General features: G+C 35.9%; 54 protein-coding genes (1 of these 54 running past the window's edge). 33 read left to right on the forward strand and 21 right to left on the reverse strand.

The window, feature by feature from the left end; all coding sequences use genetic code 11:
- The 3 genes from menD to ccsA all read right to left on the reverse strand — a co-directional run.
- Positions 1-1,312: the 5' portion of a 2-succinyl-5-enolpyruvyl-6-hydroxy-3-cyclohexene-1-carboxylic-acid synthase gene (gene menD / locus EPI11_RS09140; RefSeq protein WP_128389661.1), read on the reverse strand. 347 nt of this gene lie to the left of the window's left edge; 1,312 of the gene's 1,659 nt are visible here — the first part of the coding sequence; the start codon lies at positions 1,310-1,312; the stop codon falls past the left edge of the window.
- Positions 1,313-1,381: 69 nt separating this feature from the next.
- Positions 1,382-1,969 carry a glutathione peroxidase gene (locus EPI11_RS09145; protein WP_128389662.1) on the reverse strand — a complete coding sequence of 196 codons (588 nt, stop codon included), beginning with the start codon at positions 1,967-1,969 and terminating at the stop codon, positions 1,382-1,384.
- Between the two features lie 31 nt (positions 1,970-2,000).
- Positions 2,001-5,156, reverse strand: coding sequence for a cytochrome c biogenesis protein (gene ccsA, locus EPI11_RS09150; RefSeq protein ID WP_128389663.1), 3,156 nt, complete (start codon positions 5,154-5,156; stop codon positions 2,001-2,003).
- A gap of 338 nt (positions 5,157-5,494) precedes the next feature.
- Here ccsA and EPI11_RS09155 point away from each other — a divergent pair, with 338 nt between their 5' ends.
- From EPI11_RS09155 to EPI11_RS09190, 8 genes are all read left to right on the forward strand, one after another.
- The gene (locus tag EPI11_RS09155) at positions 5,495-7,414 is read left to right on the forward strand and encodes a M1 family metallopeptidase (RefSeq protein ID WP_128389664.1); all 1,920 of its coding nucleotides are present in this window, start codon (positions 5,495-5,497) and stop codon (positions 7,412-7,414) included.
- A 306-nt stretch (positions 7,415-7,720) separates the two neighbouring features.
- The gene (locus EPI11_RS09160; protein ID WP_128389665.1) at positions 7,721-8,476 is read left to right on the forward strand and encodes a Rossmann-like and DUF2520 domain-containing protein; all 756 of its coding nucleotides are present in this window, start codon (positions 7,721-7,723) and stop codon (positions 8,474-8,476) included.
- Entirely contained in the window at positions 8,469-8,996 is a 528-nt protein-coding gene (locus tag EPI11_RS09165; protein WP_128389666.1) for a KdsC family phosphatase, read from the forward strand. The genes EPI11_RS09160 and EPI11_RS09165 overlap by 8 nt, the downstream gene beginning before the upstream one ends.
- A 57-nt stretch (positions 8,997-9,053) precedes the next feature.
- On the forward strand, positions 9,054-9,947 hold the full coding sequence (locus tag EPI11_RS09170; protein ID WP_128389667.1) for a UbiA prenyltransferase family protein: 894 nt from the start codon (positions 9,054-9,056) through the stop codon (positions 9,945-9,947).
- Positions 9,940-10,533 carry a Maf-like protein gene (locus EPI11_RS09175; RefSeq protein WP_128389668.1) on the forward strand — a complete coding sequence of 198 codons (594 nt, stop codon included), beginning with the start codon at positions 9,940-9,942 and terminating at the stop codon, positions 10,531-10,533. Before EPI11_RS09170 ends, EPI11_RS09175 begins: the two co-directional genes overlap by 8 nt.
- Before the next feature lie 6 nt (positions 10,534-10,539).
- Positions 10,540-11,061, forward strand: coding sequence for a mechanosensitive ion channel domain-containing protein (locus tag EPI11_RS09180; protein WP_128389669.1), 522 nt, complete (start codon positions 10,540-10,542; stop codon positions 11,059-11,061).
- Between the two features lie 25 nt (positions 11,062-11,086).
- Positions 11,087-13,573 carry a PIG-L family deacetylase gene (locus EPI11_RS09185; protein WP_128389670.1) on the forward strand — a complete coding sequence of 829 codons (2,487 nt, stop codon included), beginning with the start codon at positions 11,087-11,089 and terminating at the stop codon, positions 13,571-13,573.
- A gap of 228 nt (positions 13,574-13,801) precedes the next feature.
- Complete coding sequence (locus tag EPI11_RS09190) at positions 13,802-15,502, forward strand: sodium:solute symporter (RefSeq protein ID WP_128389671.1); 1,701 nt, start codon at positions 13,802-13,804, stop codon at positions 15,500-15,502.
- Positions 15,503-15,573: 71 nt separating this feature from the next.
- On the opposite strand, the gene EPI11_RS09195 is transcribed toward EPI11_RS09190, so the two are convergent.
- A complete protein-coding gene (locus EPI11_RS09195) occupies positions 15,574-16,431 on the reverse strand; it encodes a DUF2911 domain-containing protein (RefSeq protein WP_128389672.1) in 858 nt (285 codons plus the stop codon).
- Positions 16,432-16,581: 150 nt separating this feature from the next.
- Here EPI11_RS09195 and EPI11_RS09200 point away from each other — a divergent pair, with 150 nt between their 5' ends.
- The 3 genes from EPI11_RS09200 to EPI11_RS09210 all read left to right on the forward strand — a co-directional run bounded on the left by EPI11_RS09200 (position 16,582) and on the right by EPI11_RS09210 (position 20,129).
- Positions 16,582-17,043 (forward strand): SRPBCC family protein, encoded by a 462-nt coding sequence (locus tag EPI11_RS09200; RefSeq protein ID WP_394343636.1) that lies wholly within the window; start codon positions 16,582-16,584, stop codon positions 17,041-17,043.
- A gap of 9 nt (positions 17,044-17,052) precedes the next feature.
- The gene (locus EPI11_RS09205; protein WP_128389673.1) at positions 17,053-18,336 is read left to right on the forward strand and encodes a cryptochrome/photolyase family protein; all 1,284 of its coding nucleotides are present in this window, start codon (positions 17,053-17,055) and stop codon (positions 18,334-18,336) included.
- A gap of 95 nt (positions 18,337-18,431) precedes the next feature.
- Positions 18,432-20,129, forward strand: a complete 1,698-nt coding sequence (locus EPI11_RS09210) for a carbamoyltransferase family protein (RefSeq protein ID WP_128389674.1) — start codon at positions 18,432-18,434, stop codon at positions 20,127-20,129.
- Between the two features lie 6 nt (positions 20,130-20,135).
- Here the strand turns inward: EPI11_RS09210 and EPI11_RS09215 are convergent, their stop codons facing one another.
- The 4 genes from EPI11_RS09215 to EPI11_RS09230 all read right to left on the reverse strand — a co-directional run bounded on the left by EPI11_RS09215 (position 20,136) and on the right by EPI11_RS09230 (position 22,786).
- Positions 20,136-20,852 (reverse strand): aspartyl/asparaginyl beta-hydroxylase domain-containing protein, encoded by a 717-nt coding sequence (locus tag EPI11_RS09215; protein WP_241657601.1) that lies wholly within the window; start codon positions 20,850-20,852, stop codon positions 20,136-20,138.
- Entirely contained in the window at positions 20,837-21,343 is a 507-nt protein-coding gene (locus EPI11_RS09220; protein WP_128389675.1) for a hypothetical protein, read from the reverse strand. Before EPI11_RS09220 ends, EPI11_RS09215 begins: the two co-directional genes overlap by 16 nt.
- A 55-nt stretch (positions 21,344-21,398) precedes the next feature.
- Entirely contained in the window at positions 21,399-22,055 is a 657-nt protein-coding gene (locus EPI11_RS09225) for an HAD family hydrolase (RefSeq protein WP_128389676.1), read from the reverse strand.
- Between the two features lie 74 nt (positions 22,056-22,129).
- Complete coding sequence (locus EPI11_RS09230; RefSeq protein ID WP_128389677.1) at positions 22,130-22,786, reverse strand: HAD family hydrolase; 657 nt, start codon at positions 22,784-22,786, stop codon at positions 22,130-22,132.
- Positions 22,787-23,165: 379 nt separating this feature from the next.
- Here EPI11_RS09230 and EPI11_RS09235 point away from each other — a divergent pair, with 379 nt between their 5' ends.
- From EPI11_RS09235 to EPI11_RS09245, 3 genes are read left to right on the forward strand one after another with little or no spacing between them, the layout of a single operon-like run.
- Positions 23,166-23,708 (forward strand): RNA polymerase sigma factor, encoded by a 543-nt coding sequence (locus tag EPI11_RS09235; protein WP_128389678.1) that lies wholly within the window; start codon positions 23,166-23,168, stop codon positions 23,706-23,708.
- A gap of 30 nt (positions 23,709-23,738) precedes the next feature.
- On the forward strand, positions 23,739-24,149 hold the full coding sequence (locus EPI11_RS09240; RefSeq protein ID WP_128389679.1) for a hypothetical protein: 411 nt from the start codon (positions 23,739-23,741) through the stop codon (positions 24,147-24,149).
- Between the two features lie 4 nt (positions 24,150-24,153).
- Positions 24,154-24,597, forward strand: a complete 444-nt coding sequence (locus EPI11_RS09245) for a sensor of ECF-type sigma factor (RefSeq protein ID WP_164879139.1) — start codon at positions 24,154-24,156, stop codon at positions 24,595-24,597.
- Between the two features lie 209 nt (positions 24,598-24,806).
- On the opposite strand, the gene EPI11_RS09250 is transcribed toward EPI11_RS09245, so the two are convergent.
- Both EPI11_RS09250 and EPI11_RS09255 read right to left on the reverse strand, forming a co-directional pair.
- On the reverse strand, positions 24,807-25,865 hold the full coding sequence (locus EPI11_RS09250; protein WP_128389681.1) for a WD40/YVTN/BNR-like repeat-containing protein: 1,059 nt from the start codon (positions 25,863-25,865) through the stop codon (positions 24,807-24,809).
- Positions 25,866-26,106: 241 nt separating this feature from the next.
- On the reverse strand, positions 26,107-26,466 hold the full coding sequence (locus EPI11_RS09255; protein WP_128389682.1) for a DUF983 domain-containing protein: 360 nt from the start codon (positions 26,464-26,466) through the stop codon (positions 26,107-26,109).
- A gap of 95 nt (positions 26,467-26,561) precedes the next feature.
- Here EPI11_RS09255 and EPI11_RS09260 point away from each other — a divergent pair, with 95 nt between their 5' ends.
- The 8 genes from EPI11_RS09260 to EPI11_RS09295 all read left to right on the forward strand — a co-directional run bounded on the left by EPI11_RS09260 (position 26,562) and on the right by EPI11_RS09295 (position 33,951).
- Positions 26,562-27,449, forward strand: coding sequence for a helix-turn-helix transcriptional regulator (locus tag EPI11_RS09260; RefSeq protein ID WP_128389683.1), 888 nt, complete (start codon positions 26,562-26,564; stop codon positions 27,447-27,449).
- Positions 27,450-27,503: 54 nt separating this feature from the next.
- Positions 27,504-28,718: an RsmB/NOP family class I SAM-dependent RNA methyltransferase gene (locus EPI11_RS09265; protein ID WP_128389829.1), complete on the forward strand. Its 1,215-nt coding sequence runs from the start codon at positions 27,504-27,506 to the stop codon at positions 28,716-28,718.
- A gap of 108 nt (positions 28,719-28,826) precedes the next feature.
- Positions 28,827-29,495, forward strand: coding sequence for a hypothetical protein (locus EPI11_RS09270; RefSeq protein WP_128389684.1), 669 nt, complete (start codon positions 28,827-28,829; stop codon positions 29,493-29,495).
- 52 nt (positions 29,496-29,547) lie between these two features.
- Entirely contained in the window at positions 29,548-30,132 is a 585-nt protein-coding gene (locus EPI11_RS09275) for a Crp/Fnr family transcriptional regulator (RefSeq protein ID WP_128389685.1), read from the forward strand.
- Positions 30,133-30,205: 73 nt separating this feature from the next.
- Positions 30,206-30,673 carry an acyl-CoA thioesterase gene (locus EPI11_RS09280; RefSeq protein ID WP_128389686.1) on the forward strand — a complete coding sequence of 156 codons (468 nt, stop codon included), beginning with the start codon at positions 30,206-30,208 and terminating at the stop codon, positions 30,671-30,673.
- Positions 30,674-30,749: 76 nt separating this feature from the next.
- Entirely contained in the window at positions 30,750-31,523 is a 774-nt protein-coding gene (locus tag EPI11_RS09285; RefSeq protein ID WP_206619105.1) for a helix-turn-helix domain-containing protein, read from the forward strand.
- A 70-nt stretch (positions 31,524-31,593) separates the two neighbouring features.
- Entirely contained in the window at positions 31,594-32,355 is a 762-nt protein-coding gene (locus tag EPI11_RS09290) for an antibiotic biosynthesis monooxygenase (RefSeq protein WP_164879140.1), read from the forward strand.
- A 171-nt stretch (positions 32,356-32,526) separates the two neighbouring features.
- A complete protein-coding gene (locus EPI11_RS09295) occupies positions 32,527-33,951 on the forward strand; it encodes an L-serine ammonia-lyase (protein ID WP_128389688.1) in 1,425 nt (474 codons plus the stop codon).
- A gap of 74 nt (positions 33,952-34,025) precedes the next feature.
- Here the strand turns inward: EPI11_RS09295 and EPI11_RS09300 are convergent, their stop codons facing one another.
- Positions 34,026-34,454: a nuclear transport factor 2 family protein gene (locus EPI11_RS09300; protein ID WP_128389689.1), complete on the reverse strand. Its 429-nt coding sequence runs from the start codon at positions 34,452-34,454 to the stop codon at positions 34,026-34,028.
- 130 nt (positions 34,455-34,584) lie between these two features.
- Between EPI11_RS09300 and panB the strand changes: the two genes are divergently transcribed.
- The 4 genes from panB (at position 34,585) to ypfJ (ending at position 38,767) form a co-directional block, all read left to right on the forward strand.
- On the forward strand, positions 34,585-35,403 hold the full coding sequence (gene panB, locus EPI11_RS09305) for a 3-methyl-2-oxobutanoate hydroxymethyltransferase (protein WP_128389690.1): 819 nt from the start codon (positions 34,585-34,587) through the stop codon (positions 35,401-35,403).
- A 103-nt stretch (positions 35,404-35,506) separates the two neighbouring features.
- Complete coding sequence (locus EPI11_RS09310; RefSeq protein ID WP_128389691.1) at positions 35,507-36,196, forward strand: RluA family pseudouridine synthase; 690 nt, start codon at positions 35,507-35,509, stop codon at positions 36,194-36,196.
- A gap of 195 nt (positions 36,197-36,391) precedes the next feature.
- Complete coding sequence (locus EPI11_RS09315; RefSeq protein ID WP_128389692.1) at positions 36,392-37,768, forward strand: DUF5723 family protein; 1,377 nt, start codon at positions 36,392-36,394, stop codon at positions 37,766-37,768.
- 132 nt (positions 37,769-37,900) lie between these two features.
- Positions 37,901-38,767: a KPN_02809 family neutral zinc metallopeptidase gene (gene ypfJ / locus EPI11_RS09320; RefSeq protein WP_128389693.1), complete on the forward strand. Its 867-nt coding sequence runs from the start codon at positions 37,901-37,903 to the stop codon at positions 38,765-38,767.
- Here ypfJ and EPI11_RS09325 read toward each other — a convergent pair whose 3' ends face one another.
- The 4 genes from EPI11_RS09325 to EPI11_RS09340 all read right to left on the reverse strand — a co-directional run bounded on the left by EPI11_RS09325 (position 38,768) and on the right by EPI11_RS09340 (position 41,657).
- Positions 38,768-38,995 carry a hypothetical protein gene (locus EPI11_RS09325; RefSeq protein WP_128389694.1) on the reverse strand — a complete coding sequence of 76 codons (228 nt, stop codon included), beginning with the start codon at positions 38,993-38,995 and terminating at the stop codon, positions 38,768-38,770. It abuts the gene before it with no gap.
- 18 nt (positions 38,996-39,013) lie between these two features.
- Positions 39,014-40,549: a YifB family Mg chelatase-like AAA ATPase gene (locus EPI11_RS09330; RefSeq protein WP_128389695.1), complete on the reverse strand. Its 1,536-nt coding sequence runs from the start codon at positions 40,547-40,549 to the stop codon at positions 39,014-39,016.
- Between the two features lie 78 nt (positions 40,550-40,627).
- The gene (locus tag EPI11_RS09335) at positions 40,628-41,149 is read right to left on the reverse strand and encodes a hypothetical protein (RefSeq protein WP_128389696.1); all 522 of its coding nucleotides are present in this window, start codon (positions 41,147-41,149) and stop codon (positions 40,628-40,630) included.
- A 148-nt stretch (positions 41,150-41,297) separates the two neighbouring features.
- On the reverse strand, positions 41,298-41,657 hold the full coding sequence (locus EPI11_RS09340) for a cation transporter (RefSeq protein ID WP_128389697.1): 360 nt from the start codon (positions 41,655-41,657) through the stop codon (positions 41,298-41,300).
- Between the two features lie 148 nt (positions 41,658-41,805).
- On the opposite strand from EPI11_RS09340, the gene EPI11_RS09345 reads away from it, so the two are divergent.
- Together EPI11_RS09345 and EPI11_RS09350 are read left to right on the forward strand one after the other, a co-directional pair.
- Entirely contained in the window at positions 41,806-42,183 is a 378-nt protein-coding gene (locus EPI11_RS09345) for a PH domain-containing protein (protein WP_128389698.1), read from the forward strand.
- Positions 42,184-42,259: 76 nt separating this feature from the next.
- On the forward strand, positions 42,260-43,615 hold the full coding sequence (locus EPI11_RS09350) for an FAD-dependent oxidoreductase (protein ID WP_128389699.1): 1,356 nt from the start codon (positions 42,260-42,262) through the stop codon (positions 43,613-43,615).
- A gap of 34 nt (positions 43,616-43,649) precedes the next feature.
- On the opposite strand, the gene EPI11_RS09355 is transcribed toward EPI11_RS09350, so the two are convergent.
- From EPI11_RS09355 to EPI11_RS09380, 6 genes are all read right to left on the reverse strand, one after another.
- Positions 43,650-45,635, reverse strand: coding sequence for a protein-disulfide reductase DsbD family protein (locus EPI11_RS09355; RefSeq protein WP_128389700.1), 1,986 nt, complete (start codon positions 45,633-45,635; stop codon positions 43,650-43,652).
- Positions 45,636-45,637: 2 nt separating this feature from the next.
- Positions 45,638-46,948: a tRNA lysidine(34) synthetase TilS gene (tilS, locus tag EPI11_RS09360; protein WP_128389701.1), complete on the reverse strand. Its 1,311-nt coding sequence runs from the start codon at positions 46,946-46,948 to the stop codon at positions 45,638-45,640.
- A 32-nt stretch (positions 46,949-46,980) separates the two neighbouring features.
- Entirely contained in the window at positions 46,981-48,279 is a 1,299-nt protein-coding gene (locus tag EPI11_RS09365; RefSeq protein ID WP_128389702.1) for an anthranilate synthase component I family protein, read from the reverse strand.
- A gap of 117 nt (positions 48,280-48,396) precedes the next feature.
- Positions 48,397-49,803, reverse strand: coding sequence for a dihydrolipoyl dehydrogenase (gene lpdA, locus EPI11_RS09370; RefSeq protein ID WP_128389703.1), 1,407 nt, complete (start codon positions 49,801-49,803; stop codon positions 48,397-48,399).
- A 144-nt stretch (positions 49,804-49,947) separates the two neighbouring features.
- On the reverse strand, positions 49,948-51,300 hold the full coding sequence (gene nhaA / locus EPI11_RS09375; protein ID WP_128389704.1) for a Na+/H+ antiporter NhaA: 1,353 nt from the start codon (positions 51,298-51,300) through the stop codon (positions 49,948-49,950).
- Positions 51,301-51,369: 69 nt separating this feature from the next.
- On the reverse strand, positions 51,370-51,822 hold the full coding sequence (locus EPI11_RS09380) for an Lrp/AsnC family transcriptional regulator (protein WP_128389705.1): 453 nt from the start codon (positions 51,820-51,822) through the stop codon (positions 51,370-51,372).
- A 167-nt stretch (positions 51,823-51,989) separates the two neighbouring features.
- Here EPI11_RS09380 and EPI11_RS09385 point away from each other — a divergent pair, with 167 nt between their 5' ends.
- From EPI11_RS09385 to EPI11_RS09405, 5 genes are all read left to right on the forward strand, one after another.
- Positions 51,990-53,198 carry an aminotransferase class I/II-fold pyridoxal phosphate-dependent enzyme gene (locus EPI11_RS09385; protein WP_128389706.1) on the forward strand — a complete coding sequence of 403 codons (1,209 nt, stop codon included), beginning with the start codon at positions 51,990-51,992 and terminating at the stop codon, positions 53,196-53,198.
- A 146-nt stretch (positions 53,199-53,344) separates the two neighbouring features.
- Complete coding sequence (locus EPI11_RS09390) at positions 53,345-55,522, forward strand: S9 family peptidase (RefSeq protein WP_128389707.1); 2,178 nt, start codon at positions 53,345-53,347, stop codon at positions 55,520-55,522.
- A 244-nt stretch (positions 55,523-55,766) separates the two neighbouring features.
- The gene (locus EPI11_RS09395; RefSeq protein WP_128389708.1) at positions 55,767-56,603 is read left to right on the forward strand and encodes an alpha/beta fold hydrolase; all 837 of its coding nucleotides are present in this window, start codon (positions 55,767-55,769) and stop codon (positions 56,601-56,603) included.
- 1 nt (position 56,604) lies between these two features.
- Positions 56,605-57,090: an RNA polymerase sigma factor gene (locus EPI11_RS09400; protein WP_128389709.1), complete on the forward strand. Its 486-nt coding sequence runs from the start codon at positions 56,605-56,607 to the stop codon at positions 57,088-57,090.
- Positions 57,087-57,668: a hypothetical protein gene (locus EPI11_RS09405; protein ID WP_128389710.1), complete on the forward strand. Its 582-nt coding sequence runs from the start codon at positions 57,087-57,089 to the stop codon at positions 57,666-57,668. Before EPI11_RS09400 ends, EPI11_RS09405 begins: the two co-directional genes overlap by 4 nt.
- The last annotated feature ends 3 nt before the right edge of the window (positions 57,669-57,671 follow it).

Raw genomic sequence — 57,671 nt, forward strand, 5'->3', positions numbered from 1 at the left:
CTCCTGTTATTAATACCATTTCTTTCCGGCTTGCCAGTGCTGCACCAATAGCTGTAGATGTTGAGCCATCTATACCGCTTGTTCCTCTATTGCAAAAAACTTCTACAGTAGGTTTAATTGCAAACAGCTGGGCATAACGAATAGCCGAACTGTTGCTTATCTGTAATTGGGAATTATCCAGTAATGCCGGCAGTATGTGTTCGAATGCTTTAAAATCAGAGAAAGGAATGGATGCCAGATATTGATCGTGCTTTATCTGCCTGAATGCTTTTAATTCCTGTGCCTGTTTGTTGTAATTACTTTCTACGGGTTGAGTTTTTGGTAAAAAGTCATTAAGGAATTTGTTAGGGCCTGTTTCAAAATGTTTGGTAAGATGTCCAAAAGTGTCATAAGCTCTTAACGGATCGATATGCCAATGTTCGGCAGGGCTGTACTTTCTAAGGAAAGCCTTAATACGCTTAGAAACAACCATTCCGCCAAATGTAAGCAGTATTTCAGGTCGGTATGCCTCGAAATCATCATTAGTGAATGGAGTAATTATGGTGTCTATACTATTTAAAAAACGATCATGATGCAGGTTGGAAGTTGTTTCGGTCATAACGATAACCGAAGGATCATTTGCCAATTGCTCTATAATAGCTGCATCAATGGTATTAGGATTGTTTACCCCTACTAATACCAGTTTCTTTTTAGCTACATTCCATTTGTTTATATATGGAGTAAGATCTTCCGGAACATGGATATCTTCTATCACAGTTTTAAATACCGGAGCAAGAATTGAAAGTTGTGTTACTGTTTCATATAATGGCTCTTCAAAAGGTGCATTAATATGTACAGGTCCTTTTAGTAATACAGCTGTATTTATAGCTTCATTGATAAGGTCATCATTTTCCTGTGATACATCTTCAAGAAGATTAGCATTAAACAAGATATGATTTGCATATACATTTTCCTGACGAATGGTTTGCCCATCACCAATATCGATCTTATCATGCGGCCTGTCTGCAGAAATTACGATCAAAGGAATCTGACTGTAAAATGCCTCTGCAACAGCAGGATAATAATTTAATAACGCCGAACCCGAAGTACAAACAACTGCCACAGGCTGCTGTAATTGTTGTGCCATACCTGTTGCAAAGAAAGCAGCACAACGCTCATCGGCAATGCTGTAACAGGTAAAGTTTGGGTTATTGGCAAAGCCAATTGTTAGAGGTGCATTGCGTGACCCCGGCGATATTACAATATTAGTAACTCCTTTAGCCAAACATATCTCTAAGATACTTTGGGCCAAAGGTATTTTGGGATAAATCATTCTAGGGAGTTTAATAATTTTCAGTTCAGTATTTATAATATAAACACTGAACTGAAAATGAGGAATAAATTAGGCTTTAACCCAGTTTACAATTTCTGGATCTGTAGGCAGTGTTTTTGGACCAACAACTTTTTCCAATTGACCATCTTTATTGATAAGGTATTTCTGGAAATTCCACTCTACCTCACTATCCTGTAAGCCATTATTTGCCTTACGGGTAAGGAACTGGTATATTGGTGCCATATCATCTCCCTTAACAGATATTTTATCCATCATGGGAAATGTAACTCCATAGTTTTGCTCGCAAAATTCTGCAATTTCTTTATTAGTACCCGGTTCCTGAGATGCAAAGTTATTTGCAGGGAAACCTACAATTACTAAGCCTTTGTCTTTATACTCTTTATATAAAGCTTCAAGATCTTTGTATTGAGGTGTTAATCCGCATTTAGAAGCGGTATTAACTATAATTACTTTTTTACCTTTTAGGGAAGCAAAATCGAATTCTTCGCCATAAAGGTCTTTTACTTTAAACTGATATAAGCTTGTTGCTGGCATAGATGCTGTTTTTTCGGCTTCTGCCGGTTGTTTTGACTGTGGCTTGTTCTGGCAGCTGAATAACATTGTTAGTGCGCAGGCAAGCAGTATTGCGTTTTTCATAGGATGTTCTTTACTATAAAATTACGAAAAATTATTTCTTAAAATATTTTCTATACTGGATATTAGACAAAACACCCAATGCGATAACAATTAGAGCCATCCATAAGAAATACATTGGAGTTCTTACTTCACCACTAGCATACGAGTGTAAACCTGTAAGGTAGAAGTTAACACCAAAATAGGTCATAAGAATTGCAGCAAATGCGATTACACTAAAGAAGTTGTATATCCATAAACCTCTTAGGGCAGGTACAAAACGCATATGTATAACAAAGGCATAAACCATAATACTTACTAATGCCCATGTTTCTTTAGGATCCCATCCCCAGTAACGACCCCAGCTCTCATTGGCCCATTGACCCCCAAGGAAGTTACCAATGGTAAGCATTACAAGTCCTACGGTAAGTGCCAGTTCATTTATGTATGTAAGTTCTTTAATATTAAGTTCCATTTTCAATTTATTCTTGCTGTTGGTAAACAACATAAGGATCATGGTCACCATACCTAATACCATTGCTAGCGTAAACGGACCGTAGCTGCCTACAATTACTGCTACGTGTATCATCAACCAGTATGAATCTAACACAGGAACAAGGTTTCCTATTTCAGGATCTGTCCAGTTCCAATGCGCCACCATCAATACCATTGAAGCTACAAAGGCTGTAGACGCAACTGTAAGTTCTGATTTGCGACCAAAGGCAAGACCAAAGAACATAGTAGCCCATGCAACATAAATAACCGATTCGTAAGCGTTACTCCATGGTGCGTGTCCTGAAATGTACCAACGCGCTATAAGACCAAGCGTATGCATTGCAAATAAAATTCCAATAATAACATGGAAAGCTTTTACCGTGATTCTGATACCTTTTCTTGAATTGAATATTTTAACAATAGTAAACAGGAACATAAGTACTCCTGCATACATATACCAGGAGAATAGTTTTTTGAAGATATCATATTCGTTGTATAAAATCTCTGCTTCTATTTTGTCTTTGTGCGGCATTATAGCAGCACCATATTTTTCCTGATATTTTGTAAGTCCTTCAAGCAGGCTGTCAGCCAGTTTGTAGTCTCCCGTTTCTATTCCTTTCCCTAAAGCCTGAATATAAAATGGCAATACATTTTTAACTTTTTCAAGTTCTGCATTTTTAACCTCATTTATTTCCAGATAAGACACCCATTTGTTATTAGGGTCATTAGGTACCGGATATACTTTTAATATCTGTCCTGTTAGTGCCGAATATAAAAGGTTAACTTTCTTATCAATATCAATATAGTCTTTTTGAAACTGAGTAGCTTCTTTTTCACGGTATGCCTTTTCAAGTATACGAGTAAGTTTGTAATTACCCTGTGCATCAAAGAAATCAGATAGTGCTGCAAATTTTGCACTTTTGTCAAGACCTGCAACAATTCTTAAACTGTCATTACCTCTTTTAAGATGAATAATAGGTACACCATACCATAGCTGATCCATCATTGTCATAGACAGGAATACCTGATCAGCATCAAGTCCTTTATAGGTATCACTTTTACTTACCTTACGTAGCAATTCTGACGAAAATGTATTGGCAGGTTTCATCCTTCCGCCAGCATCCTGAATGATAAGACGTCCAAATCTATCTGCCTGTTCTTTACTAACCTTAAATTTCATGATAAGCGAATCCATTTGCTTTTCAGTAGGTTTTTCATGCATATGAGATTGTGCAAAACCACCAATAGTGAAGAACAATAAGAATATGGTAATTAATTTTGCTTTCTTTTCTCTTACTTTATCAAGCTTACGTTTTAGATCACCAAAACGTGTATTTTTATCAAACAATATTGCAAGCAGGCCAATATACAGGAAGAAATAACCAATATACGTTATCCATGTACCCCAGAAATCATGGTTTACAGATAATGCAGTTCCTTTTTCATCGGCGTCAAAAGATGCCTGGAAAAAACGGTAGCCTCTATAATCAAGTACGTTGTTCATGTATATTCTGGTGTCAAATGTGTTATTTCTTTCTTTGTCGATTACTGTAGCCTGACTTTCGAATGAAGCATAACTTGATTCGGTACCCGGATGTTTTCGAGCAATAAAGTCATTTACTTTTATAGAGAACGGTAAAGTGTAGGTTCTACTGCCGTAGATAAGGGTGTACTCAAGCTTACCCATTTTAAAAGAATGCGGCACTCCTATTTTAGCTTTTCCTCCTAAAAGGGTTACGTCTTTTTCTTCTCCTTCAGATTTTACAGTAACCGTTAAAGCTGCATCTTCTTTAGTTTTAAAGTCATTGTTAGATACATAATCGATCCTTCCTTTAATAGCGGCATCAGGGAATACAAAACGTGAATCGGCTACATTATAAAGTGAACGGAACATTAATGGCTGCTCGGTATTTTTTGCAACACTACCTTTCATCTGGTCAGCCATTCTCATAAAGTCACCCTCAAATGGTGTTTTTATAGTGTAAACACCGTCTTTAAGATTAATGTTAATAGCGCCATCTGTAGGTTTATTGAAAGCGTAAAGGATATTGTGGATACTCTGAACTTCTCCCTCTTTAAGGAAATGTTCGTGTCTTGTGCCTTCGCCAGACTCTACCAATTTAAGGTAATAGATTCCTTTAGGATCTTCTACAATGGTTTCTTTAGCTCCTATTTTAAAATCTTTGTATTTGATTTCGAATGGAATACCGCTAAATTCTTCAGACATTGTAAAGTTATTACTCCCTAAAAATGATAATGCAGACGGTAGCTTTGCAGCAGAGAACATTAAGTGTTCTTCGAAAGTTCTTCTTCGCATTTCTCCTTCGTGCTCACCGTCAACAAAAACGGTAAGATATGTTTTATCGGAATGGAAAGTATTTTCGGTAGCCCCTTCCCGGATTGGCATCATGCCCTCGAAGCTGATGTAACGGGTAACAAAAGCACCGGCAATAATTAGTATAAATGAAAGGTGTAATAGTAGTGTAGCCCACTTTTCTTTTTTGTGAAGTTGGTAACGTTTGATGTTTCCGAAGAAATTTACAACAAATAACAACATAATAGCCTCAAACCATTTAGCATTGTAAATGTACAGGCGTGCGGTTTCTGTATTATAAGCATCTTCTATAAATGTGCCGACACCTAATGCAATGGCAAAAACAATAAAAAGTGTAGCCATTAAACGCGTGGAAGAAAAGAACGATATAATTTTATCCATGAGTACGGAAAGTTTTTTATAAATTGTTGCAAAAGTACTCAAAACTTCATTTTTAAAGGCTATTTAATTCTTAAAAATTATCAGGAAACAATAATAGTTGCACACTATTGTTTTAATAAATATTTATATTTGTTTTTGGTAAGATGTATAATGAATAACTCCAAAGCTTTACGGTCTGGTTTGCTCACTCGTGTCCTTTGTGTTTTATGATTTTACAGCATCTATCCTTAGCAACTATCGTATTATATTATATTCTTGTCTTTTATAGGTTTTAAAAGCTTATAATTGCCCTGAAAAGCTAACAAACAGAAACAATATTAAATTAACCAATTAAATTAATGAGAATAACTAAATTTTTGCTTCTCTTCTGTCTTACAGGATTCACTGCTTTTGCACAGGAAGCGATCCAAAACAATCAGTCTAAGTTTGACGATATTATGTATCGAAGAGGTAACGTGTATCGTTCAGCATCGGGTGTTCCCGGGCCACAGTACTGGCAAAACAGGGCAGATTATGCTATCGAAACCGAACTGGATGACAAAAACAACATTCTTAAGGGTAAGATGACAATGACCTATTACAATAATAGTCCGGAAGCATTAGAATATATCTGGATGTATATAGAGCAGAACCGTTTTACAGAAGATTCCAGGGGAACACTTACTACACCATTAGATGGCAATCGCTATAGCGGAGATACTGATGGTGGATGTAAAATAACAGGACTTAACACAAACGGAAAAAACAATAGTAGATACCTGATCAATGATACCCGTATGCAGGTGTTTTTTGATAAGCCTATTGCTGCAAAAGGAGGAAAAGCAACGGTTTCTTTGAATTTTGAATTCAAAATTCCGGAAGAAGGTATGGATCGAATGGGACAGTTAAAAACTAAAGAAGGAATCATTTATTCTATCGCACAGTGGTATCCTCGTGTAGCAGTTTTTGATGACGTAATTGGTTGGAATACTGACCCTTACCTTGGTGCAGGTGAATTTTATGTTGAATATGGAGACTTTGATTATAAAGTAACGGTTCCTTACGATTACATCGTAGTAGGATCTGGTGAGTTAGTAAACTCAAAAGAGGTTTTATCTAAAGAACTTCTTAAACGCTGGGATGCAGCTTTAAAAAGCGATACTACTACCTATCTTATTGCTCCTAATGAAGTAGGAAATACAAATTTAACCAGGCCTTCTCAAAGCGGTAAAACAACTTGGCATTTTAAAATGAAAAACAGCCGTGATGTCGCATTTGCAACATCTAAAGGTTTTATATGGGATGCTGCCGGGATCAATCTTTCTAGCGGTAAAAAAGCAATGGCACAATCGGTTTATACTAAAGAAAGCGATGGTAAAAAAGCATGGAGCCGTTCTACAGAGTATGTTAAAGCTTCGATAGAGCATTATTCAGAAAAATGGTTCGAATACCCTTATCCAAATGCTGTAAACGTGGCATCTAATGTAGGTGGTATGGAGTATCCTGGGTTATCTTTCTGTCAGGCTTCAAGTGCCGGCGAAGAATTATGGGGTGTTACAGATCACGAATTTGGTCACAACTGGTTCCCTATGATCGTTGGTTCGAATGAACGCCGCTATGCATGGATGGATGAAGGTTTTAATACTTTCATCAATCATTATAGTACAGTTGCTTTTAATAAGGGCGAATACCCATCGACTGCGGCAAAAGGACGCGCAATGATATTTTGGTACAGGTCAAAACAGAGGGAAAGTATCAATACCTATCCCGATATTGCAAGAAGTAATAACCTGGCTTTCACAGCTTATTATAAGCCTGCAACCGGACTGATTTTACTTCGTGAATACATTCTTGGTCCTGAGCGTTTTGACTATGCTTTCAAATCGTATATCAAAAACTGGGCTTACAAACACCCACAGCCATCAGACTTTTTCAATGCTATGGATAATGGTGCAGGAGAAAATCTGAACTGGTTCTGGAGAGGATGGTTTGTAAATAATGGCAATATCGATCTTGGTATTAAAGAGGTATCTCAAAAATCAGATCATGCTATTATTACCTTTGTAAATAAAGGAGATGTACCTATGCCAATAGTATTTAAAGTTACTTTTGAAGGCGGTACTAGCGAAATCAAAACCCTTCCGGTAGAAGTTTGGCAGCGTCAGAATGAATGGGATTATCTTGTGAAATCACCTAAAAAAATAACTTCTGTTGATATCGATCCGGGACGATTCCTGCCGGATGTAGATCTTAATAATAATTCATGGATTAAAGAGTAATTTTTAATCTTGTGTAGTTCCAAAAAAGACGTTTCTTAGTTTAAGAAACGTCTTTTTTATGTTTCACTTTTTGTATATTTTCAATGTGAAGTATTAGTTTTTTGCTCATAGCTGTAAATCAGTGTTTTGTTTAGGTATTTTACGTTGTCATTCCACTTTTAGTACAATTTGGTGTGGAACGTGTGGAGAATTGAAATTTTCATTATAATTTATTGAATTTCATCTGATGAATTCAATATGTCATTTTAACTATGGCTGTGAAATTTTACACTTTAAACCTTAATCTTTTTTGCTAATTTAGCGACCATGTTAAAAGTAGTAATCATAGGTTCAGGAAATGTAGCGCAGCACCTTATCAAGGCCTTTCGGAATTCGCAGAAAGTAGAACTTGTTCAGGCGTATGCCCGGCATGCCGAAAATCTTCTGCATTTACTCGATGCAGATAAAATTACCAGCTCTTTTGACGCTATTACAGAGGCTGATGTTTACATCATCTCGGTAAGCGATGATGCTATTTCCGGTGTGTCTTCACAACTGCCTTTTAAGGATCGGCTTGTAGTGCATACTTCGGGCAGTGTGGCTTTAGACCAACTGAATATTAAGAATCGCAGAGGTGTTTTCTATCCGTTGCAAACGTTCTCTAAAAGTAAGGAAGTCAATTTTACAAAAATTCCGTTTTGCTTGGAGAGTGAAAAGGAAAGCGACTATAAAGTACTAGAGGAGCTTGCATTGGCCATATCTCCCCTTCTCTATGCTATAGATTCTATACAAAGACAGTCGCTTCATGTGGCTGCAGTATTTGTAAATAACTTTACCAATCATCTTTATGCAGTTGGCAGTGAGATCTGTACTGAAAATAACATTTCGTTCGACATTCTTAAACCCCTGATTCAGGAAACTGCAGCTAAAATAGAGCAGCTTTCACCACTTGACGCGCAAACAGGTCCTGCGAAACGCAACGACCGAAAAACAATACAAAAACACCTTGATTTTCTTAAGGATGAAAATCAAATAGCAATATATAATTTACTAACACAATCGATACAAAAAACAAATGTCTAGAAACTACAAGGAGATAATGAACGACATTACCACATTTATTTTTGATGTGGATGGAGTGCTTACAGATGGTAATATACATGTAACACCAACAGGAGAAATGCTTAGAAACATGAACATTCGCGATGGTTATGCTATGAAAGCAGCTGTAGAAAATGGTTATACTGTTTGTATCATATCCGGAGGTCTGAATGAAGGGGTGCGTATCAGGCTGCGCAATCTTGGTATTACTGATATTTACCTTGGAGTACCTAACAAAGTAGAGACGTTTGACGAATTTATTGACATTTACAACATTAAGCCAGAGCAGGTATTATACATGGGGGATGATATTCCCGATTACCATGTGATGCAATTAGTAGGGCTGCCTACCTGCCCACTTGATGCTGCACCTGAAATTAAAGAGATCAGTCGATATGTTTCCCATAAAAATGGAGGAACGGGCTGTGTAAGAGATGTAATTGAGCAGGTAATGAAAGTTCAGGGAAAATGGATGGAGCATTTTAATGCACGTTACGATTAATTCCTAAAACAACCCACAAACTAAAATATACCAAACTATACAACCTGAAACTACCGGATGAAATTTTTAAAACTCATAGGATTCGAAAATTTAATTGTGCTTGCCTTTGCACAATTCATTATTAAATATGGCTTTCTGGATTATCATCCGGACCTGATCCTCGCTTTAAATGAAAAAAATTACAGTTTATTGGTACTGGCTTCCGTGCTTATTGCAGCTGGCGGCTTTCTTATCAATAATATAACAGCTGCCAGCAGTGAGCGTTATGGGATTTCAGAATCTGCTGCTTATTACATTTATGGTGCTTTCACTATTGGAGGACTTGCTATAGGCTATTATCTCTCTAATCTTATCGGAAGACCGAGTTTCTTATTAGTTTTTGGTCTAACCGTTGCAACACTATATTTTTATGCTACAAGTTTAAGGAATAGTTTATTGTTAGGTAATATTGCTATCTCTTTTATTATAGCCTTAAGTGTTATGGTTATTAGTGTTTTCTGTATTTTCCCGATTATCACAGATGATAATCGCCGTATAATGGCTACTATATTTGATCTTCTTCTTGATTACTCGATCTTTACTCTTGTTATAGGATTTATGATCACGCTAATTAAAGATCTTAAAGAAGCGGATACTGATTACAACTCAGGTATAAATACTTTACCAATCGCAATTGGAAAAGCACGCACTGCAAAAGTTGTATTTGTATTTGGACTTATAGCTGCAGCTATGCTGCTATATTATGCAAATGCTTACCTTAAAGAACTTCTATGGGCTTTAGGTTTTGGCTTGCTATTCATTTTGGGGCCCATTATTTATTTCCTAATCAATATCTGGACCGCAAAGACTCAAAAAGAATTTGCTGTTCTTGAAGTGGTTTTAAAACTGGTATTGTTTTTTACAGCTGCTTCTATAGCGATAATAACCTTTAATATTAAACACAATGCTTAGAGAACAGCTTAAAGGATATAAAATTGTTTTAGCATCGGGGTCGCCCCGAAGACAGCAGTTTCTTAAAGAACTGGACGCTAATTTTGAAGTGCGCCTTAAAGAAGTTGATGAAATCTATCCGGATTCATTGCAAGGAGCACAAATCACCGATTATTTAGCAGAGCTTAAAGCTGCTGCATTAGAAAATACACTTACCGATGATGAAATACTTATAACAAGCGATACTATTGTATGGCATGAAAATAAGGCATTGGGTAAACCAACAGATTATGAAGATGCTTTTGAAATGCTTAGGTCGTTATCCGGTAAAACGCACGAGGTTATTACATCGGTCTGTATAAAAAATGCAGGAAAAAGTGAGACTTTTAATGACACTACACGTGTTACATTCAATCCGCTTACTGATGAAGAAATCAAGTATTACCTTGACAATTACCGCCCTTATGATAAGGCAGGTTCTTATGGTATCCAGGAATGGATAGGCTTGGTAGCTATTGCAAGGATTGAAGGATCTTATGCTACTGTTGTAGGTCTTCCGGTAGATAAAGTATACCAGCACTTAAGTAAATTTATTATAAAAGAATAAAGCATAATGGGAGAATTTCATGATGAGATATTAAGAACAATTATTATACTGGGAATATTTGCACTCCTGGGATTTATAATAAAAAGAATCATCAGGAGATATGCCCGCGCATCTCATTTATCAGAGCATCGCACAAACCTTATAGCTAAGTATATCAATTTTTTTATGCTAACGCTTTTGGCTGTGCTTATTTTTGCAATTTGGGGTATAAAATCCAATGATATACTCACTTTTTTAGGCGGTACATTAACCGTAATTGGTGTTGCATTTTTTGCACAATGGTCTATTTTAAGTAACATTACGTCAGGAATCATACTGTTTTTTAGCTTTCCTTTCCGTATTGGTGACTTTATTAAAGTACACGATAAAGATTTTCCTGTAGAAGCTCAGATAGAAGACATAAAAGCTTTTCATACTATTTTAAGAACGACTGAAGGTGAACTTATTACCTACCCTAACAGCCTGTTACTGCAAAAAGCAGTTAGTATTGTGCCTTTAAAACAGGAAGAGAAAGAATTTTACGATTAAGGTTTTTAAACAACTATTATATCCAATGCGAAAAACGATTTTATACGGTTTGCTATTTTCATGTGTTATTTGTTTTGCTCAACCAAAAAAGCCTTCATCGGCAGAGATATACAACAAACTCGAAAAACTAAATTTTTTGGGTACTGCCCTTTATATTGCAGCACATCCTGATGATGAAAACACCAGACTTATTTCGTTTTTAGCCAGTGACGTAAAAGCACGTACGGGATATTTGTCACTAACCCGAGGTGATGGAGGTCAGAATCTTATTGGTCTTGAACTAAGGGAACTTTTAGGAGTAATTCGTACTCAGGAATTAATAGAAGCCAGAAAAGTTGACGGTGGAGAGCAGTTTTTTAGCCGTGCCAATGATTTTGGATTCTCTAAAGTACCGAATGAAACATTACAGATATGGGATAAAGATAAAGTATTGCAGGATATGGTATGGGTTATTCGAAAATTTAGGCCCGATGTGATCATTACACGATTTGACCACCGTTCTCCGGGTACAACTCATGGTCATCATACTTCATCAGCAATGTTAACTCAGGAAGCTTATGAACTGGCGGCCGATCCTAATTATGAACCACAGCAGTTAAAGTATGCAAATGTTTGGCAGCCTAAACGTGTGTTTTTTAATGTATCCTGGTGGTTTTTTGGAGGAAGGGATAAATTTGAAAAGGCAGATAAATCGAAATACATAAATCTGCAAACAGGCACTTATTTTCCGTCGTTAGGAATGTCCAATCAGGAAATTGCCTCATTAAGCCGAAGCAAACACAAATCACAGGGATTTGGCTCTACAGGAGAACGTGGTGACGATATGGAATACCTTGAACTCATTAAAGGAGAAAAGCAAAAGAACAAACAAGACCTATTCGAGGGTATAGATACTTCATGGAATCGTGTTAAAGGCGGTAAAGTTATTGGTGATGCTATAGCAGCTATAATAAAAGAATATGATTTTAAAAACCCATCAGCTTCTGTATCTGCATTGGTAAAAGTATATGCTGAAATTGGTAAAATTGAAGATATACACTGGAAAAATGTAAAGCAAAAAGAAATTAAAGAGATCATTGCCGCCTGCAGCGGATTGTATCTTGAAGCTGTTTCAGAAAGTCAGTCGCTTTCACCAGGCAGTACTGCAAAAATTAAATGGGAGGCAATTAATCGTAGTAAAGTTTCAATGGAATTAAAGTCATTGATAATAATTCCCGAAAACAGAACTATTACACAGGATACTCTTTTAGCTAACAATGTAGGTATTAGCAGTACAATCACTACTACCTTGCCTAAAACACTGGCGTATACATCTCCTTACTGGCTTGCAGAAAAAGGGAATACAGGTATGTACAGGGTTGATGATCTTCAAAAGATCAGTCTTCCGGATATTATCAGAGAAGTAGCACTTAATTTTATTGTAGAGATAGATGGTGTTGCTATTCCGTTTGAGCGTACTGTAATTTACAAGCATAATGATCCAGTAGCTGGTGAAGTGTATCAGCCATTGGATATTGTACCAGCGGTAACAACCAAAATACTAAATAAAGTACAGCTGTTTAAAGACAATAAAAAACAGTCTATAAGCATCAAAATAAAAGCAGGTAAAGATAATTGTAAAGGCAGCCTTCGTTTTGAACTGCCACAGGACTGGAAAGTTACACCATCCTCAATTCCTTTTGACTTGATCAGAAAAGGCAGTGAAACTATTGTAACTTTTGAAGTTACTCCGCCAGATGCGTCATCTGAGGTTACAGGAAGAAGCATTGCAACACTGAATAATGAAGAATTTGACAAGGAGCAGATAATCATCAATTATCCGCATATTGCAGCACAACAGGTTTTGTTACCCTCTACGGCAAAATTCACTAAAGCAGATCTTAAGATAAAAGGCGAAAACATAGCTTATATTATGGGGGCCGGAGATAATATTCCTGAAAGCCTGAAACAAATGGGCTACAAAGTAACAGTACTTACTCCGGATGCTATTACAGTAGAAAACCTAAAAGGTTATGATGCTGTAATAATGGGAATACGCGCTTACAATGTACTTGATGCATTGGTATTCAAGCAGCAGGTTTTGTTTGATTATGTATCCAATGGCGGTAACATGATAGTTCAGTATAATACTACCGGTGATCTTGTTATGAAAGATGTTGCTCCGTTTGCTTTAAGAATATCGAGAGATAGAGTTACCGAAGAAGATGCTAAGATTACTTTCCTTGACCCCAAACATGAGGTATTAAATAACCCGAATAAAATAACTGAAAAAGATTTTAAAGGATGGGTACAGGAACAGGGACTGTATTATCCTGACGAATGGGCAAAAGAATTTACACCAATATTTAGTTCTAATGATAAAGGTGAAGATGCTAAAAAAGGTGGTTTACTGGTAGCAAAATATGGTAAAGGCTATTATATCTATACCGGATTAAGCTTTTTTAGAGAACTTCCCGAAGGTGTTTCTGGGGCTTACAGGCTTATGGCAAATCTTATCGGAGTTGGTAAATAATTTTAAGAATGTAAAATGTTTTCTTTAAAAGAATATAGATAACTGTAATGTTTTCAATTAAATACATTTAGGTGTAACAAAATCTCTTTAAAGGAGTCTTATTAACGAAGTTTAACCTCATATATATGAAAGATAATTCTGGAACATGGAAAAAGAGCTACTCGATAGTATTGCTGCTTAATATCCTTTACATATTGGTGTTTTATGTCATAATGCAAATTTATTAATATGCAGTTAATCGATTGGATCATCCTTTCTGCAACCCTACTATTTATAGTGGCTTACGGTGCTATAAAAACAAAAGGGAGCAAGAATGTAAATGAATATATATTAGGAAGTAATGAAACCCCTTGGTGGACAGTGGGGCTTTCTGTAATGGCTACGCAGGCAAGTGCTATCACTTTTCTTTCTACACCAGGACAGGCTTACCATGACGGTATGGGCTTTGTCCAGTTCTATTTTGGTATGCCGCTGGCTATGGTGGTTATCTGTATCACTTTTATTCCTATTTATCACAGGCTTAAAGTATATACGGCTTATGAGTACCTGGAGCAGCGATTTGATGTAAAAACACGTTCGCTGGCAGCGCTTATCTTTTTAATACAGCGTGGACTAGGTACAGGTTTTACTATTTATGCTCCTGCAATTATACTGTCGTCGCTATTAGGATGGAACTTAAACCTAATGAATGTTGTTATTGGTTTAATGGTAATTATCTATACGGTGTCGGGCGGTACAAAAGCTGTTAATGTAACCCATAAGCAACAAATGTTTGTTATCATGACTGGTATGATAATTACGTTTTTTATCATATTGAGTTATCTTCCGGAGGGCCTGAATTTTAATAATGCCATGCATATAGCAGGTGCTAATGAAAAACTGAATATTCTGGATTTTTCTTTCGATACCGATAAGCGATATACGATCTGGAGCGGTATTGCGGGAGGATTTTTCCTTATGCTGGCTTATTTTGGTACCGATCAGTCTCAGGTACAGCGTTACCTTTCCGGTAAATCCATTCGTGAAAGCCAGATGGGACTTATCATGAACGGACTTTTAAAGGTGCCTATGCAGTTTTTTATATTACTGATTGGTGTTATGGTATTTGTGTTTTTTCAGTTCCACCCTGCCCCGCTGCATTTCAATCCAAACAATACTAAAATAATCAACAACTCAGAATACAAATCTCAATTTGATGGCCTTGAACATCAATTGATGAAGGTTGAGGAAGATAAAAAAGAGATCAGTATGCTTTATGTAGACCAGTTGAGTCAGGATTATGACAATATACAACTGCATAATAAGATGATAGCATTAAATACACGTGAAAAAGATCTTCGCGATCAGGCTAAATTATTAATAAGTAAAGCAGATAGTAAAGCAGAGACAAACGATAAAGATTATGTATTCCTGTACTTTATCCTTAATTTCCTTCCTAAAGGCCTTATAGGTTTGTTACTGGCAGTAATTATTTCGGCAGCAATGTCTTCATCGGCATCTGGACTAAATGCATTGGCTTCAACTACAACTATAGATATTTACAAACGCCACGTTAAAGGAGAAAAAACAGATAAGCATTTTGTAGATGCAACCCAGACTTTTACTCTTATTTGGGGTGTTATTGCTATACTTTTTGCGTGTGTGGGTACACTTTTTGAAAACCTTATCCAGATGGTAAACATTATTGGCTCAATCTTCTATGGTACTGTACTGGGAATTTTCCTTGTAGCATTTTATATTAAGTATATAAAAGCTCAGGCTATATTCTGGGGCGCTTTGGTAAGTCAGATTGCTGTGATCTTTGTATATAAAATGGATGTGGTAAGTTATCTGTGGCTGAATGTAATCGGTGCTTCACTAACGATAGTCTTATCCTCATTATTGCAGCTTATAATTAACATGACCAAAGCAGAGCAACAGGAAGTATAAAATTCCGGATTGATATAAAAACAAAACAGCCCCGCTATGCGGGGCTGTTTTTGTATATGTAGTGAACAAAATTATTTTTTACTCCACTCCTGGATAGAATCCTTATTCATTTTAACGTAATCAGCATTGTTTGCTTTTTCAGAAGCAGCTAATGATAATTTAGCAGTTTCAACTGCACCTTTTCTATCACCCATTTTAGCTTGGATAAGCGATTTTTGTCTTAGGAAGTAAAATGGTACATCTGCCGAATTAGGGAATTTAGCGATAGCCTGGTTCATCCATGCAAGTGCTTTAGACTGATCTGCATTCGATTGATAGAAATACTGAGCAGCAGCAAACAAATCATTTGTAGAAGGGCCTGCCATTACTGTCTCTATACTTTTAAGAGCCATAGCTTTAGTAGGTACTTCAAATTTAACTGCGATCATAGTCTTTTCCCAAGCAATTTCGATGAACCCATAGTCGTTATCAAGATTATTGATACCTATAGTAAAAGTTTCTACGTTACGACCAAGAAACTCTGGTTTAACAGTTGTTCTTACTACCTCTTTTTTATCGTCGTATTTTTCAGGAAGTCCCCAGTTGTTTGTGTCTGCATAAAAAATCACATCCCAGCTGTCTGCTTTTGGTTGTGTGTATAATGCATAATGACCTGCAGGAAGTTTTTTCACACCAATCATTACATCTTCACTAAATGAAATAATAGTATTAGCATTAGCTCCTGTTCTCCACATTCTTCCAAAAGGAACCAGCTCTCCATATACTGATCTTCCTTTTGAACTTGGACGTGAATATTCTACTTTAACATCTGTAAGACCTACCTTCTGCTCTATAACAGCCTTAGGACTAGCCTGTGGTGTTACAATCTGCGCTGAACTGTTTACCATAAAACCCAACACGAATGCCGCGGTAATGAATAATTTTTTCATAAAAACTCTTTTTGTTTTTTAAATCGTTTGTAGCTGCAAAATTAACAATTCTACCCCTGTAGTACTGTTAAAAAATAGCAAAATTCCTTGCGGCTGTTAAGAAATACGCTTAGTGTTTTTTACTTCAGTTTATGTTTACTACCTTTAATCATGCTTTATACAGTGCACAAAAAACAAAAACTCCCTATATCATTAGAGGAAGCATGGGATTTTATTTCTAATCCCAAAAACCTTGCCGTTATTACACCTCCTTCTATGGGACTCACAACCATGTCTGGCGATGATCGTAAAATGTTTGCGGGCCAGATAATCAGTTATTATCTTACTCCTATTTTAGGAATTAAGATGCAATGGGTAACCGAAATAACTCATGTAGTCGATAAACAGTATTTTGTAGATGAGCAGCGTAGCGGCCCTTTTAAGCTTTGGCATCACAAACACTTCTTAAAAGAAATTGCGGGTGGTGTAGAAATGGAAGATATTGTAGATTATCAATTACCCATGGGGATATTTGGCCGTATGGCACATCCATTTCTTGTAAAGTCAAAACTGGAAGAAATTTTTACTTACCGTGAAAAAAAACTGGAGGAACTCTTTGGTACAATAAAATAATACTTATTTATGACGATATTTTGGTTTAGGCGTGATTTACGATTAGAAGATAATAACGGCCTGTATGAAGCTTTGAGTGCAGATGATAATGTACTCCCAATCTTTATTTTTGATAAAAATATACTCGCTGAACTGCACAAAGATGATGCGCGGGTTACATTTATTCATAAGCTATTGGAGAACATACAGGCAATGCTTTTAAAGGATAGAAAATCGTTAGCTGTTTTTTATGGTGAGCCTGAAACTATCTTGAAAGACCTAATCCAAAAACACGACATAACAGCGGTTTATACCAATCATGATTACGAACCGTATGCATTAAAAAGAGATAAAGTAATACAAGAAATACTTTCTCTTAAAGGTATTGATTTTAAAACATTTAAAGATCAGGTTGTTTTTGAAAAGAATCAGGTTGTAAAAGAAGATAATACGCCTTATGTAGTGTATACACCTTACATGAAAAAATGGAAAGAACTTTTTCATAAAGAAGATATTCGTTTCTATGCATCTGAAAATAAACTTGAAAATATTGTCCAGCACTCCTACCCCTTTTTAAGTTTAAATGATATCGGTTTTACCAAATCGTCCATCGAACCAGTTCCTTATGATGTATCACAATCCTTAATTACCGATTATATTGATACGCGTAATTTCCCTGCTATACAGGGTACATCCATGCTTAGTCCTTATCTTAGGTTTGGAGCACTAAGTATTCGTAAACTGATTAAAACGGCTGCTGAGAATAATAAGGAAACTTTTCTGAACGAATTGATTTGGAGGGAGTTTTTCATGCAGATACTGTGGCATTTCCCCGAAACAATAACAAAAAGTTTCCGCCCGAAGTACGATAATATCAAATGGCGTGCAGATGAAAAAGATTTTAAAGCATGGTGTGAAGGAAAAACAGGTTATCCTATGGTAGATGCAGGAATGCGTGAACTCAACGCCACAGGACACATGCACAATCGTGTGCGTATGGTAGTAGCAAGTTTTTTATGCAAACATCTGTTGATCGACTGGCGCTGGGGAGAAGCTTATTTTGCCGAAAAGCTCTTGGATTATGAACAATCCAGTAATATTGGTAATTGGCAATGGGCTGCTGGAAGCGGTGTAGATGCCGCACCTTATTTCAGGATCTTTAATCCTTCGGAACAGGTTAAGAAATTTGATTCTAAGTTAGAGTATGTCAGAAAATGGGTTCCTGAATTTGAAGAACTTGACTACCGCCCTATTGTAGATCATAAAGAAGCCCGAGAAAGAGCACTTAGGATTTATAAGGAAGCTGTTCAATAAGAGATGCATAATTAACAATAGTCAGAAATATCTTGTCTTTTTCCTATATTTACAAAACAATAATCAGTAATAAACTTTACAAGATAATAGTTTAGATGAATTCACCCATATATATTCTTGGTACCGGACTTTCACACAATGGATCGGTTGTTTTATTAAAAGATGGCCGTGTTTGCGTGGGTATCGAAAAAGAACGGTTAAGTCGGGTAAAGCATGATGGTGGTAATGATACTCTGGCAATTCAGTATTGTTTAGATGCTGAGGGAATTGAGTTAAAGGATATTACTCTAGTGGTGCAATGTGCCAATTTTGAGATTCCGGGCAGGGATCGTTTTAGAGGTGAAAGAATTTTTGCAGGCACGGAGACACCGAAGATTGTTGATATTTCTCATCATTTAGCACATGCTTATAGTGCTGTTGGAACTTCTCCTTTTTCTGAATGTGCAGTTATGGTAATTGACGGATGCGGAAGTCCACTACATCAGTTTTTACAATTGCATCCTGATCAAAAAAAGGACGTACCTCAATCTGTTTTAAACAAAAATCAGATGATTTGCGAGAAAGACAGTTTTTATCATTTTGATGGAAAACAGCTAACGCCTTTACTAAAAGACTTTAGTGAGATGACTAAGTTTGGAACGCAACAATTTTCTCTTCCAACCTCCCTACATTCAATTGGTGGATTTTATGCGGTAATTAGTCAATATGTTTTTGGTGATTTAGATGATGTAGGTAAATTAATGGGACTTGCACCTTTTGGAAATTCAGGAGTTTTTGAATTTGAAGCTTTTGAATTTGAATCAGGAAGATTATTTGTTAAGGAAGATTGGAAATATAAATTTACAAATCCGTCTCAGGGTTATGAATATTTCAAAGAGCATTTTGATTATTATGCTAATGTAGCACGCTGGGCTCAGGAACAGGTTGAAAAAGCTGTAATAGCATGTATAACGAACCGTTTGGAGCAATTTCCTCATGAGAATCTATGTTACAGTGGCGGCGTAGCATTAAATGCTGTAGCAAATGCAAAACTTGAGGATAGTAAAATTGTAAAGAATATTTATTTTGAACCTGCTGCTGGTGATAATGGTTTAGCATTAGGTTGTGCTTTTTATGGATGGATAGAATATTTAAAAATGCCTAAGATACAACATGACGGTAACACTTGTTTTGGGAAAAAGTATACCGCCAAAGATATTGATGCAGTGTTTCAAAAGGAGGAATATAAAAAGTATAATCCCAAAATATTTGATAGTGAAGATGAGTTACTACAGTATTGTGCTGAAAAGTTAAATGAGGGTAAAACAATTGGCTGGTTTCAGTCAGGATCAGAATTTGGCCCGCGTTCATTGGGCAGAAGAAGCATTCTTGCACATCCCGGAATTAAAAACATGAAAGACCATATCAATAGGGATATAAAGTTCAGGGAAGATTTTCGTCCTTTTGCTCCAGCAGTTATAAAAGATAAAGTTGGAGAATATTTTATGACAGGAAGAAATAGCCCCTATATGATCCTGGTTGATAAAACGAGACCGGAATACAGTAAAGAACTTATTAATGTTACCCACAAGGATGGATCTGCTCGGGTGCAGACGGTTGAAGAAAGTTGGAATCCTAGATTCGCTAAACTGATTGCCGAATTTTACAAACAAAGCGGAATTGCAGTCTTACTAAACACAAGTTTAAACAAAAAAGGAATGCCAATAGTAGAAACACCACAGGAAGCCGTCCATCTTTTTGAAATAACAGCTTTGGATGTGTTGGTTATTGAAAATTATGTAGTAGAGCGGTAATTTATTTTAAATTTCCAGTTCTTTAATCATTTCATTTGCCCTAGGTGTATTCATCCGTCTTAATTCGGCTATTATGAGTTTTTTTTGTTCATCACTTATTGAGGGAACAGGTTTTATAAACTGATTCTCAGAAGCTTCTTTATAGAACATAGCGTCAGTCCATTCATTTCTAATTCCATCAATTACAAGATGTATACGGTCTTTATATCCGCGATTTGCAACAGAATGAATAAAGTTTGCATTAATGTACCAACATTCGCCTTCATTCATTGTCAGTCGTGTGCTATCAAGAAAGAATTCAACTTCACTGTTGGTAATTATAGGGATATGTAATCGAAATGAACCATCTTCATAACCAAGGCAATTATCGCTATGTGGTTTAATATCTGCACCAACAGCTAATTGTAACAATCGTACAGCTGTTTTCTCGAATAGAAAGCTATCTAAAATTTCTTTAAAGTAAGTGCAGGAATTTAAAACTTCAGTAGCAACAAGTTTTATATCCCCCGGTCCATTTGGTACAGCATAAACGTAATCTGATTTACCGGTTTGCGACATTAATGCTATACAAGTCCATTTTCCTGAATAGTCTTTAGGATTGTAATGATCGACCCATTTTTCATTTAAGATCTTTCCAACATCGTTTTGTAGTTTTTCTACATCAAAAGCGAAAGGGAATTTTATAGAGCGTATTAAAGTATCCATAATTAATCTCTTATCCATTTTAGCATTATAGGGAACGCTTCCTTCCCTTCTTTTAAAGCCTTTTCTTTTCCTAAAGCAAGTCCGGCCCATTCAAGGAAAGGGATGCCTATATAAATTTCACTATTGAAATTGGATATGATCCAATCAGAGTCATTTTTATAGCCGTTAGGATGAAATACAAATTCGATGGGTAGTTTTAAATAGCTGGCTGCAGCAAAAGACCAAAGTATTGCCGCGATTTCTTCTCCCTGTGTGGGCCATTCTGCAGACATTCTATCAGTGCCTGCGACTGTTCTTTCTGACCCAGGTGTAACAGCTAAATGCCCTGCCTCATGTAATATATCTCCAGGATATAATAATTTATCGTAGTCAATATAAATGCAGTTAGGTCCCAGGCTTAATCCGGGTAAAAAAGTGTTATCTAATTCTTTTTCAATAACATTAATTCCAATTTCATTAAGGAAAGATAAAACTTTTTCCAGCTCTAAAGTGTTATTTTGTGTAAGCATAGGATGAGTTTTAAATTAGATTAAATATAAGATTATTTGATTAAACTCAACGGAATCACTTTATGTTTCTTATTGTTTCGAAATTTAATTCTTTAAAATCGGTAATCACCTTATCGGCTAAAAAAGTGTCCTGCCCCATTGCTGCTTCACCTGCATAGCCTATGCAGTAAATTCCGGCAGCTTTAGCGGCTTTAATACCGTTGGTGCTGTCTTCAATTATAATACATTCTTCTTTTGTAAATCCTGATTTTGCTGCCGCTTCCTGAAAAATAGCAGGATGTGGTTTAGAGAATTCAAAATCTTCACCACTTATTTTATAATCAAAGTACTGATGAAGATCAAAACGATCAAAAACTTTTTCTATTTTCCTTTTTGATGCAGATGAAGCCAATATTAATTTCATGCCGTTATTATATAAATCTACGATAAGATCTTTTACTCCCGGCAACATTGCCAGATCTTCATTAGTGTCAAAAGCATCAAAAAAGTATCGGTAGTTTTCTTCCAGTAATTCTTCCTGACTTAGTGCTATTGGATACAGGTTTTTGAGTTTCTGAATAATATTCTTATCCGAATTACCTATAAATGTATGGTATACATCATCTGATACATTAATATTAAGCGACTTATACAATAGTTGGTTTGCGTGATACCCAATAGGTTCAGTATTAACCACTACTCCATCCATGTCAAAAATTACTGTTTTTATCATTACTTATATACGGTTCAACCAATAGCATAAATACTATTGGTTAAAATTGATAATTCGTTTAGTGGCTGGCTTAACTATTTTAAGCTTTTCACTCTATTAGAGTCCAGTTCGTTGAAATGACCAATAACCACATCAGCTTCATTTAATTCCTGAAGTTTTGAATGTTCGCTAATATAACCCACGCAATAGATTCCGGCAGCTTTAGCAGCTTTAATACCATTGGTGCTGTCTTCAATAACGATGCATTCTTCTTTTGGAGCGACAGATAAAGATGCTGCATGCTCAAAAATAGCAGGATGCGGTTTTGATTTAGGGAAATCTTCGCCACTAACGATATGCGTAAAATACTGATGAAGTTTAAAACGATTAAAAACACGTTCTATAGTTACTTTTGAAGCAGATGAAGCCAAAATTAGCTGTATACCGTTACTGTGCAGGTCTATAATAAGTTCCCTAACACCAGGAAGCAGGTCAAGATCTTCTTTATCATCAAAGGCGTCATTAAATAAAGCTCTTTTTTGTTGAACTAAATTTTCAACTTCATCAAGAATATCAAAAGTTTCTTTAAGTCGCTGGTATACATTTTTAGTAGAATTACCCGTGAAAGTAGTATACATTTCCTGGGTTACATCTATATTTAAATGTTTAAAATGCTGATGGTAGGCATAGTGGTGAACAGGTTCTGTATCTACAATAACCCCATCCATATCAAAAATAACAGTCTTTATCATGGCTAAATTTAAAAGTGCAAAAATAAGACGAATAAAGCACAAACTAAATAAGATACAGTTAATTTAGTTCAGATCGGGTCATAATTAGGATGTAAAGAGATATTATTTCATGAGGAAAATTTAAATTTTAATGTAAATAATGTGTTTTAAACGGCTTTTATTTGTTATCTAAATGGGTTTCGATAAGATGTTCTATTTTGTTAAAAAGGACTTTTTCACTCTATTTGTTTTAGAGACAGACGCGTATGATGTAAATCGGTTCGATTCAAATAGAGCCTGTTTTTAAGAGATTGTTAAACCTTTCGATGCAAAAATATAAAGTAGCGGCTCATTAAACCTTTTGCTTTAATTTTAGTCCAATAAATAAACCAACCTAAAATTGCAGGACGAGAAGGCCTTTATAGCATTATTGCTAAATCCCAAAACGCAGGAAACCGCGTTTAGGCAGCTCGTATCCCAATACAGCAAACCACTATACAGCCACATCAGGAACATTGTGCTTAATCATGATGATACTGATGATGTACTGCAGAATACCTTTATAAAAGTATTCCAGAATCTAAAGAACTTTAAAGGAGAAAGTAAGCTTTTTTCATGGATATACCGTATCGCTACTAACGAAGCGATTACTTTTATAAGTACAAAAGCTAAAAAAGCAAACACAACTAATGAAGAGGTGCAGCAAAAAGCACTACAAAATCTTCAGGCCGACGAGTATTTTGAAGGTGATGCTATGCAGTTAAAACTGCAGCAAGCAATTGCAGCACTACCTGAAAAACAACAATTGGTATTTAAAATGAAATATTTTGAAGACCTAAAATATGAAGAAATCTCTGATATACTGGGCACTTCGGTGGGGGCACTAAAGGCTTCTTACCACCATGCTGTAAAAAAAATCGAAGATTTTGTAAATAGCCATTAAACCTTTTATAATTAATTAAGTCTAAACGATATGAACGATTTCAAATTAGATAGCGAGCCAAGAATAAAGCCAGGATTTAAAGCGCCTGATGCTTATTTTGAAAGCTTTGCCGACAGGGTAATGCTAAGTCTTCCTTTAAAAGAAGTTAAGGTAGTGCCTTTATATAGAAGAAGACCGGTTTGGGTCACTTCTGTAGCGGCAGTTTTTATCCTATCACTTTCGCTGATCTTCACAAGAAAAGATACTGTAGTTCAAATGCCCGATAATGCCGCAATAGAAAATTATCTTTTATATCAGGCAAATGTCAGTTCATATGATTTATCACAGAATCTTAGTAAGAAAGAAATAAGTGATATGGATAAGTCTTTTGTTGCAGATGAAATAAGCGATGAGGCGATAGAAGAATATCTTGCAGGTGAAAATGTTTCCATATATGAATAATACTATGAAAATCAAGTATGTTCTGCCGTTCTTTTTATTGTTTACAATGTGTGTGTTTGGCCAGATGGATAGAAAAGATCAGGACCAGATAAGAGCAGTAAAGTCTTCACGCATAGCAACATCACTTAATCTGACAAGTGCAGAAGCAGCGAAGTTTTGGCCAATGTATTTAGCTTGTGAAGAGAAGACTTATGATATAAATTATAATAAAATACGTCCGATAACAATTAAATTAGAAGAAAAAGGAATTGATTCTTTTACACCAAAAGATGCTCAACTACTTTTAATGCAGCTTGAATCGGCGGAAGATGAAATATTTAAGCTTAAGAAAAAATTAATGACTGACCTTAGACCGATTATAGGTCCAAAAAAGGTTTTAAAATTAAGAAAAGCGGAAGACGAATTTAACAGGATGCTTATGAATAAATTAAAGGCAAAAAAAGATTAGTAATTTATGAAAATTAATTAGTTAATCGGGAGATTAATTAATTTGTTAGTTTATGTTTAGTTTAAGTTTGGGAAAGGGAAGTAACAGCTTCCCTTTCTCTTTTATACTAAACGACATATTTTACATTTTTAGTGCCTATTCAAAAGATCTCATAAAATAGCGTCAATCCGCTTAAGTTTTATTTACTTGGATTACAAATCTATCAAATTTTATTTAAAACGCAATCTTATAATTTTATTTTGTCCTGCAGCAATGGCAGTTTTTGCATCGATAAATCGAATTGTGTGTAAAGTTTTATTATCCAGAAGCTTCTCCCAGTCTTTTCCTTTGTTGTATGAATAGTATAATCCTGATGGACCGATCGTTACAATTTCATTGCCGTTACTTCCCGGTACAAACTGCACACAGGATGCATAGCCAAACCCAGTCCCTTCTCCTATTAGCTCCCAATTTTTACCGCCATTAGTAGTGATCATTTTATTTCCTGAATTTTTTTCTAGTTTTTCATAATCACCGCCTACGGCAAATCCTATGGTATCATTATAAAAGTCTGCAGAGAATATACCCGTCATTTCGCTTCCCTGAACTATAGGCGTTTTATATACTTCCCAGTTCTTACCTTTATCTGACGAATAAAAAACTCTTGATTTCTTACCACCGGATACCATCCATATTTTATCTCCTTTAGTAATAATATTGGTATTACTAGCTGCAAAAGCTGCTTCTCCCGGTGCTATTTTTGGTAATTTATCACAATGTACTTTTGTCCAGGTATCACCCCCATCGTTTGTAACAATTACAGATAAACAACCTTCTGTTGGATCGCCCATAGCGATGCCGTCTTTATCGTTACTGAACTGCATACTGTCATAAAATACTTTTTCACCATTTTCTGTATAGACTAATTTACTGCGTTTTCCGTCTTTTGATATTTTATAAAGCAATGCAGGAGTGCCAACATTAAGTATAAAGACATCGGTTTTTGTTTGTGCAATAGCTCTAAATTCTGGTATAAGTGTATCCTGAACGGCAACACCACTAAAGTTTTTTCCGCCATTTAATGAGATCCATCCATACTTACCCCTGCTTCCTGCATACCATACTTTTTCACCATCAATGGTTAATGCGCGTATGCTTATCTCTTCGCTCAATAAGGTGTCTGCTGTGGTACTTGTAAATGATGGTTTGTAATCAGCGACTTCGTTGTTACTCTTATCTTTACAGGAAAATATTATTGTAAACAGGATAAGTAATAGGCTTTTTTTCATTTGTTTTTTGTTTAAAAGGCTAAGGTAATAAATTATTACACTGCCTTTTTTGAGTTAACAGTTTTTATATATTTCTAATTGCCTGAATGATGACTACAATTAGAAATAGTAAATATATTGCTATGCTCAATAGAAAAAATAAACCTGTAAAATTTGGAGCAACCACCTGCAGGGCTTTAAAGCATTGGGTGCAGGTGGTTGTATTATATATTGACGAAATACTACACTTTATTAAGTGCAGTTATATCTGCTTGTTTTTACCGTCCAGTAAATACATCCATGCCATTCTTGACATCCTGAAGTTAAAGGTGCTTAAAAGAATTGCTAGTAAGGCTATTAGAATCAGGATCGTTACAAAACTCTCTATGAATTTATGTACAAGTAAGAAAAAAACGATCATCTCTCCTACTACCAAAGCATAACTAACGAACATTGAACCGAAAAAATAACCTGGTTCTTTTTCGAATTTATGGCCGCATTCTGAACAATTTTCGTTCATTCTCGGCATTTGGAAAAGCAGTGGATTACCTTTTCGGCTGAACACTTTTCCTTTACCGCATTTAGGACATTTCTCTGTGATAATACCTACTATTGCTGACATCTTTTTTTTATACAAATTTACGGTAGAAAACTAGTTTCCACAATAGAATATCTACGCTAAAATTTGTACTTTTAGGACATAATTAAGTCTGATTTATGGCAAAAGTTACAATACTTGATATACAGCAGTTTCACGATCATGATGTGCTGGAAGAATTTTATGTAAATACTCTTCAGGATCATTTGGAGACCCGTCATAAGGATATTGCGTTACCACATAAACACAATTTTTATCTTAGTGTGCTTTTCACAAAAGGGACAGGCATTCATGAAGTAGATTTTACATCTTATGCCGTAAAGCCAGGAGCATTATTTTTTTTAAATCCCGGCCAAACACACCATTGGGATCTGTCTGAAGATACCGAAGGATTTATTTTCTTTCATACTCAGGAGTTTTATGATCTTCACTATATAAACAACAGCCTGAATAGTTTTCCTTTCTTCTACAGCATGCATCACCCTTCATGCGTTTATCTGAATGAAAAAGCATTTATAAAAACATCAATGCTTTTTGAGATGATCCTTGAAGAAAGTATTTCTCAGGATATGCTCGAAAAACAGGCAATCATTAGTATGATCGATCTGGTTTATATACAGGGAACACGTACCTATTATACGCAGCAGAAACCATCCACTACTGAGAACAGGAACAGTTATTATATCAAGTTCCGTAAACTTGAAGACCTCATAGAGCAAAGTTATGCTCTTGAAAAATCGCCTTCGGCCTATGCAAAAACACTCAATATGAGCGCAAAACATTTAAACCGGATTACACAGGGCGTTGTTGGAAAAACAGCATCTGATGTTATACTGGAACGTGTAATGCTTGAGGCAAAAAAAGAACTTATATTACAACGGGACAGTTTTGCTCAAATTGCTTTATCGCTTGGATATGATGATTATGCTTACTTTTCAAGGCTCTTTAAAAAGAAGACCGGGGAAACACCATCAAACTTCATTAAGAGGTATAAAAGAGTGAATTAATTGGCCTAGGGTATCTGCCTAAAAAATAATACCTTTGCACCTCAAATTACAATGATGAGATTACACAGGAATTTAACGTTTACGGTTATAGACTCGTTGGGCCATATATTTAATGATGGCGAATATGCCGATAAAGTAGTAGCAAGAGCGCTTAAAAAAGACAAACGCTGGGGCAGTGCCGATAGGAAGTTTGTTGCCGAAACCATATATGAAATAGTACGTTGGAAACGTCTTTATACAGAAATTGCAGAGGTTAAAGAACCATTAACCAGGGATAACTTATGGCGTGTATTTGCTGTATGGGCAGTATTGCGTGGTATTACCCTACCTGATTGGAAATACTTTGAAGAAACACCGGTAAGAAGAATTAAAGGCCGTTATGACGAACTTTCTAAAATAAGAAAATACAGAGAATCTATTCCGGACTGGATGGATGAACTGTGTATTAAAGAATTGGGTGAAGAGAAATGGGAAACTGAACTTGCTGCACAAAACGAGCAGGCTAAAGTTATCCTTAGGGTAAATACCCTTAAAACTACCCGTGAAAAGTTAAGAGCGATTTTAATGGACCTTAACATCGAAACGATAATTGACAAAGATTACCCTGATGCTCTTGTGTTAAAAGAAAGAGCAAATGTATTTATTACAGATGCTTTTAAAGAAGGTATGTTTGAGGTTCAGGATGCTTCATCGCAGCTTGTGGCCCGTTTCCTTGAAGTTGAGCCCGGTATGCGTGTTGTAGATACCTGCGCTGGTGCTGGTGGAAAAACACTGCACATGGCAGCTTTAATGGAAAATAAAGGTCAGCTAATAGCGATGGATCTTTATGAAAGCAAACTAAAACAGTTAAAAATTCGTGCTAAAAGAGATGGTGCATTCAATATAGAATACCGCATTATTGATAGCACTAAGGTTATCAAAAAACTACACGAAAAAGCAGATCGTGTACTTATCGATGCTCCATGTAGCGGACTGGGTGTTTTAAAACGTAACCCGGACAGTAAATGGAAACTACAACCTGAGTTTATAGATAACATTAAAAAAGTACAGAAAGAAGTACTTGAGAGCTATTCTAAGATTGTAAAACCAGGTGGTAAACTGGTATATGCTACCTGCTCCATCCTACCATCTGAAAACGAGGAACAGGTAAAACATTTCCTTACTACAGAAATTGGTCAGCAGTTTACCTTTGTAAAGGATAAAAAAGTTTTAGCATCTGAATCTGGATTTGACGGATTCTACATGGCTTTAATGGAACGCAAAATGTAATTTTGTTGCAATATTATAATATAATTAGAACCTCCCAATCGGGAGGTTTTTTTATATATATTTAATCCAAATTTTAACTAGATGAAATATTTTGTTTTTCTCTTCTTATTGATTTGTAATACCACTTATTCGCAGATTGAGTCTAATACTCTAACTATGCTTACTTTTGAATTAGATTATCCACCTATGGGTGATAATGATATAGATTGGAGCAGAGAAAAGCCAAAATGTGAATTTATATTAAATGGCAAAATGCCTTTAAAATATTCTATGACCCTTGAAAATGATACGATTGCTTCTCTATCGAGATATGAAAATGAGCAATGGATCTTACAGGAAGATATGCAATATCAATCTTACTTCTTGTATAGGGAGGAAAATGAACTTTTCTCTCATTTCCGGATAGCCGATTTTGATAAAGATGGTGATGAAGATCTATTATGTTGGATTTTTTCTAACATAAATGGTAATGAATGGACAATAGTATTTCTAAACGACCAGAAGAATAAAAAACTGATTAGGCTTATTGATACAACTGAAAACACCAACATATGGGATCGTCCAGAATATGATGAAAAAACTAAGGTTATAAATTGTACTCTTGACGGAAGTGCTTTTGGAGTTTCGGCAGAAAGTACTTTTATACTCGATGATCTAACTGCAATACCTCTCAAAAGACATTATCAGGATCGACTACATTCCAGACATATTGTTGATTATTACTATGTAGGAGAAAGCGGAAAATGGAAGCTAGTAAAGAAAAAGAAATTGCAATAAATAGCATAGTAGTTGTTGATTTGGGTAATTTTACTAAATAAGAATAAGAGCCATGATAAACAGTACAAAACCTGTTAGTTTTTTTGACAGTATATCGCATCTTGTAAATATTAGTCCTGAAAGCAGGCAGGTACTTTTATCGCACATGATAAAAGAGAAACTGCCTAAAGGATATGTACTTGTACCAATGGGTGGGATTTGCAGAAATCTACACTATCTTGAAAAAGGGCTTACAAGAACATTTTACATAAAAGATAATAAGGAAGTTACTGAAAGGTTTTGTGTCGAAAATTCATTTACCTGTTCAATGACCGGATACCTAACCAATACACCTGATATTAGGCAGATTGAACTTTTAGAATCATCTACGATATGGTCAATGCCTTATACACAACTTGAAAAATTATATGATGCCCATCATGATATTGAGCGACTTGGCAGGCAGCTTATCACTCAGGATCTTATTACTTTAAATCAGCGTTTGACAGATATTCAGTTTATGACGGCTCAGGAACGTTACAGTAAATTCATAAGTGTAAATCCATCTCTTTCACAAAGAATATCTCTTGGTCATATCTCTTCTTACCTGGGAATAACACAGGAAACATTAAGTAGGATACGTTCTAAAGCAGTATGATTTTTTTTTTTGATAATTGTCAAAGGAAAAGCTTGTCTATAGTTGCAGCTTTGCTCTATCAAAATAAAAGCAAATGGAACTTAAAACATTTTATAAGATAAGGTTTAGCGACTGCGATCCCTTTAAACATCTCAATAATTCGGGGTATATAGATTATATGCTCAATGCCCGTGAAGATCATCTTTTAGAATTTCACGATATAAGCATGACAAGCCTATATGAAAAAGGTTCCGGATGGATGGTCAGTAAGCACGAAATCACCTACCTCAATTCTGCCTATTATAATGAAAATGTATGCATACAATCCGGTTTAATTAAGCTTGGAGACGATTCTCTATTGGTAGAAATGAGTATGTGGGATGAAGATCAAAAGCAGTTAAAAGCATTGTTATGGACAAAATTTATCCATATTAATCTTAAAACAAATAAACGGAACAAGCATCCGTATTGGTTTATTGAACTTGCTTCAGGATTCGAAGATAAAGCACTGCAGCAATTTGGTTCCATAAATGAAAGGCTTGCAGTTTTATTAAAACAATAGTTTCTTATTTTCAGGGCAGGGTATTTGTCTTTAAAAGGCAATATTTTTTGTAGCTTTGAGTGTTAGTTTCCCAAAAATGAAAATTCAAAGTTATTTACCCTGCCCTATTCTTTCTCCTTATATAAAGGAATATATGGTTATTGAGAGCCTTGAAGGTATGGTTAATAAAACACTTCCGGATACGGCTATCGTGATGGCGTTTAGGTTTAAGGGAACTGTAGATTACAAGCAGACCGATAGCAGCGGATTATTACCTAAAATGGTTATCAGCGGTTTGCGAAAATCTCCCAGAACGTTTACTTATTATGAGCAAACATCCAACCTGCTGGTTAAATTTAAAGAAGGCGGTGCTACAGCTTTCTTTAATGAACCATTACATGAATTATTCTCTATAAGCCTGTCATTAGACAGTTTGATAAAGATGAGTATTCTTAATGAGATTGAAGAACAATTAGCAGTAGCGATTGATGATAACCAACGCATTATTATAATTGAGAACTTTCTTATTTCCAGACTGAATCAGGTAAAACCCGATCTTTTGGTTCAAAAAGCAATTCATAATATACAATTGGTAAAAGGAAACATAAGGATCAATGAGCTTATGAATAACCTGCCTCTTAGCCGTGATGCCTTTGAGAAACGTTTCCGCAAATCAACGAGTACAACACCAAAACAATATGCTTCTATTGTAAAACTCAACAACCTGGTTAATAATCTTAATCCGGGAAATAATCTTTTAGATACTGTTTATACCTCGGGATATTTTGATCAGTCGCATTTTATAAAAGATTTTAAAACATTCACAGGAGAACTTCCTCACAATTTTATCAAGCAGCCACGAAAGTGGTAAATCAATGATTTTTTACAATTTCACAGATTATTACAGTCATAGTTTTGTTTCAACTAAAAAAGTAATAATCATGAAAACAACATCTAATTCCAAACTTTCATTGGGTCTTCTATTCCTCACTCTTTCATTATATGCTCAAAGCCCGCTAAAAGAAACTCAACCTCTTAAAACAGCTGCCTTAAAAGAATATGTTTTGTTATTCAGATATCCTAACATTAACTATACTGAGCAACAGCTTGCAGATATAGGTAATAAATGGCACAAAACAATAGCAGGCTGGAAAAGTAAAGGACTATATATAAGTAATGAAGTATTTGAACCCAAAGGAATATTAATAACAGGTACTGCTGCTAAAATAAGCGAAAATACTTTTGCTGAAGGCACTATGTTTTTAGGTGCTATAGTAACAGTACTGGCACAGAACAAAGAACAGGCTGTTGAACTGGCAAAAGAAAGTCCGGTACTAGCTACCGGAGGTAATATTGAAGTAAGGGAGTATCGATATATCGATAAAAGCAAAAGAGTAACTTTTATTGATACGTTTACGATTCCTGAAAATGCCCATGAATCTTTTATCAACAGGATGAACAAGAACAGGGAGCTGCTTAAAACCATTCCCGGTTTTATTGAAGACCATGCTTACGTAAAAACTGTAGGCGAAAGCAGATTTAATTACATAACCATTGCCATCTGGGAAAATGAAGAGGCTATTAGCAATGCTAAAAAAGCCGTTGAAGCATATTATAGAAATGAAAACTTCAACCTTCAGGAGTTTATAAAGCAGAATGGTATAATAATGGAAAGAGCTTTGTATAGCGAAATGGAAAAGTAATTTCACATAACAATAGTTAGAGTGTTATAGTGATATAACATCTTTATATTTCTTTGTTATATCTGTTTTGTTAAATCAACAATTTTAGTACTATATCGTTATAGTATTGGCAATTTATTTACCTTTATCGGCTGGAATAAATTACCTTTACAAGAATTGCTATTACTTACTATGAACGAATGTATTTCTGTTTTCGATATGCTTAAAATCGGTGTCGGGCCTTCCAGTTCCCACACCCTTGGTCCTTGGCGTGGAGCCGAACGTTTTTTAAAAGAACTCCATGAAGAAGGCATATTTAATAATGTTATCCGTATTAAGGTTGACCTGTATGGTTCTTTATCTTTAACGGGTAAAGGACACGCCACAGACCTTGCTGTAATGCTTGGACTTAGCGGTGCTGATCCCGAATATGTTCCTATAGACAGTATAGCTTCTATTATAGAGGATATAAAACAAACACATCAGTTGTTTTTAGGGAGTATGAAAGTAATACCTTTTACAATTGATACTGACATAGTTTTTAATAAGAACTTCCTTCCTTTCCATTCCAATGGTTTTATGTTCACGGCGTATACAGATGCCGGAGAATATGAGTCTACTTTCTATTCTATAGGTGGGGGGTTTGTAGTCAAAGAAGAACTTGTAGCTTCCGGTGAAAAGGAAATGATTAAATGTGCATTCCCCTTCCCTATTGATAAGGCCGATGAACTTTTACAGTATACAATTACCGAGAACAAAAAGATATCGGAGATCGTATATGAAAATGAAAAGTCGATACGTACAGAAGAAGAAATAGATAAAGAACTGATGCGTGTTTGGAATACTATGTTGGAATGTATGTACACAGGCTGCCATACCGAGGGAATACTTCCGGGCGGACTGAATGTGCGACGCAGGGCATTTGATATGCACAGTAAAATGATTGGTGAACTACCATATAATAATCCGTGGGAATGGTTAAGAGTAATCAGGAAAACCGAAGTTAAATTCCGCCAGATACTAAAATGGGTCAGCTGTTTTGCACTTGCAGTGAATGAGGTTAATGCAGCTCTTGGCCGTGTGGTTACTGCACCTACTAATGGCAGTGCCGGTGTTATTCCAGCAGTATTAATGTATTATATGGTTATAGAAAATCACGATGCAGACGAAAGCCACATTAAACAATTCTTAATGGTTGCAGGAGAAATAGGCAGTATCTTTAAAAAAGGTGCTACTATATCGGCAGCAATGGGCGGATGTCAGGCAGAGATTGGTGTGTCGTCTGCAATGGCAGCAGCAGCGCTTTGCGAACTAATGGGTGGAACTCCTGCACAATGCCTTATGGCTGCAGAAATTGCTATGGAACACCATTTAGGAATGACGTGTGATCCTATAGGAGGACTGGTACAGATTCCTTGTATTGAACGTAATACTATGGGTGCAATTAAAGCGATAAATGCAGCAGAACTTGCCCTTGAAACTGACCCTAAGAATGCTAAAGTTCCTTTAGATAAAGTGGTAGATACTATGTGGAAAACTGCTCAGGACATGAATAATAAATACAAAGAAACATCTGAAGGCGGTCTTGCCGTTACAGTTAATAACGCAGACTGTTAGTTAGTTAGTTAGTTTTCTGTTTAATATAAAAAAGCCACATTGATTGAAATTTGATGTGGCTTTTTCTTTTAATATTATTTCCTGCGGGTATCTGCAATATAAATGATCTTCCAGATGCCATTATCTTTAAATAGCTGGAATGAATTTACTCCACTATGGCTTAGTTTACCATTAACATAAAACTCATAGGGCGTCCAGACGTGTGCTAATGAACCATCGATTTGTATTTTATAATCCAAAAGTCTCTCCTCTATTTTTATATTTACAGGAAGTGCTGCGATCGATTTAAGAAAATCCTCAGTATTTTCTGTTGTAAGAGTATTTCCTTTAGTATTTTCACTAATGGATTGTAATACCAAACCCTTACAAACCGACTTTATTTTTAAAGTATCACCCTGATGCATTCCTTCAAAAAAGATTTGAATCGTTTTTTTTACATCAGATTCCTGTGCTTTAGTGTTTTGTACCAGGCAGACAATTAAGATAACCAATAGCTTTTTCATAATTTTAGGGTATTACCTATTTACTTTAGTAGCAAGTAGTAAAGGTTTGTTACAAAAACAGCTAAAAAACAAGTTCTGCTCGGCTATTCTTATTACATTTTACTACTTTTACCTCTCTAAACAGTACATTATGTCAACGGCAAAAAAAGATTACAAAAGGATTACTACAAAATCACTGATTGAAATGAAGACTAATGGAGAGAAAATCTCTATGCTGACTTCGTATGATTATACTATGGCAAAAATTGTTGACGCTGCCGGTATAGATGTCATATTGGTAGGCGATTCAGCTTCAAACGTTATGGCAGGTCACGAAACGACACTTCCTATAACATTAGATCAAATGATCTATCATGCATCATCAGTAGTAAGAGCAATTACAAGAGCATTGGTTGTCGTAGATTTACCTTTTGGAAGTTACCAGTCTGATCCTAAAGAAGCATTGCGTTCTTCTATCAGGATTATGAAAGAGAGCGGCGGACATGCTGTAAAGCTTGAAGGTGGCAGCGAAATTAAAGATTCAATAAAGAAGATATTAAATGCTGGTATCCCTGTTATGGGGCACTTAGGTTTAACACCTCAGTCTATTTATAAATTTGGTACTTATACTGTACGTGCAAAAGAGGATGAAGAAGCTGAGAAATTAATGGAAGATGCTAAAATGCTGGAACGCATTGGATGTTTTGCTGTAGTTCTGGAAAAAATTCCGGCTCATTTGGCACAGAAGGTTGCCGAAAGTATTTCAATTCCGGTAATTGGAATTGGTGCAGGCGGTGGCGTAGACGGTCAGGTATTGGTAATACATGATATGTTGGGTATGAACAATGAATTTAGCCCGCGTTTCCTTCGTAGATATATGAATCTTTATGAAGAAATGACTACTGCAATTGGTCAGTATGTGACAGATGTAAAATCTAAAGATTTTCCAAATACTAATGAACAATACTAGAATTTAGTTTATTAAAATATTTAAGTCTTGAGATTATATTAATTTCAAGACTTTTTTCATATTGCCTTAATTTCTAATAATACAACCTTCCAATAATCTAATTTTGAAAGTACTTTCCAATAAAAATAACCTTCAGGTTCTTTATGAAGACAACCACATTATTGCGGTTAACAAACGTGTAGGCGATATTGTTCAGGGCGATAAAACCGGAGACAAACCCCTTAGCGATGTTGTAAAAGAATATATAAAGGACAAATATAATAAGCCCGGAGAAGTATTTCTTGGCGTTGTGCATAGGCTCGACAGACCTACAACCGGTATTGTTATTTTTGCAAGGACATCAAAAGCGCTTACACGACTTAACGAGCTATTTAAAAATAGAGAAACGCAAAAGACCTATTGGGCTGTTGTAAAGAAAAAACCGGAAACTAACACTGGAATTCTAGAGCATTTTCTTAAGCGTAACGAAAAAACGAATACTTCTAAAGCACATACTAAAGAGGTGCCTGAAAGTAAGAAAGCAAGCCTTGATTATACTGTGATAAAAGAGTTGAATAATTATTTCGCACTCGAAATTAATTTACATACCGGACGCCATCATCAAATCAGGGCACAGTTATCGGCTATAGGCTCCCCTATTAAAGGAGATCTTAAATATGGCTTTGACCGTAGTAATCCTGATGGAGGTATTCATTTACATGCACGAAAGTTAGTTTTTGTGCATCCTGTTTCAAAAGAAAATATATCCATCACTGCTCCTGTACCCGACGATGTAATCTGGAAAGCTGTTTAGGTTAACCAAATAACAAGTTTTTGTAAAATGGCAAAATACCTATCTATAGGTATTTTGTTATGTGAATGATTTTTAGATATTTGCATTAAATTAATGAAATTTAAATTTATTTTAATAGCGAAAGTGATTCTGCTGTTAAAACCTTATTGAAAATTTAAATATTTGTACATTTACAGCAAATAATCACATTTACATATGAAAAAACCATTACTCTTTATTATTACGCTCCTAAGTACAGGGCTTTACGCTCAGGAGCATTTTTCTGGTATTAGCACTTCCAGAAGAACAGGCATCATCAATGCCACAATTAACCCTGCCGAACTAGTGAATTTAGAAAAAAAATATGAGGTTAGTGTTTTTTCATTAAGTGCTAACGTTTCAAACAATAAAATTAGTTTTGGTGATCTTGTAGGCGGTGCAGACAATTTTGAAGAATTGTTATTTACGGGGGATGACCCTGTAAATATGCGTGTTGATGTAGAAATATTAGGCCCATCTTTTGCAATGAAAGTTGATAAGTGGGCTTTTGCAATTACTACTGCTGCAAAAGTAAGAGCTAATCTTGTAGATATAGATACGCATTTAGGTCGGGCATTAACACTAGATCCTATTATGAGTACTACGGTAACAGCAAATATCAATTCGCAATATAATCAAAGAGCTACTGCAACTTCATGGGGCGAAATTGGTTTATCTGCTGCAAGAGAAATTTATAAAGACGAAGAGCATGAATTTTCTGCGGGTGTAACATTCAAGTTATTATTTCCGGGAGCTTATGCTAATATGTCTGCCAGTAAATTTAAAGGTACCATTAACACCAATTTGCTAACTAACGAAACGGTTCTTGATGATGCTCAGGCTAATTTGAATTTTGCTTATTCAGGATCATTAGCTGACGGTTTTGATGATGCAGGTAATTTTGCAGACTTCTTTGCAGGTGGCTTAAATGGTTTTTCTACTGATATAGGTTTTAATTACCGATGGAAAAATGTTAATGGTAATAATGATGAATACAAATTGAATGCAGGTTTAGCATTCAGAAATATGGGAAGCATGACATTTAAGGATGATAAAAATGTTTCTAATAATTATTCATTGAACATTCCTAATGATAATAACCCTCTTGATGGAACCAGCGGGCTTGATCTTACTCAGTTTGAAAACGCAGACACCATTCAGGAAATAGAAGATATCCTAATGCAGAGTGGTTATGCAACGTTAAATAAATCAGGTAAAAACTTTAAAGCAAAAATGCCGGCTTTGGTTTCTGCATATGCAGACTATAATATTTCAGGAAACTGGTATGCTACAGGATATTTTCAGCAGAAGCTTAACAAAGACAGTAAAGACGGACAGATAGCAGTACAAAACATGATATCGCTTACACCGCGTTATTCTACTGGTTTCTTTGAAGTTTATGCACCTTTGGCAAATAATGAAATTTCAGGTTTCACAGCAGGTATTGGTTTCCGTATAGGAGGTTTCTACATTGGTTCTGGGTCAATACTTTCTTCAGCTATTAGTGATACAAACCAGGCAGATGCTTATTTAGGCTTCCGTTTTGGATTCTAATATATAAGTTATGTTCAAATTTATAGCCATACATTTCGTATGGCTTTTTTTATGACCAATTTAAAAAATTGTTATAAAGTATTACCTGTATAAAATTATATTCCCTAACTTCATTACATAAAATCGATACATATGAAATGGTCAGGCAGAAGACAAAGCGATAACATGGAAGATCGCCGTGGTGTTTCAGGAGGTAAAATTGCTGCAGGTGGTGGTATTATAGGTATAATAATACTTGCTATAAGTCTGTTTACAGGTGGTGGTGATAGTGGAACCATGATCCAGGAAATCACCAATCAGTTACAGCAAAATGGAGCTGGCGGCCAGCAGGAAACTGTGGAATTATCGGAACGCGATAAAGAAATGGGAAAATTCGTTGCAACCGTTCTTGCCGACACAGAAGATGTATGGATAAAAGTATTTGCCGAAAATGGTATGACTTATGAAAAACCGAAATTGGTACTTTTTCGCGATAGTGTACAAACTGCTTGTGGTGGTGCATCGTCAGCATCAGGACCTTTTTACTGTCCTTCCGATAAAAAAGTATATATGGATTTGGCCTTTTTTGATGAATTACAATCGCGATTCGGGGCTAAAGGCGGTGACTTTGCAATTGCATATGTAATTGCTCACGAAATTGGCCACCATGTACAGACATTATTAGGAACTTCATCAAAAGTTAGACAGTTGCAGTCGCAAACGGATGAAGCTGGTGCTAACAGACTTTCTGTTGCACAGGAACTTCAGGCCGATTTTTATGCAGGTCTTTGGACGCACTACAATGAGCAAATGAATAATATACTCGAAGAAGGTGATATTGATGAAGCACTAAGTGCTGCAAATGCTGTAGGTGATGACGCCATTCAAAAACGTGCTCAAGGGCATGTAGTTCCTGATTCTTTTACGCATGGTACATCGGCTCAGCGCATGTATTGGTTTAAAAAAGGATTTGAAACGGGAGATATCAAACAAGGCGATACCTTTAAAGAGCTACAATAATTAATTACTCTTTTTAGCGTTCATTATCTGCCACTGGTCATTAAGGTATTTTACCTTATTTACCTCTTTGGTGATCGATTCCAGTTCATCTTCATAATCAGGATCTTCCATTCCGGCAGCATCAAGATCTTGAGCTCTTTCTAATAAATTATCCATAACAGGGCGTAATTTCTCCTGAACTATAGCCGGCATGCCGTTGAATAATTCTACTAAATTTTGTTTAACCATTTTTATTTTATTTTTAAATTAACCTAACCAACCTTCCCTATCCAGGCTGCGATATTGTATGGCTTCGGCGATATGCTCCTGCTCTACATTAACGGCACCACAAAGATCGGCAATTGTTCTGGAAACTTTCAAAATTCTATCATAAGCTCTCGCAGAAAGATTAAGCCGTTCCATAGCTGTTTTTAAAAGTTGTAAGGAGGCCTCATCAAGTTCGCAATATTCGCGAATCTGTTTGGTATTCATTTGAGCATTATAATGTACTTTGTCGAAATCGGAAAAACGTTCTGTTTGAATTTCTCTTGCCGTAGTTACCCTTTTACGAATATCTGCACTATTTTCCGCTTTTTGTTTATCAGATAACTTTTCAAAAGGTACAGGAGTAACCTCAATATGAATATCGATCCGGTCCAGTAAAGGACCTGATATTTTGCTTAGGTAGCGCTGCATTTCATGTGGAGATGAACTAACAGGTGCATCGGGATCGTTAAAATAACCTCCCGGACTTGGGTTCATGCTTGCTACCAGCATAAAAGACGATGGATATGTTATTGTAAACTTCGCTCTGGATATGGTAACTTCACGGTCTTCTAATGGCTGGCGCATTACTTCGAGTACATCACGTTTAAATTCGGGTAATTCATCAAGGAATAGTACTCCATTATGAGCCATAGATATTTCACCGGGTTGTGGATAACTCCCGCCTCCGACGAGTGCTACATTGGATATTGTGTGATGGGGGCTTCTAAAAGGACGTTGGTTCATTAAACCGCCTTCTTTAACTTTACCTGCCACACTATGTATCTTTGTCGTTTCCAAAGCCTCTTTTAATGTCATTGGAGGCAATATACTTGGCAGACGTTTGGCAAGCATTGTTTTACCTGCTCCCGGCGGACCGATCAATATAATATTATGTCCTCCAGCCGCGGCAATTTCCATACAGCGTTTTATACTTTCCTGACCCTTAACATCACTAAAATCAAACTCCGGAAAATCGAGTGTTTTGTAAAACTCCTCACGGGTATTGAATATCGTCGGTTCAAGTGTACCTCTTCCTTCCAGAAAATCAATAACTTCCAAGACATTTTCAATACCATATACATCAAGTCCGGCTACAATAGCAGCTTCTTTTACGTTTTGCTTTGGTAGAAAAAATCCCTTAAAACCTTCTTCTTTAGCTTTGATAGCAATGGGTAATGCTCCTTTTATCGGCTGGAGGCTTCCATCAAGCGAAAGCTCACCCATTATTACATATTTGTCAACTTCATCCGATTTAATTTGTCCTGAAGCTGCCAGTATGCCTATGGCAAGGGTAAGATCATAAGCAGATCCTTCTTTCCTTAAATCGGCAGGTGCCATGTTTATAGTAATTTTCTTCCCGGGAAGCTGATAGCCGTTATTCTTTAAAGCAGCAGCAATACGGTAGCTACTCTCTTTAATAGCATTATCAGGCAGTCCTACTAGGTGATAGCCTACACCTTTATCTATATTCACTTCAACGGTAATGGTTGTGGCTTCAACCCCAAAAACGGCGCTCCCGAAAACTTTTATCAGCATATAGTAAATTTGAAGTGTCTAAAATACGGAAAATAATTACAATTTTATGATATACTATTTAGCCTTTTTATTTAAGCATCAAAAAGCAGCATTGCCTTGTGTACATTTATTTATTAAAGCTTCTTCTTCCGTTACACAGCCTATAAATTCTCTACAGCTCCAGCCTAAATCATCCTCTCCCATGTAAAATAATCTTGGTCTGCATTTTTCATTTCCCTCACAAATAATAAATAAGTCTATATAGGTATATATATCAGGGTTATTTGATTTGTCAAAATAAAGTTCACCATTGTAATTACATAGCCATCTTACAATATGAAGATCTTTTCTTTTAGATGATGAGAACTCAACATAGAAATATTTTATTTTTTTACTGCCCAGTGTATATTTTTGAATGACTTCAACATTATCAATAATTGGATCATGTTTATAAAGCTCTTTATTAACCGTGTTTATAAAATCCTTTTTGGTGATTAACAATTTTGGCTTACCATTTTTTAGTTTACCCACTAAGAGTTTACTATCAAAAGAAATTTCTTTTGACTGTGATACTATGATTATTGAATTGAACAATAGAAAAATGACTAATAGGTATTTCATTTGTTTATATATAATGTTCTAAAATACGGAAATTGATTACAATTATTATAAGTAAAACAACAGTGTTTCAGTATTCATTAATTAAGAGCATAGTGAAATAAATAGAAAAAGGAGCTCATGGCTCCCTTCATTCCTGTATTTATAAAATTTATTTCTTACAGCATCCGTCCAATCCTTCATAGGCAACAGCATCTGCGGGTATATCGTCGGCATCATAGCCCAATTTGCTTATAGCGGTCTTTATTTTGGTAAGATCGGTTTTTTTAGAATTGTAAACCACTTTAATGGTCATGGCTTTATCATCAAGGGTGATCATCTGGATACCTTTTTCCTTTAGGAGCGTTTTTTGCAATCTGTCGCCGCATGATTCACATTGCTTGCAATGATCGCAGTGTATTACGGTTTTAATTACAGCTGTTTGTATCGTCTTTTCTTTTTGTGCAAATGCAGTATTTGAAAATAAAAAGAAAGTTAGTGCCGTTAAAATTAATTTGATGCTATTTTTCATACGAATCAGTTTTGTTTGTTATTAATAGCCGAAAATAGGCAAATAAATTCAATTGATAATTTCCCCTTAAAATAAACTTATAAATTTTCTAAATCAGAAATAACATCTTACTTTTATTCAAATTTAAATCACCACTTACAATAAAATTATGGGACTATTTAATGCCATTATGGGCAATGCCTCTGAAGTTAATATCGAGAAAATAACAGGCGAATTCCAGCCTATGCTTATTCCAGGAGAAAAGATCGAGAAAGCTTACAAACTTATCAGAGATATGTTTGTGTTTACTAATAAAAGACTTATTTTAGTAGATAAGCAGGGTATTACCGGATCTAAGGTAGATTATCAATCTATTCCTTATGGTAGTATTACTAAATTCTCTAAAGAAAGTGCGGGTCTTCTTGACCTTGATGCAGAATTGAAGATTTGGGTAAGAGGTGAAAGCCTTCCTATAAAAAAACAATTTGGTAAAGACAATAATATCAACGAAGTATATGTGATATTGAGCCAGCATATTCTGGGTTAGAACACCTACTTAATTATATTACCTTTTAGCCAAAACACGCAACGTTTTGGCTATTTTTTTTATAAAACAAATAACTATGGCAGATAATACACTTGTGATAATTGGCGGCGATGCTGCCGGAATGACTGCAGCTTCTAAAGTTAGGCGTGAACAGCCGGACAGGAAAATAATTGTTTTTGAAAAATCACAATATACTTCCTATTCTGCCTGTGGTATCCCCTATTTTATATCGGAAACTGTAAAATCTGCTGAAGAGCTCGTGGTGAGAAGTCCTGAGGAATTTCGAAAAAAATACAAGATCGATGTCAGGACTATGCATTTGGTTCTGGAGGTAGATACAGATAATAAAAAGATAAAAGTACTTGATAAAGAAAAAGATGAGGAAATATGGCAGGAATATGATCAGTTGCTTATAGCAACGGGAGGTCATTCTTTTTGTCCTGATATTGAAGGGCAAGATGCAGAAAATGCTTTTGGCATCTCTACTCTAAAAAGCGGTATAAAACTGGAGAAATATATAGAGGATAAAAAACCAAAGTCGGCAGTAATTATTGGTGGCGGTTATATTGGGCTCGAAATGGCCGAAGCACTATTGATTAGAGGTTTAAAAGTTACATTGATAAACCGTTCTGAACAGGTAATGAATACACTTGATCCCGATATGGGAGCTATGGTATCCGATGCTGTTCGTAATCTTGGTGTTACTTTATATCTTAATGAAGAATTGAAAGCTTTCGATCTTAAAGATAATATGATAAAAGGCGTAGTCACGAATAAGAGAACAATCAAAGCCGATATTGTTATTTTCGGAATGGGTTCTGCACCAAATACTGCTTTCCTGAAAGGTTCAAAGATCAAACTTGGTGTTAAAGATGCCATAGCTGTTAACACCAAAATGGAAACTAATATAAAAGATGTATGGGCTGCCGGTGACTGTGCTGAGACATTCCATTTGGTAAGTAAAAAGCAGGTTTATATTGCTCTGGGTACACTGGCCAATAAAAGCGGACTGGTTGCCGGAAGTAATATTGCCGGAGAAAAATCGGTTTTTCCTGGTGGCGTGGGTACAGCAGTGTGTAAAGTATGTAGTTATGAAGTAGCGCGTACCGGACTTCTTGAAAAAGACCTAAAAGCAATGAAGATAGATTATGTAACCGCTACGACCAAAAGTAAAACACGCGCCCATTATTATCCGGGAGCAAAAGATATCACTGTAAAATTATTGGCAGAGAAAAAAAGTGGCAGGTTATTAGGAGCACAGATAATTGGCGAAGAAGGTGCAGCTAAACGTATAGACGTATTAGCTACAGCACTCACGCATAACCTAACTGTGCAGAATATAATAGACCTTGACTTATCCTATGCTCCACCCTTCTCTCCTGTTTGGGATCCGGTGCAGACAGCAGCACGAAAACTAATAAACGATATATAAAGAAAAAGCCTTCATTACGAAGGCTTTTCTATTATTATTTAAAGTTGGCAATGCCTTCTTTTAACCATGTTCCATATTCATTAACATCCGGAGTATAACCGATAGGATCGTTAAGATTTTCTTCCTGTAGATTTACCAGGATGTAATACGGCTGAGAATTTGTTTTGTACTTGGTAATTTGGAAATCACTCCACTTATTGCCAATAGTTTTAATTTTTTTACCTGTAGTTTCAGATATGTACTGTTCACTTGCAGGCAATTCCTTTTTAGAGTCAACATAAAGAGAGATCAAAACAATATCTTTCTTTAATGTAGGCAGGATATGATCATCAGACCATACTTTGTCTTCCATTTTACGACAGTTAACACAGGCATATCCTGTGAAATCGATAAGGATTGGTTTGTTTACCTCTTTAGCATATGCTACACCTTTACTGTAATCTTCAAATGCTATGATACCGTGCGGACCAATATGTGCGCCATCCGGTAAAGGAACATCCGAACCTGGTGCCCCTGTACTTCCGCCACCAATACCGTACGGGCTTTCGCTATAGGTCATTGAAGGAGGGAAACCGCTAATGATTTTTAAAGGTGCACCCCATAAACCTGGGATCATGTAAACGGTAAAACTTAATACAAGTAAACCTAATAATAAGCGACCTACAGATATAGAAGCTAATGGGCTATCGTGTGGTAAATTGATTTTTCCGAAAAGGTATAAAGCCAATGCACCAAATATTGCGATCCAGATCGCTAAGAATGTTTCTCTTTCAAGTAAATGCATCTGTAAAACTAAATCTGCATTCGAAAGGAATTTAAATGCAAGAGCCAATTCAAGGAATCCTAAAAATACTTTTACAGTATTAAGCCATCCACCCGATTTTGGTAAGCTATTTAACCATCCCGGGAACATTGCAAACAGCATAAATGGTAATGCCAATGCAAGAGAGAAACCTAACATTCCAATTACCGGAGCAGCACCGCCCTTAGACGCAGCTTCTACTAATAATGTACCAACAATAGGACCTGTACAGGAGAACGATACTATAGCTAATGCAAGTGCCATGAATAATATTCCTATTATACCGCCTCTGTCAGCCTGACGGTCAACTTTGTTTGCCCATGAATTAGGAAGCATGATCTCGAATGCTCCAAGGAATGAGCACGCAAATACAACTAAAAGAACAAAGAAAATAATGTTGAACCAAACGTTTGTTGATAGTGCATTTAGTGAATCTGCTCCAAAAATTGCAGTTACAAGAGATCCTAACAGTACATATATAATAATGATGGAAATTCCATAAATGAAAGCATTTTTAATACCTGCAGCTTTGGTTTTACTCTGCTTGGTGAAAAAGCTAACGGTCATAGGGATCATTGGGAACACACATGGTGTTAACAATGCAGCGAAGCCTGAAAGGAACGCAAGGAAAAATATAGTAAATATTCCTTTAGTTTCTTCTTTATCAGCATGTTTATTTATTGCCTTATCATCGTTTTTTTTTTCTGATGCTACAGGTACAACAAGCTCCTCAAAACTTTTTACTTCTTTAGATGTTAATGTTTTGATATTGAACTCGAATAAATTAGAACCCTGAATACAAACCTCTTTACAAGCCTGGTAGGCTAATTCAATCTGTACAATTTCAGATTTTGGATTCGTGATCTTAATATTTTGTTTTATCTGTGCTGTATGGCTCCAGAATGTTTCTTCAACACCAAAAGTTTCGTTGAAAGCTTTTTCGGTTTTACTTTCTTCAGCTTTACCTACTGCTTCAAAGTTCTTTTTATCATTATTAAAAAGAACCTCAAGGGGCAGTGCGCCTCCATCGGCAGTAAACTGTGAATACATGTGCCAGTCTTTTTCAATAACTGCATCAAAAACCAATACATATTCTGTATCCGATTTCTTTTCGATTTTAGAAGACCATTTAACCGGATCTTTTAAACTGGATGGTGGTTGTGCCTGTAATGCTAAAAAGGCAAATAAAAAAAAGAATAGAAAGGTAGCTTTTTTCATTTTTATAAAACTTCAATTTTTACTATTTGATTTGTTGTGTCTTTTGTTTTAAAACGTTCATCTGCCCGTTTACCTACAATCCATACAACCTGATTTTCAGAACAAAGCAGCCAGGTGTTTTCTTTTTCAGATAAAGACATTTTCTCATCTTTAAAGTATTTGGAAACCTTTTTCTTTTGTCCGTTCATACCAAGAGGGTAAAAGTAATCTCCTTCTTGCCACTTGCGCACAAATAAAGGGAATTTTATTAAATTATTATTAACAAAAATGACCTTTTTTGTGCTATATGTTGAAATTTCATTCACCATTTCCAGCTTAATTGTGAATGGTTTATTTATTTCTGTAACGCCCTCTCCTATTTCATAGACCTCTTTATCTAAAGGTTTCAAGGCTTCAAGTAGTAGGACTTCCCTGTTTTTAAGCAGGCGGTAATTTGCTGAAAGCACCTGTTTTCCTGATTGAGCCTCTAAAAGATCGTAAATATCATTCCATGCCGTGAATCCAAAAGCATTAAGCCATTGGTACAAATACGCCTTATAATTAGGAAGTCGTTTTAATTGTTCGATATTGATATGTTTCTGTCCTTCATGTTCAGATACCAATTGTTGATAAACCAATATGGCGGCATCATTTACCAGAGACTGCGATTGTTGTAAATTAGCTATTGTTTGAAGAAAAGAATCTGCAAATGCTGGATTGAGTGATTTTAAAACAGGAACAACATCGTGTCGAAGTTTGTTGCGGAGGTATTTATCAGAAGCATTACTGCTGTCTTCTCTCCAAAGGATGTTGTTAACTTTAGCATACATTTCGATTTCACTTCGTGTAAAAGGTAACAAAGGGCGGATAACCCTGTCATTTTGCTGCGGAATTCCGGTGAGGCCTTCAAGCCCTGTGCCTCGTATGAAATTGATAAGAAAGGTTTCAATACTGTCATCAAGATGATGTGCTGTCAGAAGGTAATCAAGGTTGTTTTCTTCCAATAATTGACTGAACCAAACATACCTTAGCTTTCTCGCTGCTATTTGAATGGATAGTTTATTATCTGTTGCGAAATGCATTGTATCAAAGCGGGTTACAAAAATTTCAATGTTATTTTTATGAGCATAATCTCGGATGAATTGCTCGTCCCCATCGCTCTCAATTCCTCTGAGGCTGAAATTGCAATGGGCAATTGAAATATTATAATTAAGTTGCTTTAAGAGTTCCAGTAAAACAATACTGTCTATGCCTCCGCTAACGGCGACGAGCAGCTTTTTTTCTTTTAAAAAAGGCAATGTCTTATAGAGATGTTCCTGTAGGTTCGCAAGCATTTTCAAAGATAATAAATTTTAATTACAGATATTTAAGCTTCTAAAACCGTTCGCATTGCTCTTGCTTTCAGTAAGCATTCTTCATATTCCATTTCCGGACTGGCAAGTGAAGTAATAGCACTGCCTACAGAAAAGGAAACATATTTATTTTCTTTGTTGTATAGAATACTCCTGATTACGACATTAAAATCAAAATCACTTTCGGGTGTAAAATAGCCTACTGCTCCACTGTAAAGTCCGCGTTTGGTTTCTTCCAGTTTTTCAATGATCTGCATAGCAGATATTTTTGGCGCACCCGTCATGCTTCCCATTGGGAAAGTAGTCCTTATTACATCAAGCGGAGAAGCACCAACTTCCGTCTTTGAAATTACAGTTGAGATCAGGTGGTGCACCTGTTTAAAAGTATAAGCTCCACATAATTCTTCTACGGTTACACTTCCTTTGGCTGCGGTACGTGACAGATCATTACGAACAAGGTCTACGATCATTATGTTTTCAGATCGTTCTTTCTCGTTAAGTGTCAACGCTTCTTTTATGGCGTTATCTTCATTGGTGTCTGTACTTCTCTTTGCTGTACCTTTTATGGGCTGTGATATTATTTTATCTCCTTCTTTTCTTATATAACGTTCCGGTGAAGCCGAAATCAGGTATTGTTTATAGTTTTTAAAATATACGGCAAAAGGCGGTTCTGAGATTGCGTTAAGCTTAGTATATATATCATATGGATCGATTACCGAATCTTCAGCATAAAACTCCATACAAAAGTTAGCTTCATAGATATCGCCTCTATGGATGTGTTCTAACATCTGCTCCACTTTTCCCAGATAACTTTCCTTTGATATTCTTTGTTTTATGTTCGATAGCGATGTTAAATTTGAATTTTCGAATTTAAAATTTTTAAGCTCTATGATTTCCTTAATGTCTTCATCAAGCTCATCATCACACATTTTAAGGTATTTTACCTCAAGTTTATTTTCTTTAAGTAAGAATAGTTTTTTAGGCTGAAAGAAGAAAAGATCAGGGAATTCCAATCCGTCAAAATTTGATGAATGAAGGTCTTCGGTATCGTTTTTAAGGTCATATGAAAGGTATCCAAATATCCAGTCTTTTGTAATTTGCTGATAGGTATTTAGATCGTCAAAAGCATTATGATGATCCGTTTTTATAGCGGTAAGGGCATCTACGGCCAATACGGCATCATAAGACGAATACTGCTGTTCATAATTATTACTGTCTAAAAACACTACTTCGCGGTACTGTTGTGCCCATTGCAGCAATTGGTTTTTAAACTGATCGGTATTATTTATAGTAAGGATAACGGAAGTTCTCAAATCGTTCTATTAAGTATTCAAAAGTACATACATTGTTATTAAATACAAAACCCACTCTGTAAAGAGTGGGTTTGTTGATATAAACACCTACAAGGTTTAAGTACCCTGTATATTGAATTACATATGTATTGATCTGTTGTCAGTTGCTGCAAGAGCTGCTTCTTTGATAGCCTCTGCATATGTTGGGTGAGCGTGAGACATTCTTGAGATATCTTCAGCTGATGCTTTAAATTCCATTGCAACTACGGCCTCAGCAATAAGATCGGCTGTACGTGCACCTATCATGTGGATACCCAAAACTTCGTCTGTTTTAGCATCAGCAAGTATTTTCACAAAACCATCAGTATCCATACTCGCACGAGAACGGCCTAAAGCTTTGAAAGGGAAACTTCCTGATTTGTAAGCAACACCTGCTTCTTTAAGCTGCTCTTCTGTTTTACCAACAGCAGCAACTTCAGGCCATGTGTAAACAACACCCGGTATAAGGTTATAATCGATATGAGGTTTTTGTCCTGCTAAAGTTTCAGCAACAAATACACCTTCTTCTTCTGCTTTGTGTGCAAGCATTGCTCCTTTGATAACATCTCCAATAGCATAGATGTTAGAAGCGCTTGTCTGTAAATGATCGTTTACTTCAATTTGTCCTCTCTCGGTAATCTTAACTCCCGCTTTATCAGCATCAAGTCCGTCAGTATATGGACGACGACCAACAGATACTAATGAGTAATCACCATCAAGTGTGATCGTTTCACCTTTAGCGTTTTCAGCCTGAACCTGTACGCCTTCTCCGCTTCTTTCTACTGATTTTACTTTGTGAGACGTGTAGAATTTCATGCCTTGTTTCTTAAGTACTTTTGTAAGCTCTTTAGAAAGGCCAGCATCCATACCTGGAATAATTCTGTCAAGATATTCTACTACAGATACCTGAGCGCCAAGGCGAAGGTAAACCTGACCTAATTCAAGACCAATTACACCACCACCAATAACGATAAGGTGTTTAGGTACTTCTTTAAGGTTTAAGGCTTCTGTAGAAGTGATTATTTTTTCTTTGTCTATTTTTATAAATGGCAAAGACGATGGCTTAGAACCTGTAGCAATGATTGTGTACTTTGCCTCAATAGTTTCAGAAGCACCATCGTTTTTAGTCACTTTTATATGAGTAGCATCTTCAAAAGAGCCTACACCTTCAAGAACAGTGATCTTGTTTTTATCCATCAGGTATTTAATACCTGAAACATTCTGGTCTACAACACCTTTTTTACGGGCGATCATCTGCTCGATGTTTACTTTTATTTCGCCGGCAATATCAATACCGTGCTCCTTAAAATGAGTGGTAGCGTCTTGGTAATGGTGTGATGAATCAAGCAAAGCTTTAGATGGAATACAACCTACGTTAAGACAAGTTCCTCCAAGTGTTGGGTACTTCTCGATGATTGCGGTATTGAAACCCAATTGTGCACAGCGAATGGCTGCTACATATCCGCCGGGACCAGAACCTATAACGACTACGTCAAATGAACTCATAATATATCTTATTTGTGTGTGATTTTATTTGTAAGGCAAATTTAGGGAAGTTTTTTGTTATGGTTAAGACAAAAAGACAAAAACATGCTCTTAAATTTATATGCCCTATTTCTTGAATTGAATGTTTGTGATATTGAAAACTATTTAAGTGTTTTTCGTTATTATTTTTTTTGCAGGTCCGGTTTTTAAAATAATGTAACCTAGAATTCCTGCAAGTATTGATGCTGTGAAAATTCCCAGTTTGGCCTGTGCTATATGAACGTCATCGTTATAAGCAAGACCTGTAATGAAAAGACACATTGTAAATCCAATTCCCGATAATATACTTATGCCAAATAAATGCCTTAAAGTCATGTTACGTGGCAGTTTAGCCATTTTTAATTTTACAAGGATAGCTGTAACTCCAAATATACCTAAGAATTTTCCAATGATAAGGCCAAATACAATTCCTGTAAATATATTATTAGCCAATAAAGAATCGAGATCGAGTGTAAAAACAACACCCGCATTTGCCAATGCAAAAAGCGGCATTACAATAAAAGAAACTACAGGGTGGAGATCATGCTCTAGCCTTTGTAATGGTGTCATTGCGTGTTTTGTCAATGTTTTCATTTCGCCCAAAATATGTAATTGCTCTTTTGTTACGGCAGATGTATCGGTTGTGTTTGCATCATTAAGTCTGATGGAAAACTTCTTAATTTTGTTTAAAAACCCCTGTTCGCTTATTTTTGTTGAAACCGGTATAGTAAAAGCAACCAGAACTGCTGCGATTGTAGCATGAATGCCGGATAATAAAAATGGAACCCACACACCCAATATACCTACTACAGCATAAAATAAAGTATTTCTTACCCCTAGCTTATTAGCAAGTATTAGTACTAAGAAGAAAGAAAGCCCTATTATAAGGTGTACATATGAAATCTGGTCTGTGTAAAAAAGGGCTATAATAAGTATAGCTCCTAAGTCATCAACAATACCAAAAGCTGTAAAGAATATTTTTACAGATGCCGGAACTTTATCTCCTAATAAGTACAATACTCCTAATATAAAGGCAATGTCGCAGGCCATAGGTATCCCCCATCCGGTTGAGGCTTCAGAACTTGTACCGTTTAATAAAAGGAAGATCATTGCTGGGAACACCATACCTGAAACTCCAACAATAATAGGTAAAGTAGCATTTTTAAGTCCGGAAAGCTGGCCGGCAACCATTTCGCGTTTTAATTCGAGTCCGAGCACAAAGAAAAAGACGGCAACAAGTCCGTCATTGATCCAGTGTTGTATGTCGTAATCAAGAAATGTATTACCGTTAAGTGTTATAGCGATCTTGTATTTCCATAAATTTAAATACCAGTCAGACCAGGGGGAATTTGCCATAATTACAGCAATAACCGCAGCGATGAAGAGGGTAATACCTCCCATTACAGAATTACTTATAAACTCTTTAAGTGGATTTATGAACCATTTGTCAACCGGGGTTATTTGTAATTTGTTTTCCATTTATTGTGATTTTCTCAAATTTAAGAAACCACATCTAAATATTTCCGAAGGTTTGGAAAACTTTAGGTTTTATAAGGTAATAATAGTGGTATTTTTTACTTCACTTATCATAAACGTGCTGTGTGTACTGCCAATATGCTGTAATGTGGTAAGTTTAGTTACCATGAACTCACGGTATTCTTCCATGTTCTCTACAAATATTTTAAGGATGTAATCATAATCGCCGCTTACATGATAGCATTCTAATACTTCATCAAGACGAGTTACCTCCTGCTCGAATTTGGTTAAGTATTCTTTTGTATGCTGGATAAGCTTTAAATGGCAAAAAACTACAAAGCTTTTTTTGAGCTTATTTCGGTCCAGGAGGGCAACATATTTACTAACCACACCTTCCCGTTCCAGTTTTTTTACACGTTCATAAACGGCAGTAACCGAAAGGTTTAACTTGATCGAAAGTTCCTTTGTTGTTCTTGTGCTATCTTCCTGAAGCAGCATCAAAAGCTTTTTATCTATTGCATCCATCTGAAAAAAAATCGGAGATTATTTAATTACGAGTAGCTTAAATAAATTATTTAACTACAAAATATCAAATTTAAAGAAAAATAATCTAAATAAACAGTATAGGATTGATTATAAACTTACTATTCTATTTATTTGCTTTAACAAACTACTATTAAAAAACAAAAATTATGAAAGATTTTAATCCCGCAGATAATATCCAGGATTTACAATATTTTGGTGAATTTGGTGGTGTAAACCCATCAATATCTGATTCTTCTACCTATACATTCCTTTCGGCAAAGACCATGTTTGATACTTTTGAAGGTAATGCAGAAGGATGTTACCTGTATTCACGCCACTCATCGCCAAGTAACCTGTACTTAGGCCAGGCTCTTGCAGCTATGGAAGGTACAGAAGCAGCTAATGTAGCGGCATCAGGTATGGGAGCTATTACTCCGGTATTATTACAAATATGTGCCGCGGGAGATCATATCGTTTCAAGCCGTACAATTTATGGCGGAACGTATGCTTTCATGAAAAACTTTATGCCAAAACTTCAAATCAAAACATCGTTTGTAGATATAACTAAACTTGATGTTGTTGAAGCAGCGATCACTCCTACTACAAAAATACTTTACTGTGAAACAGTGAGTAACCCACTTCTTGAAGTAGCTGATATTGCAGGTTTGGCAAAAATTGCTAAAAAACATAATATTAAACTGGTTGTAGATAATACATTCTCTCCGCTATCTGTGGCTCCTGCTAAGATGGGTGCTGATGTAGTAATACACAGTCTTACTAAATATATTAACGGAAGCAGTGACACTGTAGCCGGTGTTACTTGTGGTACGCAGGAATTTATAGATTCGCTTCGTAATGTAAATGACGGTGCCAGTATGTTATTAGGTCCAACAATGGACAGCTTACGTTCTGCAAGTGTTCTTAAGAACCTACGTACGTTACACATAAGAATGAAACAGCATAGCTATAATGCATTATACTTAGCGGAACGTTTTGAAAAAGACGGATTAAAAACAGTTTACCCAGGACTTAAAAGCCATCCAAGCCATGAGCTTTACAAAGGGATGATAAATCCTGAGTATGGTTTTGGAGGTATGATGACTATTGATGTGGGAACACTTGAAAAAGCAAATGAGTTAATGGAATTAATGCAGCAGCGTAACTTAGGTTACCTTGCAGTGAGTCTTGGTTTCTACAAAACATTGTTCAGTGCGCCGGGAACATCAACATCAAGTGAAATACCATTAGACGAACAAAAAGAAATGGGGCTTACAGATGGTCTTATCCGTTTCTCTATTGGTCTTGATAATGATGCTGAAAGAACTTACACAATGATGAAAGCCTGTATGGTTGAGCTTGGAATCTTAGCTAAATAATTAGCACGATCTATATTATCTGAATCCGTTTCTTAACCGAAACGGATTTTTTTGTAACAAACTGATTGCATCGAACACTAATTAACACGATTACATTTCGTAGAAGTTTATAGTTTAATTAAATTCGCCTTTCAAATAACAAACACATGAGAAAATTATTACTGCTGTTCCTCTTCACGGGAATGGCCGCAACAGCTCAAAAAAACCTTACTGTACAGGAGGCAACATTTGGGCAATACCAAAGCTTTGCACCAAAAAGCATGGTAGCTCCGGCATGGAGAAAAGATGCTAAAACCATAACTTATCTTGATGCTACCTATCAGAACCTGATGGCACGCAGTGAAGAAAGTCAATGGGCAGAAGCTATATTAGTTACAAAAAGTCAATTGGTTTCGGCACTTAAAGCTAAGTTACCTTCGGATACTTTTGAACTTCAAATGTTCCCTTACACTTACCAATGGAAAGACAAAAGCACATTATCATTTGAAGTAAACGGAAAAAATCAAAACTATCTGGTACTTTTTGATGCTGATAAAAAAGAAGTTAAATCGGCAATTGGTGTTGCATCTGATGCTGCTAAACAGGAACTTTCTCCAAATGGTAATTATGCCGCATGGTTAAAAGAAAACAATATTGTTATTACTCCGCTTAACGGAACACCTATTAATGTAACAAACGATACAGATAAAGGTATTGTTAATGGTAGTGACTATGTACACCGTCAGGAATTTGGCATCAACAAAGGAATGTGGTGGAGCTCTGACAGTAACAAACTGCTTTACTATCATAAAGATGAAACGATGGTAGCAAACTACCCGCTTACCAACTGGGATGAGCGTATTGCGTCTAATAAAGATATTAAATACCCAATGGCGGGTATGAAGAGCGAAGAAGTTGTTCTTATGGTGTATGATATTGCTTTGGGCAAATCATTAACACTTAAAACAGGAGAACCTAAAGAGCAATATCTTACTTGTGTTACCTGGTCGCCAGACGGGAAACAGGTATTTGTTGGTTTACTTAACAGAGGTCAGAATCACCTGAAATTAAACGTATATGATGCTGCAACCGGTAATTTTGTGAAAACACTGTTTGAAGAGAAAGCAACAACGTATGTTGAGCCATTGCACAATCTTACTTTTGTTCCCGGTAAAAACGATCAGTTTTTATACAGAAGTGAAAAAGACGGTTACGAGCAATTATACCTTTACAGTACAAGCGGTAAGCTTATTAAGAACTTAGGTTTTAAAGATGTAGTTATTACTGAACTATTAGATTTTGATACTGATGCTAAAAATGTATTTTACATTGGTACAGCAAACAACGGTCTGGACAGACAATTATACAGAGTTGAGCTTAAAAGTGGTAAAACAGCACAGTTAACAGTAGGTTCTGGTACGCATGATGCGATTGTAAGTACTGACGGTTCACTAGTACTGGACAATTTAAGTAATGTGACAACACCAAATGATGTAAGCATTATCAATCTGAAAAACAGTAAGGTGACTTCGCTTTTCAAAGCAGAGAATCCATATTCCGGGAAAACAGTATTGCCTAAAATGGAACTGGTTACAGTAACTTCTGCCGATGGTAAAACACCTCTTAACGGAAGGATTATATATCCTGCTAATTTTGATGCTGCTAAAAAATATCCAGTAATCGTTTATGTTTATGGAGGCCCTCATGCACAATTGGTTACTAACAGCTGGTTGGGTGGTGCATCTTTGTTTGATTACTATTTAGCACAGCAGGGTTATGTGGTATTTACGCTAGATAACAGAGGCAGTGATGCCCGTGGACGTGATTTTGAACATGTGGTACATCGTAATCTTGGTGTAAACGAGATGGCAGACCAGATGAAAGGTGTTGAATTCCTTAAATCGAAATCATTCGTAGATCAGGATAAAATTGGTGTTTCTGGATGGAGTTTTGGTGGTTTCATGACAACTTCATTACTACTTAATCAGGGAGATACCTTTAAAGTAGGTGTTGCCGGTGGTCCGGTATGTGATTGGAAATACTATGAGATCATGTACGGTGAGCGTTATATGGATACACCACAGGAAAACCCTGAAGGATATGAAAAAACAAGTGTTATCAATAAAGCTAAACAATTAAAAGGCAGATTGCTTGTAATTCATGGAGCACAGGATAATGTTGTGGTACAACAACACAGCATGGAGTTTATCAATGCATGTATTACAGCAGGTAAACAGGTAGATTACTTCTTATACCCTACTCATGAACACAACGTACGTGGTAAAGACAGGATTCACCTGAATCAGAAGATTGCTGATTATTTTGATACACATCTAAAAAAATAAAAATTAAAAACGGAGGCTTTAGCCTCCGTTTTTTTTTATACAAGACATAGCTAAAACTTTTGAGTCACTATATGTTATTTTTCCTTTGCTAATTACACAATTAATATGTCGCGTATTTGTTCCAAAAAATTAGGTTGTATCGGTTACTAAACCTCCAGTGTGATTCCTTTTTTAAAATTATTATAGTTTTATTGTAACAATTTTAATAGTTCTGAATCAAAAGAGAAAATTAAAATCAAACATTATGAAAACGATTGTATCGATTACCTTAGTTTTATTGTGCTTATTTTCTCATCCTGTGCACGGGCAGAAAGCTTTTAATGTTGTTGTAAAAGGAAAAGGAACTCCTGTGTTGTTATTTCCAGGCTTTGGATGTAGTGCTCAAGTATGGGATAATGTGGTAGAAGAGTTATCCCGAAACCACGAATTGCACCTGTTTACCTTTGCCGGTTTTGGCAATGCTGCTCCTATTGAAATGCCCTGGTTTACTACTATTAAAGATCAAATCGCGATATATGTAAAGGAAAACAAGTTAGAAAAAACCAACTTGGTAGGACATAGTTTAGGAGGCACACTGGCACTATGGCTTGCTTCTTCTCATACTGATATGTTTAAAAAGGTTATTGTCATTGACGGCTTACCAAGCACAGCAGCTGTAATGATTCCGGGTTATACAGGAGAGAAAATTCCTTTTGACAACCCCCAAAGCACAAAAATGCTTGAAATGGACGATAAAACTTTTCAGGAAATGATTGCACAACAGGCGGCCTTTATGAGTAAAAGTCCTGAAGGGCAAAAATCTATTGTAGCGATGATGAAAAATTCAGACAGGAAAACTTATGTTTATGGATATATAGAAATGCTGAATCTTGATTTGCGAAATGAAATTGCAAAAATTACTGTTCCGGTAACTGTATTAGCAGCCACATTCCCGGATCGGGCAATAGTAGAGAAAACGTACAAAGCTCAATTTGAAAAACTGCCCAATGTCGTAATTAAATATGCGGATCAATCTGCGCATTTTGTGATGTACGACCAGCCGGAATGGTTTTTAACTAATTTATTAGAAAATATTGATTAAGGTGGAAAAAGAATTTCTATTCAATAAAATATTTGAGGAACATTATCCAAAGATCCTGCGCCTCAGTAAAGGTTATTTCAATGGAGATACCGACCTGGCAAACGATGCCGCTCAGGAAGTTTTTATGAAAGTCTGGGAACATCTGGATTCCTTTAGAGGTGATTCTTCAGTTTCAACCTGGATATACAGGATATCTGTGAACACCTGTTTGGTTTTACTCCGTAAAAAAAACTCAAAAAAAGGAGTTTTAACAAAAGAAAATTCTACCGCAACAGTTGATAGTGACTCAGAAGAAATGGAAGAAAGATTCATTAAAATGTATGCCTGTATTCAAAAACTCGAAGAAATCAACAGAATGATTATACTTATGGTGCTTGAAAACATAGGATATGATGAAATAGCAAATATAATAGGTATTACTGAAGAAAATGTTCGGGTAAGAATTCATAGAATTAAAAAAAGTTTAACTCAATGTGTGCAATTATGAACGATTTTAACCAAATACAGGAATTGTGGAACAGCCAATCTAAAAAGAAAACGTCAATCCATCCTCATGATATTATTCAAAAAACAGAAATCCAAATACAAAAAATTAAAAATAAATATATTGGAACAGCGATAATACTTGCTATAACATTAGCTGTGCTGATAGCTTATTTTTTTTGGATCGGTTTTTACCAATTGAGCTTGTTTACTACAGGAATGAGCCTGATGATTGGGATGTTATCATGGAGGATTACTTTGGAATTAATTAGTATGAAGCGTTTTTCTAAAATAAAGCCGAATGCTTCTTTTGTAGAATATTCTGAGAGGATAACTGCTTATCATATATGGAGAAAAAAAGTCCATTTACTGCATACTCCAATTATTTACTTGAGTTATATAGCCGGATTTGTTTTGTTACTTCCGGTATTTAAATCAAATATGAGTGCAGGGATGTTTTGGTATTGTGCTATTAGTGGTTCTGTATTTTTAATTGGGTTTGGATTCCTTTTGATTTCTTTGATACAGAAAGAAATTAAAATGTTAAACTACCTGAAAGAGATTACCAACTTCAAAGATTAATTA

This window comes from Flavobacterium cerinum (assembly GCF_004028155.1).
Classification (GTDB): Bacteria; Bacteroidota; Bacteroidia; order Flavobacteriales; family Flavobacteriaceae; genus Flavobacterium; species Flavobacterium cerinum.

Coding starts and splice junctions, on each gene's coding strand:
- EPI11_RS09145 (WP_128389662.1), bottom strand. CDS start 1,969: ATGAAAAACGCAATACTGCTTGCCTGCGCACTAACAATGTTATTCAGC.
- ccsA (WP_128389663.1), bottom strand. CDS start 5,156: ATGGATAAAATTATATCGTTCTTTTCTTCCACGCGTTTAATGGCTACA.
- EPI11_RS09155 (WP_128389664.1), top strand. CDS start 5,495: ATGAGAATAACTAAATTTTTGCTTCTCTTCTGTCTTACAGGATTCACT.
- EPI11_RS09160 (WP_128389665.1), top strand. CDS start 7,721: ATGTTAAAAGTAGTAATCATAGGTTCAGGAAATGTAGCGCAGCACCTT.
- EPI11_RS09165 (WP_128389666.1), top strand. CDS start 8,469: ATGTCTAGAAACTACAAGGAGATAATGAACGACATTACCACATTTATT.
- EPI11_RS09170 (WP_128389667.1), top strand. CDS start 9,054: ATGAAATTTTTAAAACTCATAGGATTCGAAAATTTAATTGTGCTTGCC.
- EPI11_RS09175 (WP_128389668.1), top strand. CDS start 9,940: ATGCTTAGAGAACAGCTTAAAGGATATAAAATTGTTTTAGCATCGGGG.
- EPI11_RS09180 (WP_128389669.1), top strand. CDS start 10,540: ATGGGAGAATTTCATGATGAGATATTAAGAACAATTATTATACTGGGA.
- EPI11_RS09185 (WP_128389670.1), top strand. CDS start 11,087: ATGCGAAAAACGATTTTATACGGTTTGCTATTTTCATGTGTTATTTGT.
- EPI11_RS09190 (WP_128389671.1), top strand. CDS start 13,802: ATGCAGTTAATCGATTGGATCATCCTTTCTGCAACCCTACTATTTATA.
- EPI11_RS09195 (WP_128389672.1), bottom strand. CDS start 16,431: ATGAAAAAATTATTCATTACCGCGGCATTCGTGTTGGGTTTTATGGTA.
- EPI11_RS09200 (WP_394343636.1), top strand. CDS start 16,582: ATGCTTTATACAGTGCACAAAAAACAAAAACTCCCTATATCATTAGAG.
- EPI11_RS09205 (WP_128389673.1), top strand. CDS start 17,053: ATGACGATATTTTGGTTTAGGCGTGATTTACGATTAGAAGATAATAAC.
- EPI11_RS09210 (WP_128389674.1), top strand. CDS start 18,432: ATGAATTCACCCATATATATTCTTGGTACCGGACTTTCACACAATGGA.
- EPI11_RS09215 (WP_241657601.1), bottom strand. CDS start 20,852: ATGGATAAGAGATTAATTATGGATACTTTAATACGCTCTATAAAATTC.
- EPI11_RS09220 (WP_128389675.1), bottom strand. CDS start 21,343: ATGCTTACACAAAATAACACTTTAGAGCTGGAAAAAGTTTTATCTTTC.
- EPI11_RS09225 (WP_128389676.1), bottom strand. CDS start 22,055: ATGATAAAAACAGTAATTTTTGACATGGATGGAGTAGTGGTTAATACT.
- EPI11_RS09230 (WP_128389677.1), bottom strand. CDS start 22,786: ATGATAAAGACTGTTATTTTTGATATGGATGGGGTTATTGTAGATACA.
- EPI11_RS09240 (WP_128389679.1), top strand. CDS start 23,739: ATGAACGATTTCAAATTAGATAGCGAGCCAAGAATAAAGCCAGGATTT.
- EPI11_RS09245 (WP_164879139.1), top strand. CDS start 24,154: ATGAAAATCAAGTATGTTCTGCCGTTCTTTTTATTGTTTACAATGTGT.
- EPI11_RS09250 (WP_128389681.1), bottom strand. CDS start 25,865: ATGAAAAAAAGCCTATTACTTATCCTGTTTACAATAATATTTTCCTGT.
- EPI11_RS09255 (WP_128389682.1), bottom strand. CDS start 26,466: ATGTCAGCAATAGTAGGTATTATCACAGAGAAATGTCCTAAATGCGGT.
- EPI11_RS09260 (WP_128389683.1), top strand. CDS start 26,562: ATGGCAAAAGTTACAATACTTGATATACAGCAGTTTCACGATCATGAT.
- EPI11_RS09265 (WP_128389829.1), top strand. CDS start 27,504: ATGAGATTACACAGGAATTTAACGTTTACGGTTATAGACTCGTTGGGC.
- EPI11_RS09275 (WP_128389685.1), top strand. CDS start 29,548: ATGATAAACAGTACAAAACCTGTTAGTTTTTTTGACAGTATATCGCAT.
- EPI11_RS09280 (WP_128389686.1), top strand. CDS start 30,206: ATGGAACTTAAAACATTTTATAAGATAAGGTTTAGCGACTGCGATCCC.
- EPI11_RS09285 (WP_206619105.1), top strand. CDS start 30,750: ATGAAAATTCAAAGTTATTTACCCTGCCCTATTCTTTCTCCTTATATA.
- EPI11_RS09290 (WP_164879140.1), top strand. CDS start 31,594: ATGAAAACAACATCTAATTCCAAACTTTCATTGGGTCTTCTATTCCTC.
- EPI11_RS09295 (WP_128389688.1), top strand. CDS start 32,527: ATGAACGAATGTATTTCTGTTTTCGATATGCTTAAAATCGGTGTCGGG.
- EPI11_RS09300 (WP_128389689.1), bottom strand. CDS start 34,454: ATGAAAAAGCTATTGGTTATCTTAATTGTCTGCCTGGTACAAAACACT.
- panB (WP_128389690.1), top strand. CDS start 34,585: ATGTCAACGGCAAAAAAAGATTACAAAAGGATTACTACAAAATCACTG.
- EPI11_RS09315 (WP_128389692.1), top strand. CDS start 36,392: ATGAAAAAACCATTACTCTTTATTATTACGCTCCTAAGTACAGGGCTT.
- ypfJ (WP_128389693.1), top strand. CDS start 37,901: ATGAAATGGTCAGGCAGAAGACAAAGCGATAACATGGAAGATCGCCGT.
- EPI11_RS09325 (WP_128389694.1), bottom strand. CDS start 38,995: ATGGTTAAACAAAATTTAGTAGAATTATTCAACGGCATGCCGGCTATA.
- EPI11_RS09330 (WP_128389695.1), bottom strand. CDS start 40,549: ATGCTGATAAAAGTTTTCGGGAGCGCCGTTTTTGGGGTTGAAGCCACA.
- EPI11_RS09335 (WP_128389696.1), bottom strand. CDS start 41,149: ATGAAATACCTATTAGTCATTTTTCTATTGTTCAATTCAATAATCATA.
- EPI11_RS09340 (WP_128389697.1), bottom strand. CDS start 41,657: ATGAAAAATAGCATCAAATTAATTTTAACGGCACTAACTTTCTTTTTA.
- EPI11_RS09345 (WP_128389698.1), top strand. CDS start 41,806: ATGGGACTATTTAATGCCATTATGGGCAATGCCTCTGAAGTTAATATC.
- EPI11_RS09350 (WP_128389699.1), top strand. CDS start 42,260: ATGGCAGATAATACACTTGTGATAATTGGCGGCGATGCTGCCGGAATG.
- EPI11_RS09355 (WP_128389700.1), bottom strand. CDS start 45,635: ATGAAAAAAGCTACCTTTCTATTCTTTTTTTTATTTGCCTTTTTAGCA.
- tilS (WP_128389701.1), bottom strand. CDS start 46,948: ATGCTTGCGAACCTACAGGAACATCTCTATAAGACATTGCCTTTTTTA.
- lpdA (WP_128389703.1), bottom strand. CDS start 49,803: ATGAGTTCATTTGACGTAGTCGTTATAGGTTCTGGTCCCGGCGGATAT.
- nhaA (WP_128389704.1), bottom strand. CDS start 51,300: ATGGAAAACAAATTACAAATAACCCCGGTTGACAAATGGTTCATAAAT.
- EPI11_RS09380 (WP_128389705.1), bottom strand. CDS start 51,822: ATGGATGCAATAGATAAAAAGCTTTTGATGCTGCTTCAGGAAGATAGC.
- EPI11_RS09385 (WP_128389706.1), top strand. CDS start 51,990: ATGAAAGATTTTAATCCCGCAGATAATATCCAGGATTTACAATATTTT.
- EPI11_RS09390 (WP_128389707.1), top strand. CDS start 53,345: ATGAGAAAATTATTACTGCTGTTCCTCTTCACGGGAATGGCCGCAACA.
- EPI11_RS09395 (WP_128389708.1), top strand. CDS start 55,767: ATGAAAACGATTGTATCGATTACCTTAGTTTTATTGTGCTTATTTTCT.
- EPI11_RS09405 (WP_128389710.1), top strand. CDS start 57,087: ATGAACGATTTTAACCAAATACAGGAATTGTGGAACAGCCAATCTAAA.